This is a genomic window from Ruegeria sp. HU-ET01832 (assembly GCF_040371315.1).
GTDB classification, from domain to species: domain Bacteria; phylum Pseudomonadota; class Alphaproteobacteria; order Rhodobacterales; family Rhodobacteraceae; genus Ruegeria; species Ruegeria lacuscaerulensis_A.
In genome coordinates this window covers 115,344-173,014 of the sequence record NZ_BAABWL010000003.1, presented here as the reverse complement: position 1 = coordinate 173,014, position 57,671 = coordinate 115,344, and the positions used below count along the sequence as shown (strand labels likewise).

44 protein-coding genes and 2 pseudogenes (2 of these 46 cut by a window edge) are annotated in these 57,671 nt (G+C 55.8%); 25 read left to right on the top strand and 21 right to left on the bottom strand.

Annotated features, from left to right (window positions below; translation table 11 throughout):
* Positions 1-501, top strand: partial view of a 3-carboxy-cis,cis-muconate cycloisomerase gene (locus ABWV79_RS10755; RefSeq protein WP_353391868.1) — the 3' end only. It extends 561 nt beyond the left edge of the window; 501 of the gene's 1,062 nt are visible here — the last part of the coding sequence; the start codon falls outside the window, past its left edge; the stop codon is at positions 499-501.
* A 193-nt stretch (positions 502-694) separates the two neighbouring features.
* On the opposite strand, the gene ABWV79_RS10750 is transcribed toward ABWV79_RS10755, so the two are convergent.
* The 7 genes from ABWV79_RS10750 to ABWV79_RS10720 all read right to left on the bottom strand — a co-directional run bounded on the left by ABWV79_RS10750 (position 695) and on the right by ABWV79_RS10720 (position 10,360).
* Positions 695-1,750: an ABC transporter ATP-binding protein gene (locus ABWV79_RS10750; RefSeq protein ID WP_170355244.1), complete on the bottom strand. Its 1,056-nt coding sequence runs from the start codon at positions 1,748-1,750 to the stop codon at positions 695-697.
* Complete coding sequence (locus ABWV79_RS10745) at positions 1,750-2,997, bottom strand: MGH1-like glycoside hydrolase domain-containing protein (protein WP_353391867.1); 1,248 nt, start codon at positions 2,995-2,997, stop codon at positions 1,750-1,752. The genes ABWV79_RS10750 and ABWV79_RS10745 overlap by 1 nt, the downstream gene beginning before the upstream one ends.
* Positions 2,998-3,002: 5 nt before the next feature.
* Complete coding sequence (locus ABWV79_RS10740; protein ID WP_353391866.1) at positions 3,003-4,211, bottom strand: carbohydrate ABC transporter permease; 1,209 nt, start codon at positions 4,209-4,211, stop codon at positions 3,003-3,005.
* Positions 4,211-5,443, bottom strand: coding sequence for a carbohydrate ABC transporter permease (locus tag ABWV79_RS10735; protein ID WP_170754350.1), 1,233 nt, complete (start codon positions 5,441-5,443; stop codon positions 4,211-4,213). Before ABWV79_RS10735 ends, ABWV79_RS10740 begins: the two co-directional genes overlap by 1 nt.
* A gap of 65 nt (positions 5,444-5,508) precedes the next feature.
* Entirely contained in the window at positions 5,509-6,864 is a 1,356-nt protein-coding gene (locus tag ABWV79_RS10730; protein ID WP_353391864.1) for an ABC transporter substrate-binding protein, read from the bottom strand.
* Positions 6,861-8,015: a LacI family DNA-binding transcriptional regulator gene (locus ABWV79_RS10725; RefSeq protein WP_353391862.1), complete on the bottom strand. Its 1,155-nt coding sequence runs from the start codon at positions 8,013-8,015 to the stop codon at positions 6,861-6,863. Before ABWV79_RS10725 ends, ABWV79_RS10730 begins: the two co-directional genes overlap by 4 nt.
* 1,067 nt (positions 8,016-9,082) lie before the next feature.
* Complete coding sequence (locus ABWV79_RS10720; RefSeq protein ID WP_170355249.1) at positions 9,083-10,360, bottom strand: replication initiation protein; 1,278 nt, start codon at positions 10,358-10,360, stop codon at positions 9,083-9,085.
* Positions 10,361-10,940: 580 nt separating this feature from the next.
* Between ABWV79_RS10720 and ABWV79_RS10715 the strand changes: the two genes are divergently transcribed.
* Together ABWV79_RS10715 and ABWV79_RS10710 are read left to right on the top strand one after the other, a co-directional pair.
* The gene (locus tag ABWV79_RS10715; RefSeq protein ID WP_353391861.1) at positions 10,941-12,326 is read left to right on the top strand and encodes an AAA family ATPase; all 1,386 of its coding nucleotides are present in this window, start codon (positions 10,941-10,943) and stop codon (positions 12,324-12,326) included.
* On the top strand, positions 12,319-13,386 hold the full coding sequence (locus ABWV79_RS10710; RefSeq protein WP_353391860.1) for a ParB/RepB/Spo0J family partition protein: 1,068 nt from the start codon (positions 12,319-12,321) through the stop codon (positions 13,384-13,386). Before ABWV79_RS10715 ends, ABWV79_RS10710 begins: the two co-directional genes overlap by 8 nt.
* Before the next feature lie 587 nt (positions 13,387-13,973).
* On the opposite strand, the gene ABWV79_RS10705 is transcribed toward ABWV79_RS10710, so the two are convergent.
* Entirely contained in the window at positions 13,974-14,129 is a 156-nt protein-coding gene (locus ABWV79_RS10705) for a hypothetical protein (RefSeq protein WP_353391859.1), read from the bottom strand.
* A gap of 158 nt (positions 14,130-14,287) precedes the next feature.
* Here ABWV79_RS10705 and ABWV79_RS10700 point away from each other — a divergent pair, with 158 nt between their 5' ends.
* On the top strand, positions 14,288-14,503 hold the full coding sequence (locus tag ABWV79_RS10700; RefSeq protein ID WP_353391858.1) for a hypothetical protein: 216 nt from the start codon (positions 14,288-14,290) through the stop codon (positions 14,501-14,503).
* Positions 14,504-14,661: 158 nt separating this feature from the next.
* On the opposite strand, the gene ABWV79_RS22305 is transcribed toward ABWV79_RS10700, so the two are convergent.
* Complete coding sequence (locus tag ABWV79_RS22305; RefSeq protein ID WP_502949861.1) at positions 14,662-15,081, bottom strand: AMP-binding enzyme; 420 nt, start codon at positions 15,079-15,081, stop codon at positions 14,662-14,664.
* A 57-nt stretch (positions 15,082-15,138) separates the two neighbouring features.
* Positions 15,139-15,552, bottom strand: a pseudogene (locus ABWV79_RS22300) (3-hydroxyacyl-CoA dehydrogenase family protein); the annotation flags it as partial.
* On the opposite strand from ABWV79_RS22300, the gene ABWV79_RS10690 reads away from it, so the two are divergent.
* On the top strand, positions 15,527-16,498 hold the full coding sequence (locus ABWV79_RS10690) for an AraC family transcriptional regulator (protein ID WP_353391857.1): 972 nt from the start codon (positions 15,527-15,529) through the stop codon (positions 16,496-16,498). The pseudogene ABWV79_RS22300 and the gene ABWV79_RS10690 sit on opposite strands and share 26 nt — an antisense overlap.
* 7 nt (positions 16,499-16,505) lie before the next feature.
* On the opposite strand, the gene ABWV79_RS10685 is transcribed toward ABWV79_RS10690, so the two are convergent.
* On the bottom strand, positions 16,506-17,393 hold the full coding sequence (locus ABWV79_RS10685) for a LysR family transcriptional regulator (protein WP_353391856.1): 888 nt from the start codon (positions 17,391-17,393) through the stop codon (positions 16,506-16,508).
* A gap of 329 nt (positions 17,394-17,722) precedes the next feature.
* On the opposite strand from ABWV79_RS10685, the gene ABWV79_RS10680 reads away from it, so the two are divergent.
* From ABWV79_RS10680 to ABWV79_RS10620, 13 genes and pseudogenes are all read left to right on the top strand, one after another.
* Positions 17,723-19,825 (top strand): 3-hydroxyacyl-CoA dehydrogenase NAD-binding domain-containing protein, encoded by a 2,103-nt coding sequence (locus ABWV79_RS10680; RefSeq protein WP_353391854.1) that lies wholly within the window; start codon positions 17,723-17,725, stop codon positions 19,823-19,825.
* Between the two features lie 3 nt (positions 19,826-19,828).
* The gene (locus tag ABWV79_RS10675) at positions 19,829-21,007 is read left to right on the top strand and encodes an acetyl-CoA C-acyltransferase (protein ID WP_353391853.1); all 1,179 of its coding nucleotides are present in this window, start codon (positions 19,829-19,831) and stop codon (positions 21,005-21,007) included.
* A 13-nt stretch (positions 21,008-21,020) separates the two neighbouring features.
* Positions 21,021-22,217: an acyl-CoA dehydrogenase family protein gene (locus tag ABWV79_RS10670; protein WP_353391852.1), complete on the top strand. Its 1,197-nt coding sequence runs from the start codon at positions 21,021-21,023 to the stop codon at positions 22,215-22,217.
* Between the two features lie 13 nt (positions 22,218-22,230).
* Positions 22,231-23,352 (top strand): acyl-CoA dehydrogenase family protein, encoded by a 1,122-nt coding sequence (locus ABWV79_RS10665; protein ID WP_353391849.1) that lies wholly within the window; start codon positions 22,231-22,233, stop codon positions 23,350-23,352.
* Positions 23,353-23,354: 2 nt separating this feature from the next.
* Positions 23,355-23,780, top strand: a complete 426-nt coding sequence (locus ABWV79_RS10660) for a PaaI family thioesterase (RefSeq protein WP_170355259.1) — start codon at positions 23,355-23,357, stop codon at positions 23,778-23,780.
* Positions 23,777-24,565, top strand: coding sequence for an oxepin-CoA hydrolase, alternative type (locus tag ABWV79_RS10655; protein WP_353391847.1), 789 nt, complete (start codon positions 23,777-23,779; stop codon positions 24,563-24,565). The genes ABWV79_RS10660 and ABWV79_RS10655 overlap by 4 nt, the downstream gene beginning before the upstream one ends.
* A 29-nt stretch (positions 24,566-24,594) precedes the next feature.
* Complete coding sequence (locus tag ABWV79_RS10650; RefSeq protein WP_170754376.1) at positions 24,595-25,572, top strand: NAD(P)H-dependent flavin oxidoreductase; 978 nt, start codon at positions 24,595-24,597, stop codon at positions 25,570-25,572.
* Positions 25,573-25,689: 117 nt separating this feature from the next.
* A complete protein-coding gene (locus tag ABWV79_RS10645) occupies positions 25,690-26,073 on the top strand; it encodes a Rossmann-fold NAD(P)-binding domain-containing protein (RefSeq protein WP_353391845.1) in 384 nt (127 codons plus the stop codon).
* 100 nt (positions 26,074-26,173) lie between these two features.
* Entirely contained in the window at positions 26,174-26,671 is a 498-nt protein-coding gene (locus ABWV79_RS10640; RefSeq protein ID WP_353391844.1) for a glutathione S-transferase family protein, read from the top strand.
* Between the two features lie 43 nt (positions 26,672-26,714).
* Positions 26,715-27,422, top strand: a complete 708-nt coding sequence (locus ABWV79_RS10635; RefSeq protein ID WP_353391843.1) for a CaiB/BaiF CoA transferase family protein — start codon at positions 26,715-26,717, stop codon at positions 27,420-27,422.
* Positions 27,362-27,886: a CoA transferase gene (locus ABWV79_RS10630; RefSeq protein WP_353391842.1), complete on the top strand. Its 525-nt coding sequence runs from the start codon at positions 27,362-27,364 to the stop codon at positions 27,884-27,886. Before ABWV79_RS10635 ends, ABWV79_RS10630 begins: the two co-directional genes overlap by 61 nt.
* 35 nt (positions 27,887-27,921) lie before the next feature.
* Positions 27,922-29,400, top strand: a complete 1,479-nt coding sequence (locus ABWV79_RS10625; RefSeq protein WP_353391841.1) for a class I adenylate-forming enzyme family protein — start codon at positions 27,922-27,924, stop codon at positions 29,398-29,400.
* 33 nt (positions 29,401-29,433) lie between these two features.
* A pseudogene (locus tag ABWV79_RS10620) lies at positions 29,434-29,729 on the top strand (DDE-type integrase/transposase/recombinase); the annotation flags it as partial.
* Positions 29,730-29,800: 71 nt separating this feature from the next.
* Here ABWV79_RS10620 and ABWV79_RS10615 read toward each other — a convergent pair.
* On the bottom strand, positions 29,801-31,636 hold the full coding sequence (locus ABWV79_RS10615; protein ID WP_353391840.1) for a sigma 54-interacting transcriptional regulator: 1,836 nt from the start codon (positions 31,634-31,636) through the stop codon (positions 29,801-29,803).
* 214 nt (positions 31,637-31,850) lie between these two features.
* On the opposite strand from ABWV79_RS10615, the gene ABWV79_RS10610 reads away from it, so the two are divergent.
* The 4 genes from ABWV79_RS10610 to cynS are packed head-to-tail and all read left to right on the top strand — an operon-like array spanning position 31,851 to position 35,501.
* Positions 31,851-33,242 carry a CmpA/NrtA family ABC transporter substrate-binding protein gene (locus tag ABWV79_RS10610; protein ID WP_353391839.1) on the top strand — a complete coding sequence of 464 codons (1,392 nt, stop codon included), beginning with the start codon at positions 31,851-31,853 and terminating at the stop codon, positions 33,240-33,242.
* Entirely contained in the window at positions 33,243-34,079 is an 837-nt protein-coding gene (gene ntrB, locus ABWV79_RS10605) for a nitrate ABC transporter permease (RefSeq protein WP_353391838.1), read from the top strand.
* A 12-nt stretch (positions 34,080-34,091) separates the two neighbouring features.
* On the top strand, positions 34,092-34,991 hold the full coding sequence (locus tag ABWV79_RS10600) for an ABC transporter ATP-binding protein (RefSeq protein WP_353391837.1): 900 nt from the start codon (positions 34,092-34,094) through the stop codon (positions 34,989-34,991).
* 39 nt (positions 34,992-35,030) lie between these two features.
* Positions 35,031-35,501, top strand: a complete 471-nt coding sequence (gene cynS / locus ABWV79_RS10595) for a cyanase (protein WP_353391836.1) — start codon at positions 35,031-35,033, stop codon at positions 35,499-35,501.
* Positions 35,502-35,901: 400 nt separating this feature from the next.
* Here the strand turns inward: cynS and ABWV79_RS10590 are convergent, their stop codons facing one another.
* From ABWV79_RS10590 to ABWV79_RS10575, 4 genes are all read right to left on the bottom strand, one after another.
* Positions 35,902-36,801, bottom strand: a complete 900-nt coding sequence (locus ABWV79_RS10590) for a LysR family transcriptional regulator (protein WP_353391835.1) — start codon at positions 36,799-36,801, stop codon at positions 35,902-35,904.
* A gap of 49 nt (positions 36,802-36,850) precedes the next feature.
* Complete coding sequence (locus tag ABWV79_RS10585; RefSeq protein WP_353391834.1) at positions 36,851-38,149, bottom strand: HlyD family type I secretion periplasmic adaptor subunit; 1,299 nt, start codon at positions 38,147-38,149, stop codon at positions 36,851-36,853.
* Positions 38,142-39,893 (bottom strand): type I secretion system permease/ATPase, encoded by a 1,752-nt coding sequence (locus tag ABWV79_RS10580; protein WP_170754391.1) that lies wholly within the window; start codon positions 39,891-39,893, stop codon positions 38,142-38,144. Before ABWV79_RS10580 ends, ABWV79_RS10585 begins: the two co-directional genes overlap by 8 nt.
* Positions 39,894-39,960: 67 nt before the next feature.
* Complete coding sequence (locus ABWV79_RS10575; protein WP_353391832.1) at positions 39,961-44,352, bottom strand: CHRD domain-containing protein; 4,392 nt, start codon at positions 44,350-44,352, stop codon at positions 39,961-39,963.
* 248 nt (positions 44,353-44,600) lie between these two features.
* On the opposite strand from ABWV79_RS10575, the gene ABWV79_RS10570 reads away from it, so the two are divergent.
* A complete protein-coding gene (locus tag ABWV79_RS10570) occupies positions 44,601-45,542 on the top strand; it encodes a LysR family transcriptional regulator (RefSeq protein WP_353391830.1) in 942 nt (313 codons plus the stop codon).
* A gap of 149 nt (positions 45,543-45,691) precedes the next feature.
* Positions 45,692-46,387 carry a superoxide dismutase gene (locus tag ABWV79_RS10565; RefSeq protein ID WP_353391829.1) on the top strand — a complete coding sequence of 232 codons (696 nt, stop codon included), beginning with the start codon at positions 45,692-45,694 and terminating at the stop codon, positions 46,385-46,387.
* 85 nt (positions 46,388-46,472) lie between these two features.
* On the opposite strand, the gene ABWV79_RS10560 is transcribed toward ABWV79_RS10565, so the two are convergent.
* From ABWV79_RS10560 to ABWV79_RS10550, 3 genes are read right to left on the bottom strand one after another with little or no spacing between them, the layout of a single operon-like run.
* A complete protein-coding gene (locus tag ABWV79_RS10560; RefSeq protein ID WP_353391827.1) occupies positions 46,473-50,252 on the bottom strand; it encodes a hypothetical protein in 3,780 nt (1,259 codons plus the stop codon).
* A gap of 14 nt (positions 50,253-50,266) precedes the next feature.
* Positions 50,267-52,936 (bottom strand): hypothetical protein, encoded by a 2,670-nt coding sequence (locus ABWV79_RS10555; RefSeq protein WP_353391826.1) that lies wholly within the window; start codon positions 52,934-52,936, stop codon positions 50,267-50,269.
* 21 nt (positions 52,937-52,957) lie between these two features.
* Positions 52,958-54,442 carry a hypothetical protein gene (locus tag ABWV79_RS10550; RefSeq protein ID WP_353391824.1) on the bottom strand — a complete coding sequence of 495 codons (1,485 nt, stop codon included), beginning with the start codon at positions 54,440-54,442 and terminating at the stop codon, positions 52,958-52,960.
* Between the two features lie 492 nt (positions 54,443-54,934).
* On the opposite strand from ABWV79_RS10550, the gene ABWV79_RS10545 reads away from it, so the two are divergent.
* Positions 54,935-55,303 (top strand): response regulator, encoded by a 369-nt coding sequence (locus ABWV79_RS10545; protein ID WP_353391822.1) that lies wholly within the window; start codon positions 54,935-54,937, stop codon positions 55,301-55,303.
* 11 nt (positions 55,304-55,314) lie between these two features.
* Here the strand turns inward: ABWV79_RS10545 and ABWV79_RS10540 are convergent, their stop codons facing one another.
* Positions 55,315-56,928 (bottom strand): adenylate/guanylate cyclase domain-containing protein, encoded by a 1,614-nt coding sequence (locus tag ABWV79_RS10540; protein WP_353391820.1) that lies wholly within the window; start codon positions 56,926-56,928, stop codon positions 55,315-55,317.
* On the bottom strand, positions 56,925-57,671 hold the final stretch of the coding sequence (locus ABWV79_RS10535) for a response regulator (protein WP_353391819.1). 2,280 nt of this gene lie beyond the right edge of the window; 747 of the gene's 3,027 nt are visible here — the last part of the coding sequence; its start codon lies beyond the right edge, outside the window; its stop codon occupies positions 56,925-56,927. The genes ABWV79_RS10540 and ABWV79_RS10535 overlap by 4 nt, the downstream gene beginning before the upstream one ends.

Sequence of the window (57,671 nt, the reverse complement as noted above, 5' to 3'; positions counted from 1 at the left end):
GAGCGCGTTCAGCTAGGCGGCCCTGTTGGCGATGGCCAGACGATTGGGACCGCGCAGCGGGATTTGGCGGCCCATATTGCCACCTCTTTGGGGTTGCATGACGTGGATCATGGTTGGCAGACCGACCGCAACGGTTTGGTTGATTATGCCAATCTGTTGTCGCGGATATCAGGCTCGCTTGGGAAAATCGGGCAGGATATTTGCTTGATGGCCCAACAGGGCGTGGACGAGATCACGCTGTCCGGTGGCGGGACATCTTCGGCCATGCCTCACAAACAGAACCCTATACTGGCCGAACTGCTGGTAACCCTGGCTCGGTTCAACGCAACACAGATATCGGGAATGCATCACGCATTGGTGCATGAACAGGAAAGATCCGGCAGCGCTTGGGCGTTGGAATGGATGATCTTACCGACTATGGCGCAGACCACGGCTCGGTCACTCACTGCGGCGAGCACACTGTGCTCTCAGATCGTTTCTATTGGTGTCGCGCCCGCCTGACGCCGCTCTGCTTGTTGACTTGATCCCTGCACCGCTTGGATTCAACCGACAGAACTGTTTTGGGGGGACCTAGCAAAGTTGCGACCACTCCACTCCATTTTTTCGACAAGCTCATGAAACTATGCTTTGGAAGCGATGGCCTTTGCAAAACATAGGCAACGATCAGACTAAACCCTGAAAGGTTATCCCCCTTTTAATTTGCGCTGATCGCCTGCCCTGACGCATCGAAGAACTGCAGTTTCTCAGGCGCGAAAAGAAGGCCAACCTGCATTCCGGCCTTGATCTGCGTATCCCCGCCAAGGCGAACCGTCACCTTCTCATCAAATCCGCAGTCGACGATAACGAACATGTCGGCCCCAAGGTATTCGACAACCTCGACCACGCCATCACTATTCCCCGCACCAGATTCAACAACGCTGATATGTTCAGGACGGATACCCAACCGGGTCGCGTCACCTGTTCGGTCAAATGGGCCAATGCCACCATTTTCCAGACGAAACCGGTCCCCCGCCACAGAGCAAGGCAACACGTTCATCTTTGGGCTGCCAATGAACTGCGCGACAAAAAGGTTGGCGGGGCGTTCGTACAACTCGCGCGGAGTGCCCACCTGCGCGATCTTGCCGAATTCCAGCACCACGATGCGATCGGCCAGAGTCATCGCTTCGACCTGATCATGGGTAACATAGATCATGGTTCGGTTCAGACTTTGGTGCAGTTTCGCGATCTCATAACGCATTTCGACCCGCAGAGCGGCATCAAGGTTGGACAAGGGCTCGTCGAACAGGAACGCAGTGGGGTCGCGCACGATCGACCGGCCGATCGCGACACGCTGTCGTTGGCCGCCGGAAAGATCCTTGGGGCGGCGCTCCAGATAAGGATCCAATTTGAGAACCTCGGCAGCCTTTCCCACACGTTCAGCTATTTCAGGTTTCGACACGCCCGCAACTTTCAACGAAAAACCCATGTTTTCGGCCACGGTAAGGTGAGGGTATAGCGCATAGGACTGAAACACCATCGTCAGCCCCCTCTTGGAGGGCGGATGGTCGGTTACGTCATCGCCATTGATCAGAAGCGATCCGCGCGAGATATCCTCGAGCCCACCGATCATCCGCAACAATGTGGACTTGCCGCAACCAGACGGCCCCACGAAAACGACAAACTCACCGTCTTGGATTTCCAGGTCGATGCCTTTGATCACCTGAACTTCGCCGAACCATTTCTCGACGGCTTTAAGCTGGATACTCCCCATCAGTTCTTCCCCGCCCAATGCAGCCAAACCGCAGCCGTCCAAGTGAAAGAATTGCCTCCTGCCGGGCCTCCGGTAAGAGGGTCGAAATACTCGGCAAATCCGTGGCCCGCGATAAGCCGGGCTGTTTTCAGACGCAAGGCTTCGGCTTCAACCCCATGGCCCATCTCGGCCAGTCCGAAACCTGTCAGCATGTTCATGAATGCCCATGTCGGGCCGCGCCAGTAGCGGCGTTCGTCAAACTTGGGCATTTGCGGGTCATAGCTTGGAATGGGGTGTGGGACAGTAGTCAGAACCGTCTTGACCCGCTCAAGCATCCGGTCAGAGTCAATGCCCGCATACCAACACAAGTAGCTGGCGTTTGAGACGCTGTCCGCCCATTCACCGGTATGCGCATCGCGCGAGTCAAACGCACCAAGCGCGTCATTCCAAAGCGAACGTGCGCCGGTTTCCAGCATGTCCACATCCTCACTGAGCCCTTCCGCCTTTAACCCCAGACCGTTGCTGATAGCCAACAGATCGCGGGCGGCGCGCAAGGTTGTGAAACTCATGGTTGGATCGGCCACACGGAATGGATTCAATGCCAGCAGTTTCTCCTGATCCCAGCCAACCTCGCGCCCGATGTTCACCAGTTTGATGTAACGGTCGTAATCGTATTTCGTCGGTCGGTCCGCGCTGTTCACGTGGCTGGTGTCACGGCGCTGATATTCACCCACATCCGAGGCATCAATCGCCGCCATCGTATTGTCCCAATCTGGCGCGTTGTCCCGCCCGGCCTCCCACGGATGCGTCGTGCAAACTGCACAGTGATCGTCCAGCCGCCATGCCATGATCCAGCGATGCCAGGCCAGCATTTTGGGAAATAGCGCGCGCATCCTCTCTACCCCAATGGTCGGGTCTATGTCCAAAACCCGCCGGGCCATTGTGGCGGCCAGTGGTGGTTGGATTATGCCCGAAGACGGGATAGGTCCGGTGCCGCCCCAAACATCCGGTCCCGGAAAGTAACCCGGGTCGGGCTTGTGAAACAAGATATGCGGAACCATGCCATCCGCCCATTGGCCCGAGAACAGCGTTTCAAGTTCGGTCCAGGCGCGCGTGATGTCGAACTCGGCAAAACCCAGCGCGGCAATCGCGCTGTCCCAGTTCCACTGATAGGGGTAAAGGCCGCTGGTGGGGATGGTATAGCCACCGCGATCATTGGCGATCAGAATGTTGCGGGCCGATTCACTTGGGGTCGTATAGTAGTTCATGTCAGTCATCCTTTGACCGAGCCTGCCGTCAGGCCCTTGGTCATGAAACGTTCAAGCCCCAGAAACAGGGCCATGATCGGAACGGTGGCAATCACCGCACCGGCCATCAGGTGTTGGCGTGGAATTTCCGAGGAATTCAGCATTGTGACACCTCGGGTCAGGGTGAATTTCGACGGGTCATCCAGCAGCATGAAGGCCAGCAGGAACTCGTTCCAGGCGATCATGAAGACGTAAAGCGAGACCGAGGCCAGTGCCGGCAGGCTAAGCGGCAAGGTGATCTTCCAGATCACTGCCAACCGCGACAGGCCGTCCATCAGACCCGCCTCTTCGACCTCGGTCGGCAGGCCGCGGAAATAGCCTTGCAGCATGTATAGGGCGACCGGAATCGTCGTGACCGGGTAGATCATAACGATGCCCAGGATCGAGTTGCGCAGCCCGGTCAGCGAGAACGCGATGTAGATCGGCAGCGCCAACACGATCATCGGCACCATGTAGATCAGCAGGATTGAGCGCGAGAAGGCCTTTTGGCCTTTGAACCGGAACCGCGCCACTGCGTAGGCACCGGGTACGCTGAAGGCCAGCGTGATGAACACCGTCAGGACCGAGACATAGAAGGATGTCCACAGGTAGGTGCCGAAATTGAAGTCGCGGAACAGCTCGGTATAGCTGCGGAACAACGCACTGCCCTGCGACAGGTCGACCGAGAAATCCAAAGGGTTCTGCAATAGCGCCTGTTGCGATTTCAGGCTGGTCATGACCATGACGTAAAAAGGGATCACAACAATGGCGGTGAAAAAGATATAGCCAAAGCCGGTGCAGAACCGGATCACGGCCTCCTCGAATTCGTGCCGTGTGAGTTCCCCAAACGGCGTGTCCCGCAATATCGCGGTAAGCGACAGGTGCGTCACGACAGCCATGGCAAAAACGGTCACCAACAACGCCTGCAGGGACGTTTCAGAGCCGATCAGAACGGGACCAAAGCGCGTCAGGGCCGACAGTCCTAGCATGGTCGACAGACCAAGCCGCGCCATAGCGTGTCGTTCGGGGTAACGCACATAGATCAACCCGGCTACAGCGCCCCAAAGAAGGCAGAGCAAAACCTGCGGTCGAAACGCCGCTCCTGTCGAGAAAGACATGGTAATGGCGACGGTGGTCGCAATCACAACCAGCCAGAGCACGCCCAAGGCTGGACCAGTCAAATAGCCTTTGCGCATCACAGGCCCTCCTCTCGGCTGATGAAACGGAAGAAGACAAAGCTGAAGGCGATCAGGCACATCAGGATCACCACGGCCACCGCCGCCCCTGCCCCGATATTGGAAATCGCAAAGGCCTGTTCATAGACGTTGACGGTCAGCGTACGGGTCCCCGCGTTGCCGCCGGTCAGCAGGAAAATGTCGTCGAACTTGTTGAACGTCCAGATAAAGCGCAGCAGGAACAGCACCGACAGGATGCCCAGCAGTTGCGGGATGCTGAGCAGCCAAAACTTCTGGAACGGCGACGCCCCATCCATATCTGCCGCTTCATACATACTAGAGTCGATGGATTGCATCCGCGCCAGAATGAACAGGAAGGACAGCGGAAAATAGCGCCAGATCTCGAACACTGTCACCATGATCAGGGCCAGAGGACGTTCGCCGAAGAAATTGATAGGCTCACTGCTGAGCCCCATTTGCACAAGCAGCGCATTGGCCGAACCCGAGAAGGGGTCGAACAGCGTAACCCAAGTAAAGGCCACGGCAATGACCGGGGCCACGTAGGGGAACAGGTAAAGACCCCGTATGATCCCCTGCCCTTTGAAACTTTTGTTCAGCAACAGGGCTGCGAACAATCCCATCACCAGCGCTCCGATCGTGCCGAACACCGTGTAGAACAGCGTGACCCACAAAACGCCCCAGAACTCATCCCCGTCAAAAACGCGGGCGAAGTTTTCGAGGCTGAACTCGAAATTGGTCAGAACGCTTGGGCCACTTCCAGTTATGCTGGGTTCGGACCCTTCGATCAGATCTTCGAAAGTATCCGGGTCACCTTCCAGCGTGACCGGAATGCGAACACGTTCGCGATAGCCACCTTCGAGAGTGCCGAAATCACAGAACAAATCCTGCCCGTCCAGCACGCAAGGGGCCAAGACCTCGCCCGCGGTCACGCCATCCGGCAAAACGTCGGTTAAGGTGACACCGGTGACAGCAATATCCTGACTGGAGTTTCGCACGCGGTATTCAATCCGCAAATCATCACCTGATCCGCGCAAGCTCTCGCGCACAACGGGTGCGGGCGGCCGCAGATCGGACAAGGTGAACGGCTTGAAACTGATCCAGAAGATCGCCAGCAAGGGCAGGATCACGACAAGTGATACGCTGATTACGGTCGGGGAAAGCAACGCCCAGGCCAGACGCGCCTCGCGTTTGGCTAGCGCCCCGGTTCCGGTCGGTGGGGTGGCCGAAGACATAAGGGACCTCAGAGGTTTAGGTGTAGCGGCGCGCACGCCGCTACAAGTGCCGGTCAAGCAGGAGTTTACTGGACCTTGGCAAGCTCATCATTCATCGCGGCCACGGCAGCCGCGGCGTCGATTTCATCATCGATATACTGGCGCACAACCCGGTTGATGGCCTGACTGTTGATCATCTTGGAGGCCAGCGAAAGCTGCCCTTCGGCCACGCCCCAACGCTGCGCCACATCCAATCCGCCGACAATCTCATCGATCATTGCCTGATCATAAAGATCACCCAACGGCGCCTTGCGGTCCACGCCTACAGGCAATTCTGCCCAGGCTTCGGCAAAAGCGGTCGGGTTGTCAGCATTACCACGACGAACCGGGAACTTACCCTCGGGCGCGATTGACAAGGTTTGGGTGTACCCGTCATCCATGGCGTATTTCACAAACTCCATCGCCGCGTCCGTGTCGGCGTCATTCGTGATCCCAAAATACCGAACATCGCCCCAAGCTGCCCCATCCGGGTTGGAGGGGCCCGAGAAATTGGTGACAATCCCTGTTTTCGACGCCAGATCGCGCGAGGTCGGATCATCGTTGATTGTTGGCGGCGCGCTGTCGCGCAGACCGGCCAACTCGTCCAGAATGAAGGGCGACCAGATGATCATCGCGGCTTTGCCATCAAAATACAGCTCGCGCGATTGCTTCCAGAACAGCTCACCCGGAGGCGACGCTTTTGAAATCGCCTTGTAGAAGTCCAAGACCTCGGTTGTCTTCGCTTCGTCCAGAGGCTGGAAACCATCCGGGCCGACCGGGCTGACGCCATTGGCAAGGAACACGTGCTCCAGCACCTGGCTCATGAAGTTCTCGTCCACCTTGGTTGCGGCAACAAAACCATACATCTCGGGCGGGTTGTGCAGCTTGTCCAGCGCGGCCAAGACATTTGCATAAGAACTGGGCGCCTCAAGTCCGGCCTCGTCAAACAAGTCCTTGCGATAGACAATCATCTGCGTCCAGCCATCCACCGGCACCGACGCGGTTTCGCCGTTGAACGCAGCCATCGCCAAAGCACCCGGAGCGAATGTGCCAGCACCCAGTTCTTCGATCACCTCGGTCGCAGCTTCGGTGTCCAGAATACCAGCCTCGGCCCAAGGCAGAGCGTATTGCAAAGTGTGATAGACCACGTCCGGCAGGTCCCCGGCGGCAAATGCGGCAGTAGCACGCGTTCCCAGATCGCTTTCGGTGACCGGGATCACCTCGACTGTGGTGCCGGTTTCGACTTTGAACTGATCGGCCATCTCTTGTTGCTTGGCCAAACGCTCGGGCTGTTCCTCTGTGGTCCAGAACCGGATCGTGTCCGCTTGCGCCGACAACGCAGTCAACGCACAGGCGAGCGACGTTCCAAGCAACAGCCGGGACGCTTTGGATTTCAGTCTCATGTTAGATCTCCCCGTTTTTGGTTTGTTAGATATTGTCGTTTCTGCGCCAGTTCTTCTGGCGTCAGTCTGGGCGGGCCGTCCGAACCACCCGTAACAAGGGTGGCATCAACCAGTTCTTGTAATGTCGAGGGGTCAGCCCCTTGGATTTGCTGGATCAACAAGGTTGCCAACCGTTGCCCTGCCTTGCGCGAATCCACCGAGAAGGTTGTCAGCGCCGGGCGGGCGTATTGGCATTCCGGTACGCCGTCATAGCCAATCACCGAAATATCGCGCCCAATTTCAAAACCCTGATCCTGCGCATCCGCGCAGAACCCCAGAGCAGCCAGATCGGTCGCAAACACAATCGCTGTCGGAGGACATTCCAGCGCCATCAGCGCCCGCCCCTGCGACGCACCGTCTTCGCGCGTGCGTGCGCCCTCACGGATTAGATCCGCGTCCAAGGGCAGGCCAGCAGCCTGCATACCCTCGACATAGCCGTCACGGCGCAGATGCGCGTAGTTGAACTTGGGGTCGCTTCCAACAAAGCCGATACGCGAATGCCCAAATTCGTTCAGCCGCAAAACGGCGTTGCGCATTGCGCTTTCCCCCGCAATGTCGAACCACGAGGTTTCGTCCCACTTGTTCGGCTGCCCATAGCCGGTGCGCCCATAAAGGATATGCGGAACGTCGAGGCTACGCAGCAAACCGATGCGCGCATCCTTCACTGCTGTTCGTGGTAGAATGAATCCGTCTGCCTTGCGCTCCTGGTAAAGTCGGCTGAGTACTTTCAGCGTGTCTTTCTCGGATGTGGCCGTAGAGATGGTCATGGTCCAGTCGAGACTGCTCGCCGCTTGGCAGGCTCCGGCCAGAAAGTCCTGAAGGAAGGGATTGTGCTGATCCGGCTCTTCGCTGTTCAGAACCATCGCAATAGCTCGAACCTGCCCGGTTCGGATCGCCTGCGCGTGACTGAGCGGTCGATACCCCAAGGCCCGCGCAGCCTTTTCAACCCGCGCACGCGTGACCGGAGAAATATCAGAATACCCGTTGAGCGCCCGTGAAACCGTGCTCTTGGACAAGCCAAGATGTGCGGCCAACTCGTCCAGCTTAACTCGGCCGGACACCGTCATCTGGCTGGAATGGTTGGTTAGCGGATATGAAAGATTCGTAGTCATTAAGGGTATCTCAATGCTCCGAAACCGGTTTCGGCAACAAAAAAGTTAAAAAAAGTGCAAACTGTCTATTTTTTGGAAGTTTTGAGGATTGTCTTGGCAATTCCCGCAGCGCGCGAGAGACCAGTAAACTTATAGGCATTCACATCCACTAAGGAACCATCAAAAGTAGTGCGTTTGTTAGCGCTAGGACCAATGCGAACTTTGAAAACTTGAGACCACACTAATTCTCTGCGCAGTTCAGGCATTATTCAAACGCGCGAACAAATTGGTAGTGCCACTATCAAGCATGTTTTAGAAAGCGGGACACTTTACAAATATCCAGTAGCTTCGCGCTTGCTTTTTTAAAGTATCTTCTTTGAAGCTGCCCGACAGAAACACCTACCTTCACGGCAAGATCCGAAATACTCAGGGAAGCTTCGATAAGTATCACCAGAATCTGATACAGACTTTTGGCCATTGACGGCGTCAGTTACCGCGGATGAATGACTTTTGGTAAAACCAGCCGAAGGCCAGTTCTTGGTTTTCTTCAAAGGTGCGCAGAGTCCAAAGGGCGTGATCCTTTTTGCGGTAGTTTTCTATATCCGGTACGAAATTTCTTAACAGGATCTGGAAGAAATCACGGCCGGCTGCGGTGTCTCAGTGTTTCACACCACGCCAAACTGATTGGTTGCTCGGTACTTTGGCGTGATCGCCAGGACAGTTCCGTGGCTCAAAACTTGGCAAAAAAACCAGCGAAAACGGGTTTGTTTTGGAGTCATAGGACTCTTTTAAACCAGCAAGTCAGCAATAGTCGCTTCGCGCTATGTGCTCATTATTTTACCTTTTTGCATATTACCTTTCAACACACCAAACGAAAAGTTATCGTCGCGCATCCCAATTCTTCCCAGTAAGCTACAATTGGCATTTTGGTCAGCCAACGTTGTGCAATTACATATATTCTCAAAGTTAGGAGAAACTTCCTTGCTAAGGATATGCGGGTAATGAACAAATTGTGGCTCTAATGCCGTGCGAACGTCGTGACCCTCAAAATAACACTGCAATACACTCTTGAGATACCAAAGATCCTATTATGCGTCTTTCGAAACCGGAATGAACGCTTCAGGCTCAAGATCTTCCCAAAACTCAAAAATCTTAGAGGCATTCAACCCGGACCGCCAACCATGTGTCCGGAAGTGCTCTCGATCAAGTTCATTTTCCAACCCTGCCATGAACAGACGCTTATCAGCATCTCTTTGCGTCGGGTTTCGCCGCGAAACCAATTTCTCAACAATAGCGAACATACGTGAACGTTCCGAACGCTCGGCAGCTCTTTTTGCGTATGCCTGATCCTCCTCATACTTTTCCAGGCGCCGCAGCCGAGCAGCCTCTTTGGCTTCGGGCGAAGGTTCAACGTCGTTCTCAGGTGAGTTTGATTGGTAATCGTCCCGTAGAGCCGCTGAAAGATACCCCAGCGCAGATTTCACACTCCCCTGCCCGCTTACATATTCGAGTTTCTGTTGTACGTAGTCTTCACCGTGCTCCGCGATCCACTGACGAGCTAACCGGTCAGACACCCCTTGCTTCAGCAACTTCTTATAAACCGGCAAATTTCGAACCCCATCACTGTCGTCAATCTGGAACATTGCCTTTTGGGGGTTACCTTTAATCCTGAACCTAATATCGGTGACGGTACGACCTTTCTTTTGAAAATCCGCCTCAACCAGAATATCCGAGCTCTTGTTTACCTCTGCCACAGCCGGCTTGATAATCTTTGCGTTCAGATGCTTGAAACTACTGTAGTAGTCGCTTCCATCAACGCCCATCAACTTCCTAAAAACATCCAACGACCACCATCCAGTCGAACCGGTTCTGACAAACCTGTAACAGTTTTCATAGAGCGCCAGTCCATGACCAGAACTGAAGTTCTTCTGAATTTGCACGTTAATCAAAGCGTAAATCTTGGGGTCGTAGAGTTTTTGAGCCAGGGCTGGTGAATAGGCATATTCACAGACACCTCCCTTCAGCTTTGCAAAACTTAAAAGAGACGAAACTCCCCACTCTTGACGACCCTTTTCATCAAGCATGTCCCACTCGGCTACAGTTTCAGCCAAAGCTCGAAGGCTTGATCGCAATGTATCAAAATCGTTTGAGTTGTACCCAACCATCATCGCTAGTGTTCGCGCATCAATTGTGTGGGTTGTCGCAGACGTCAATGCATCATAGGCGTTGAGCAAAAGTACATTCGACAACTTTCGCTGCAATAGAGTCAACTTACCGCTGATGTGTATAGCAGCGACGTTCTTTTTGACTGCTTCACGGCGCAACGCACCCGAGAGACGGTCGAGGTTCAATTTCGTTTCTGGCATGATTCTGCCTGACTGCTCTTTATTGTGACATTTGACACGAAAGGTACCTCCGGAGCAAACAATTTTGGGTGCCTAAATACGGGATGACCCTTATCCTGCAGACGGGTACCCAAAGACTTTCCATCCGAACTTATCCACAGAAACCTCTGTATATTGACCACACCTCCGTAACCACGAGCCAGCGCCTATACATTTTTTGCTTTTCTCAGAGCCTAAAAGGCCAGTTTCGGCACATCCTGCGAATCGGGCCCTTTCCCACCGAATTCTGTTACCAACCGACCTGCATACGGGTACCTTTTATACCGGAGATTGGTCCCTTAACACCCGTAACCAGGTGCCCAATACGAAATAAATTGTTGTTTTAAAACGTTTTTCCAATGACAAAGATTCTAAATATCTGAAAATAAATAAACGGTTTGTTGCGTTGTTCTATTCCTTTTTTTATTCAGAACAGACCTCCAGGGCGCTCTATCCATGTTTTTTGTGGAAAACCCCGACTCACAGGATAGCGCCTACGTAAAATGTTCGCTAAGTTCGGCGATATACGCTCTAATAACGAACATACTGTGAGGCACACAAAATGAGCAAACCGACGCAACCTCCCCTGCCCCCCTACTTTAACCTAGATCCAGAGCAAGCAGCAGGGAAACTTCCAGACCCTATTGGAACCACGCGGTTTGCCAAAGCGGCAACCTTTTGTGCTAAAGGGAGGGAAGACCTGGCACTAAGAGGTTACGCTCCAGACGGAGAAAAACGCCTTCGCCGTTTTTCTATTTGGGAAATAACAAAGTACCTAATTCCGGTAGCTCCTGCGCATTTAAGACGTGTATTGAAGGCCAATCCGGAACTTCCGCAAGGAGAAGGTGAGGCCGGTTCCAAATGGTTTACTCTTGAAGAAGTTATAAGTCTCAGAAAACACTTTGCGGCAGGCGGAGTTAGTACTAAAGAATACCTGCCTTATCGTCCGGAAGGATTGCCTGCGAAAGTTGTGGCTGTCGCAAATTTCAAAGGAGGCGTTGGTAAAACGTCTACCGCAGCGCATTTGGCAATGTCAGCCGCCTTAGACGGCTACAAGGTGCTGGTTGTTGATTTGGACAGTCAAGGATCCATGACCTCTATCTTGGGCGGACGCGTAGCAGATGAGTGGCAAACAGTTTTCCCCCTGATAGCAAAAGACTATGCGCGTGCGGTTCAGGAAGAGAACCGTGTGCGAAGCGCCGCAGGACAGCCAGAAATAGCCCTGGATGAAACTCTAGAAGAGGCGATGAAAACCTCGCCAAAAGACGTAATTCAAAAAACACATTGGCCAAACATTGACCTTATCGGAGCGCAGTTGAACCTCTACTGGGCCGAGTTTCAGATACCTGTGTGGCGAATGGGACTTCGGAGTTGGCCGTTGTGGGATGGCTTGACAAATTTCTTAGAGGACGAGGGGGTTCTGAGTGACTACGATATTGTCTTTCTCGATACCCCTCCTGCACTTGGGTACCTTACAATCAACGCTCTTGCAGCCGCTGACATTCTTTTGGTGCCGTTGGGGGCCTCGTTCCTTGAATTTGATTCAACGGGCAGATTCTTCGATATGCTCTACACGACTTTCGCCAGTATTGAGGACGGAGAGAATGCGGCCTTGAGGGCCGCAGGCCTACCGGAACTGAAATTTGAATGGGACGTTGTTCGGGCCATCATAACCAGGTTTGACGCCAGCCAGCAAACAGACATGGCGAATGTCATCCAAGCCTATTTTGGTGACTTTATGAATGCTTACCGGCAAGATTTTACTGCACTTGTAGGGCAGGCGGGCGAGCAAGTTAACGGCATCTATGAAGCGGATTACAGGGACTTCAATCGGGAAACCTACGTCAGAGGGCGGGAAACGTTTGATCGCACATACGCAGAATTCAAAGAAGTCCTGATCGGTTGCTGGTGGCGCGACGCAAATATGGGAGGTGAGAGCAATGGCTAAACGTAGAAGACTTTCGGTGCCAGACACTAAGGAGCTCAAAGAGATCGAGGAAGGTTTCGCCGCGAAACCATCGTTGAATCCATTTGAGGGTTCTGGTGTCACGCCCCCAATAGCGCAAGTTGCTGCAGAAGCTGCCATGCTAAACGGTATGACGTCCGTCACTGATCGGGCTGCTTTGGCGAAAGATCAAGGAGACGCGTCCAAATGGCGCGCAGCACAGGACGCCGGATTGGTCGCTGAAAAGCTGCCTATTGAAGCGATTGATCCTGACTTCATTCGTCGCGACCGTATGGTCGAGGACGAAGAGGCGATGGGCGAGTTGCTAGAATCGCTTCGGGAAAACGGATTGAGAACGCCAATTGAGGTGACGCAAAGCGGCGAAAGCTATGGGCTGATTTCCGGCTTTCGACGACTGGTGGCCTTCCGCCGTCTATCTCAAACGGATCCGCGGTTTGCCAAAATCCCGGCATTTGTGCGCCAAGCTGGAACGGGGCAGGGAGCCTACGTTTCGATGGTCGAAGAGAATGAACTGAGAGCAAATCTTAGCCCATACGAACGAGGTCGCATTGCCGTATTGGCTGCGGGGCAGGGGGTTTTTTCCTCGACCGAGGAGGCGGTGGATGTTTTGTTTGCAGCGGCTTCTAAAGCCAAGCGCTCGAAAGTCAGAAGTTTTGCCCTCGTGCACGAAGCATTGGGGGATGTTTTGAGTTATCCTATTGATTTAACAGAGAAAATAGGATTATCCCTTGCGGCTGCTTTGCGTTCGGGCGCTCAGCTGGAGCTTCGGAATGCCCTGGTCGCTTCTGAGCCGAATGATGCGAAGTCAGAATGGGCTGTTCTAAACGCAGCACTAAAATCTTTGAACCAACCCGACAAAAACAAGTCGCGGGGAGGTAGGCCTCAGCAAGTGCAAAAACTGACTTCTGTCGCGTTGTCCGGTGGAGGCAAGGTGGTCGGCGAATTGTCGGCCAATGAAGTGCGTATCCGCATTCAGATTGAAGACGTTTCAGTCGAGGAAGCTCAGGCGTTGCTTGAAAAGATTGCTAGCATTCTGACCTAGGTCACGTTCCATTCTGTAAGCCTCGGGTTCGAAGGTTGGCTGTGCTCTGTCTTCGTTGAGAGAGAACAGAGCGCATCTACTTCAACTGGCATGAAATGATCAGGTTTTAGCTGCTCTGCAAAGCTGGGCGTGAAATGTCAACGTTTAAGTGGCTAAGAGATTTGCAGGTACGCTGGCCGTCTTCCGAGAAAAAAGTTTTCGAATAGCCATGCCGGAAATACCAAAACCGGAAGCTAAATGGTCCTGCGGTTTGATCGGAGTTGCTCGGAAGTCTACGATCCATGTCTGTTGTCTGAGTCACAAGCAAGAGCCGTACTACGGACTATGAAGTGTACCTGCCGAGGTGAAAAGCAGGGCTATCGATTACTGCGCGCATTTCAGAAGACAGAAAAATTTAACAGGAAAAGGTTGCTAGTTGTGGTGAACCAAAAGACAGCTAGGGTTAAAGAACCTAACATCGCCATACACTTGTAATTTGACCTCAAAGCAGTGCTCAAAAATTGTAAAAAATGGGCATTAAAGGCAATGCTCTGTTAAAAAAATTGTGTCGTAAACTTCTTTGAGGACCAACGTCGGCGACATGATTTTCAACAGATCTCCAGAAACGCATAGCTTTGCAGAACCCACACCACATTGCCTGCGGCATCACAGGTGATCGGGAGCTTAGTGGCGCCGATGAACCCGTCGGAAACGTCCTCGAAAGAATGAAGATTGCTGATCCAGCTGTTCATAGGCGGCAGCATTGGCAGCTTTGGTACGAGTGCTGGCCAGACTCGCATCCGCCTTCCATGCGGTCACGACAATGTGGGCTAACGTTGAGCGCATTGTTTCATCAAGGCCGCTTTACTTGGCGGTCTGTGCGATTGGGCTCAGGCCCAACGTGTCGATACGGCGGAACAGGATGACGGCCGGCCGGGCGATCGGATGCATGGTCAGCGACACCGCCAGCGCCAGTTCCTCACGGCTCAGTTCCGAGATGACGCGCGAGCTGACCCGCCCGGGTGAATTGCCAGCAGCATGGTCCCTGCAGCAAGTATGGGTGCAGGTCAAAGGTCAGCGCGACATAAAAAGCCTTGATGAACTGCCCGGTGACTTAACAGAACACGCTGGTCATTAGCGTTCTGCCGGCAAGAAACACTCGGGCAAAATCGACGATTGTCAGACTCAGGCTCAATCAAAACATGATAAAGGCCCGCGCAAGCGACAAGATCATCTCAATCGCTAGTTACGTTTTTCCCTCCCGATGGCGCCTGTTGTTCCGGGCCTCCCCGGCCGTCAGGCTTTGAATTCGACCGCGAATGCGTAATTGCCCAGCCTACGGGCCAGGTTATCCTGACCGGTGTCCGCTTTCAGCCACGCGATGATCCCGCGCTGGCTGTCGGGTGTGACTTCAAGGCTGTCGATCGTGGCCTCCACCGCCTCGGCCTCGGCGCGGATGGTACGCTCGATCTCGAGCATGTTGAGCGTGGGTTTGTGGATTTTTCCGATGGCCGTCAGCGGCAGTTCATCCAGACGGATGAACGCCTTGGGCAGCGCGGCCCGTTCCGGGATATTGTCCTGCGCGTATGCGGCCAGATCCTGCGGAGTTACATCGCGGCCCGTTGTGGATTGATAATACAGCACGGGCAGCTCGCCGGCTTTTTCGTCGGGGCGGCCGATGGCAGCCGCCAGGACGATATCGGGATGGGCGTGCATCGCCTCTTCGATCATCTTAGGGTCGATGTTGTGGCCACCGCGAATGATCAGCTCTTTCTTGCGACCGGTCACCCAGAAATAGCCATCCGCATCCTGCCGCGCCAGATCACCTACGGCAAAAGGCCCCATCGCCAGACCAAACCCGGTCAGCGCCGTGTCGACGTCAAACGGGCTGGCCCCGGCCAGAACCGTAGCGTTGTTCACCTATTGATACTGCGACAGGATGCGGTTGCCGATGAACCCGTCACAGACCCCCGCGCGCACCGCGATCTTGCCCGGCTTTTTGGCCAGCGCAAAGCCCGTCGCCGTCACATCCGAGGCCGTGGCATCACACACCACAACTTCGAGCAGTCGCATCACATGGGCGGGTGAGAAGAAATGCAACCCGATCACATCAGCGGGCCGGTCTGTCATCTGCGCAATCGCGTTCAGATCCAGATATGAGGTGTTCGAAGCCAAAATCGCGCCCGGGTTCGGCGTTTGTGCCGAAGATTGCCTGGAGAAAACGGGTCTGACCCTGTTCGAATTGTACGATTCCGCGACAAAGGTGATGATCGGGCAGGAATTGACGGCGATCGAGAATTTCCTGCGTCACAAACCCTATGAACCCGGTGTGGGTATCGGAATTGGCCGCCGCATCCGGTCCGAAACACTGGGGATCTGGGGTTATGCCCTGTTATCCAGCCCGACCTTCCGCGCCAGCCTCGCCACTGCGATGGACTATGCGCGCCTGTCTTTCATGATAGCACGGATGGATCTGGTTAAGCAGGGCGACGAGGCGCTGATCACCTTCGATACATCGCCGTTGCCGCAAAACCTGCGAAAATTCCTACTGGAGCGGCACCTGACCGTTCTGTTCAACTTTGCCTCTGTCTTATTGCCTGAAAGTCTTGCGGCGAAGACGACGTTTCGCACCATGGAATATGACGCAGGTTTTGCCACCGTATTGAACCGGGAACTTGGGCTGGTTGTTGAATGCAGCAAACGAATGAATGCGGTGGTGATCCCTCGGTCGCTGCTGGATTTGGCCCCGCCGCAACATGACCCCGAGAAGCTGGCCATGTGTCTCAAGCAATGCGAGGCGCTTCAGGGCAGCGGCGCGCAGAACACCTGGACGGCGCAGGTTCAGGATGCGATTCTGTCGGATATCTCGAACGCACCGACGATCAAATCGGTGGCTCAGACCCTAAAGACCAGCGATCGGACGCTGGCCAGGCGGCTGGCCGAGGAAGGGTCAAGTTTTCGTACCATTCTTGTTCGGGTCCGGTTGGCTATCGCGCATGAGTTGCTGACCACCACCAATCTGAGCGTATCCAAGGTCGCCTGGCGCGCGGGCTATGCCGAACCGTCAAGCTTCATGCGCGCGTTCACAAAGGAGTACGGATACACGCCGGGCAAAGCAGGGCGGAAAATCTGAGTGGGTGTTAGCTGAATTGTGCCTTCTGGTTGGCGAAGCACAGCGTCAGATAATCATACACCGCGCGAATACTGGGGTTTTCGTGCAATTCGGGGTGCGCGGTCAGCCAGATTTCCATTTCGATCAGAGGTTCTTTCTCCAGAACGCGCACAAGGTCATAATGGCGCGCGGCGTGAAAGCTGTAGATCGGGCCAATGCCCAAATTGGCCCGAACGGCCCGCATCACCCCCAGAACATTGCGCAGGCGCAGCGCCGTATTGCCATGGCGGGTGACGGCGTCGACTTCGGAAGCGAACCTGCGCGACCCTTCGATGGCGATGGTGCGATGATCGGACAGATCGGCAATGGTCTGTGGGGCACCGAACTTTTCGACATAGGTCACCGACGCGAAATAGCCGACTTTCATCACGCCGACTTTCTTGGCGATCAGTTCTTTCTGGGTCGGGCGTACAAGCCGGATCGCCACATCCGATTTCCGGTTGAGAAGGTCGGTCAAACGATTGTCAGTGACCATTTCAATGGAATTTTCGGGGTAGGCTGTAACAAACTCCGGCAGTTGATCGATAAGCCATGCATTTGTGACGGCCTCGGTTGCGGAAATCCGCACGGTGCCCCCCAGAATGTCTTCGCCTTCCCAGGCGTTGCTTTCGATTTTCTTGGAGGTTAACTGCATCTGCTTAGCGATAGCCTGCAGGCGCTTGCCCGCCTCGGTCACTTTGAAATGCCGCGGGCCGTGCACCAGAAGCTGCGCGCCCAGCTGTTCTTCCAGCGCTGCGATGCGGCGACTGAGCGTAGGCTGACTGATCCGCAGACCGATTGCGGCCTGTGTCAGACTGCCGACCTCGACAGTTGCCAGAAAATCGCGGACGCCGTTCCAGTCCAGCGGTTCATTCATCGGTGCTCCGATCGCTATTGTGCCCGTTTGAAACTGCAAAAAACCACTGCAAGATGTCAGAGAGTGCAGGGGCGCAACCGCTCAATATACTATTCATTTTTGAATGAATGCTATACTTAAGCGGCAATTTCCTGCCAAAAAAGAATATGCATCATGGTGTAGATGATCCGTCAGCGGGTTGGGCAACCATAGGTGGAAACAGGAGGACCACCCATGGTGTTGCGGATGCAGCGGACACCCGACGGTACACAGGCCGGGTTTTGGCGGGCGACCAATTCCTCCCAAATGATAGCGCAAGCGAAACGAGCACAGAAAGGAATCATGACAGTATGACGCGCCCCATCAGCCTGGAATACAACGGCGAGGTTGCCGTCATTCAATCCGACAATCCGCCGGTAAATGCTTTGTCGCACGCGGTTAGCTCCGGGCTGAAGGACGCTTTTTTACAAGTGATGTCAGAGGGTAAGGCGCGGGCGATTGTTCTGATCTGCGAGGGCCGCAGTTTCTTTGCCGGCGCCGATATCCGGGAATTCGGCGGCCCGATGCTAGAGCCGGTTTTGCCAGATCTGATCAACCAGATCGAGTCCTGTCCGATCCCTGTTGTGTCGGCGATTCACGGCACAGCTCTTGGCGGCGGCCTACAAGTGGCGATGGGCACACATTACCGCGTGGCGGCCGACTCGGGCCAGTTGGGTTTGCCCAAAGTTAGTCTGGGGCTTTTGCCGGGCGCGGGCGGTACGCAACGCCTGCCGCGTTTGGTGCCGATGGATGACGCGGCTGGCATGATTACCGGTGGTCGGCCGATCAGGGCGCAAAAGGCGATTGAGATTGGTCTAGTCGACAAGGTGGTGCCCCTGGCCGATTTGCGGGCTGAGGTGCTGGCTTTTGCGCAGGCTTTGATCCGCGAAGGGAAAAGCCCCCGACCCACCAGCGTAAATGACTGCGATCAGATGAATGAGAACCGGTTTGCTGCTCTGTGCGACGAGGTGCGAAAATCGGCGCGCGGATCGGTTGCGCCATTAAAATGCCTTGAGGCGCTTGAGGCCGCCATGCTGTTGCCCTTCGATGAAGGTCTGGCGAAAGAACGGGCGCTGTTTTTGGATCTTGTGCAAAGCGATCAGCACGCGGCCTTGACCCATACATTCTTTGCCGAACGGCAGGTGGGCAAGCTGCCGGAAATCAGGGGGGTCAGCCCCAGGGACATTGCCACTGTCGGGGTTGTTGGTGGCGGCACGATGGGGGCGGGCATCACTGTATGCTCTCTTTTGTCCGGCCTTGACGTGACACTGATCGAACGCGACACCGAGTCTGTCGATCGGGCAACCTCAACCGTTTCAAAGCTGCTGATGGGAGCCGTGAAGCGTGGCAAGCTCAGCCAGCAGGCCTGTGACGCGATCCTGTCCGGCAGCTTCCGGGCCTCGACCGACTATACGGATCTGGCGCAGGCTGATCTGGTGATCGAGGCCGTGTTTGAAAGCATGGAGGTCAAGAAAGAGATTTTTGGCACGCTGGATCAGGTCTGCCGTCCGGGCGCTATTTTGGCATCGAACACCTCATATCTGGATCTGAACGCGATTGCGCAGATGACAGGCCGGCCTGCTAATGTGATCGGGTTGCATTTCTTCTCACCCGCCCATGTGATGCGACTGCTCGAAGTTGTAGTGGGTAATGCCACAGCCCCGGATGTGACGGCGACGGGTTTTGCGCTGGCCAAGAGGCTTGGCAAGATCGCGGTGCGCGCGGGGGTCTGTGACGGGTTCATCGGTAACCGCATCCTGTCGCAGTATCAAAAGGCGAACAACGCCACGGTTCTGGCCGGGGCCAGCCCGTTTGACGTCGACGCGGCGCTGACCGGGTTTGGTCTGGCGATGGGGCCTTTTGCCGTGGGCGATCTGGCGGGGCTGGATATCGGCTGGGCCAACCGCAAACGTCCGGCCCCCACGCGCGACCCCGGAGAGGTCTATCCCGAATTCGCCGACCGCCTGTGCGAGATGGGCCGCTTTGGCCGCAAGACGGGCCGGGGGTTTTACATCTATGACGACGCAGCGCCCAATGGCCGCCCCGACCCCGAGGTTGAAGAGATAATCGCCGAAGAGCGCGCGGAAAAGGGCATTGCTCCACGTGCGATCGACGCGTCAGAGATCGTGGAACGCTATATGGCAGCGATGGTGAATGAGGCCGCGCGGATTGTCGAAGAAGGCATCGCGCTGCGGCCGCTGGACGTGGATGTAACCTTGCTAAACGGCTACGGCTTTCCACGCTGGCGCGGTGGGCCAATGCAGTATGCCGACACCGTTGGTATTTCCAAAATCCTGTCTGATATTAACCGCTTTACCGAAGACGACCCGCGTTTCTGGCAGGCGGCCCCTTTACTGGAACGTCTTGCGCAAGAGGATCGTTCCTTCGCTAGCCTGAACACCCAAGGAGAGTAGCCGATGAAACAAGCTGTCATCGTATCCACCGCCCGCACTGGGCTTGCCAAGTCTTTTCGCGGGGCGTTCAACGAAACGCACGGCGCGACCATGGGCGGCCATGTCATCGAACATGCGGTCAAACGCGCCGGTATCGACGGGGCCATGGTTGAAGACGTATTCATGGGCTGTGGCTATCCCGAAGGCTGGACAGGGGCCAATATCGGGCGCCAGTCCGTGCTGCGCGCAGGGTTGCCAGTGACGACCTCGGCCAGCACCGTGAACAGGTTCTGTTCCTCGGGCCTGCAAACGGTGGCCATGGCCGCTCATGCCATCGTGATGGAGGGGGCCCCGGCCGCGATTGGTGCCGGTGTTGAAAGCATCAGCCAGATGCCTCCGACCCGCCCGCCGCAATCGCGTGAGGCGTGGCTGGAAACGCATAAGCCCGACGTCTACATGGCGATGATCGAAACGGCGGATGTGGTCGCCAAACGCTATGGCATCAGCCGCGAGACACAGGATGAACTGGCGCTGGAAAGTCAGAAACGCACGGCTGCGGCGCAGGCCGCCGGCAAGCTGGATGACGAGATCGTTCCGATCACCGTCACGCAGGCGTTCAAGGACAAGGAAACCGGCGAGGTGACCCGCAAAGAGGTGACCTTTGCGATGGATGACTGCAACCGCCCCAACACCACGCTTGAGGGCCTGTCGAGCCTGGCCCCCGTGCGCGGCGACCGGCAGTTTGTCACCGCAGGCAATGCAAGCCAGCTGTCGGATGGGGCGGCGGCGCTGGTCCTGATGGACAGCGATGTTGCAGCCCGCGAAGGGGTGGAGCCTCTGGGCGCGTTCAAGGGGTTTGTGGTTGCGGGATGTGAGCCAGACGAGATGGGGATCGGCCCGGTCTTTGCAGTACCGCGCCTGCTGGAGCGTCATGGGCTCAAGGTCTCGGATATCGACCTTTGGGAGTTGAACGAAGCCTTCGCCAGCCAGGCACTGTATTGCCGGGACCGGCTGGAGATTGATCCGGCGATCTGCAACGTCAATGGTGGTTCGATCTCGATCGGGCACCCCTTTGGTATGACCGGGGCGCGCATGACGGGCCATCTGCTGATCGAGGGCAAGCGCCGTGGCGCAAAGCTAGGCGTTGTGACCATGTGCATTGGCGGCGGAATGGGTGCCGCGGGCCTGTTCGAGATCTTCTAACAAAGGCGCTGCAATGGATCTGACTTACAGCACCAAAGACGAGGCTTTTCGCGCCGAAATCCGCGCCTGGCTGAAAGATACCCTGCCCAAAGACCTGTCCGAAAAGGTACGTCTGGGCAAACGCCTAAGCAAAGCTGACATTGAACTGTGGCACAGCTTGTTGAACGCGCGGGGGTGGCTGGCGCCAAACTGGCCACGTGCCTATGGCGGATGTGAATGGAACGCCGTGCAGCGGCATATCTTTGAAGAGGAATGTTGTCTGGCCCATGCGCCGCGCAACCTGCCTTTTGGTCTGAGTATGCTGGCCCCGGTGCTGCTGGCCTTTGGGTCCGAGGCGCAACGTCAGCGTTTCTTGCCGCGTATTCTGGATGGTCAGGATTGGTGGTGCCAGGGCTATTCCGAACCGGGAGCGGGGTCGGATCTGGCGGCGGTCAAGACGCGGGCTGTGCGGGAGGACGATCACTATGTGGTCAACGGACAAAAGACTTGGACCACGCTGGGCCAGCACGCCAACTGGATTTTCTGTCTGGTTCGCACCGACTCTGATGCCAAAAAACAGGAAGGGATTTCCTTTCTTTTGATCGACATGAATACGCCGGGCGTCACTTTCCGTCCGATTGTTCTGATCGACGGCGAGGCCGAGGTGAATGAGGTGTTTTTTGACGACGTCTGCGTGCCCGTCGAAAACCTTGTGGGCGAGGAAAACAAGGGTTGGACCTATGCCAAATACCTGCTGACCCATGAACGCACCAATAATGCGAGCGTCGGGTTTTCGAATGCCGCGCTGGCGACTTTGAAAAAAGTGGCTGGTCAGGTGCAGTCAGGCGGGCGGACGCTGCCCGAGACGCCGTTGTTCGCGGCGCGTATGGCGCAGGTTGAAATCGACCTGCTGGCAATGGCCATGACCAATCTGCGGATGGTGTCTGCAGCGGCCAGCGGCAAGGCACCGGGGGCGGAAAGCTCGATGCTCAAGATCAAGGGGACGGTAATCCGGCAAGAGCTGACCTCGTTGTTGCGCCGCGCCATCAGACCTGACGCGCAGCCATTTCAGGTCGATTTCCTGAACGGCGGCCACAACGCCGAAGAGCTTGGCCCGGAACATGCCACCGGGGCGGGGCCGAACTATCTGAACATGCGTAAACTGTCGATCTTTGGTGGTTCGAACGAGGTGCAGCGCACGATCATCACCAAGTCGATCCTGGAGCTGTAACGGAGCCCTTCAGATGGATTTCAATCATACCGAAGAACGGGTCATGCTGCGCGACACGCTGCAGCGGTTTCTGGGGGACAGCTATACGCACGACCATCGGCGCGCGGTGATCGCCTCGGGGCGTGCCTATGATGAAACAGTTTTCAGTGCACTGGCTGAGCAGGGCGTTCTAGGGGCCTTGTTCACCGAAGAGCAGGGTGGCTTTGGCGGTCGCGGCTTTGACCTGTCCGTGGTGTTCGAGGAACTGGGCCGCGCAGGCGTGATCGAGCCGCTGCTGCCCGCCCTTCTGTCGGGCAGCATATTGGCGGGGATGGGCCGTGACGAACTGGTGGCAGAGATCATCACGGGCGAGCAGATCATCGCTCTGGCCCATGGTGAGACAGACGCGCGCTATGACCTGAACCATGTTTCGACCACCGCGCAGGCGCAGGGCGATGAGCGGGTGCTGACCGGAACCAAGACCAATGTGCTGTTTGGTGCGCAGGCCGGACATTTGATCGTCAGCGCCCGCGAAAGCGGCGATGTCCGGGACGAGGCCGGGATATCCCTGTTTCTGGTCCCGATTGACGCTGAGGGTCTGACAGTGGTCGATCACCCTAATCTGGACGGCACCTCGGGCGCGACCGTGACGCTGCAGCAAGTGCGTCTGGACCCCGCCGCGCGTCTGGGGCAGGCAGGTGCAGGTTTTGAGGTTATCGAGGCTGCGGTGGCCCGCGCCCTGACCGCGCTGAGCGCCGAGGCGCTTGGTGCAATGGAGGCCGTCCGCGATCTGACGGTTGCCTATCTGAAAGAGCGCAAGCAATTCGGTGTTCCGATTGGCAAGTTTCAGGCCCTCCAGCTCCGAATGGCCGATATGCTGATCGAGATCGAGCAGGTCCGCTCGGGCGTCATTCTGGCCGCCGGTCATTTGGGCGGGCCCCGCCACGAGCGGGAACGCCATGTCAGCGCCTCCAATAACCTGGTGGGACGGGTGGCAGCCCTGGTCGCGGAAGAGTGCATTCAGATGCATGGCGGGATCGGGATGACGGACGAATATGCTCTGTCACACTATGCGCGTCGGCTGACCATGATCGACCATCAGTTCGGCGACGTGGACCATCACCTGATGCGGTTCACCGCGTTCGGAGCGGAATAATCATGGCGGATACCGAATTGAAACGCTGGCCGCTGAAACTGGCGCAAACGCTGGGGTATTCAGTGAGGTTTAACCGCGAAACCCAACAGGCCTTTTGCGTGTTGGAGATGGGTGATCTGCAACGGAACCCACGCGGGTCCATTCATAGGGGCATAACGGCAACGATGCTGGACACGGCCGGAGGGTTAACGGCCAGCCTGTCGGAAAACCCAGACTCGGTGATGCCTGCTCCGACCATAACGCTGACGATCAACTACGTGTCCGCAGTGGCCTCGGGGCGGTCGCGCGCTGTGGGACGGGTGACGGGTGGCGGCCGTAAGACCAAGTTCGCCGATTGCGAATTGCGCGACGAGGCGCACGCGCTGATCGCGACTTCGACCGGTGTGTTCAAACTATTGCCCGACCAGCGGGCCGGAGGAGGCAAATGACTGATAATGTCAAAACTGAGCGGCGGGGCCATGCGCTGATCATCTGGAACTGTAACGCCGCTATGCGCAACGCGCTGACGCCTGCCTATTATGACGGGGTGATTTCCGGGGTGCAGGAGGCCGCCGCTGATGATGGTGTCGCGGCAATCGTTCTGGCCGGTGAGGGTGATTTCTTTTGCGCCGGCGGTGACCTGAACGCGCTGCAGGAACGTCGCGCCCTGACCTATGAACAACGGCAGGACAAGATCGACAAGCTGGGCGATGTTATTCGCAGCCTGCGCATCAGTCCAAAGCCCGTTGTCGCCGCGGTTGAAGGCGGCGCGGCGGGGGCGGGTGTGTCCATTGCGATGGCCTGCGACATGATCGTGGCGGCCGAGCAGGCCAAATTCACGCTTGCTTATGTTCGCGCCGGGCTGGTGCCCGACGGGGCAGTCACCTATGCGCTCAGCCGGGCTCTGCCACGTGCCACGCTGGCGCGTATGGCGATGATGGCCGAGCCGCTCGGGGCCAGCCGCCTGCTGGATCTGGGCGTGATCACCGAAACCACCCCCGCGGGCGAAGCGCTGGCCGGCGCCTGCGCGCTGGCCGATCGCTTGTATCAGTTTCCCCCGCAGGCACTGGCCGAGATCAAGCAGTTGCTGAATGCCGCCGAGTCCTCGGATTTCGAAAGCCACCTGACACGCGAGCGGGACGCCATGGCGCAGGCTCTTGGCGGGGATGAGGCCCTGACCGGCATCACCGCGTTTCTGAACAAAAAAGCCCCGATTTTCCGCAAAGGAGATTGAAATTGGCCCAGACTGCCACCCGACCAAAAATGTTTGATACCCCAGTGACCCGCACCTACGGCACCAGACTGCCCGTGGTCGCCGGTGGCCTGCAATGGCTGGCCAATGCCGACTATGTCTCTGCGGCGGGCAAGGCGGGGATCCTCTCGTTCATCACAGCCGCCTCGTTCCCCGAGACCGGCGATCTGCGCTCGGAGATCCGCCGATGCCGCGACATGTGCGAAGGCGCGCCGTTTGGGGTCAACGTTTCGATGATCCCGAAGCTGGTGCCAGGTGAAAAGACCGAAGACATCTTTCGCCTGATAGCCGACGAAGGCGTGCGGTTTGTCGAAACATCCGGGCGCAGCCCCGAGGCATTCATGCCGATCCTCAAGGATGCGGGGATTGTCACCCTGCACAAGGTGCCGTCGCTGCGCTATGCGGTGAAGGCGGAACAGGTCGGCGTCGACATGGTCTCGATCGTGGGGGCGGAATGCGGCGGGCATCCGGGCCTGGATATGGTCGGCAGCATGGTCAATGCCGGTCTGGCGGGCGAACGCCTGACGATCCCGTGGCTGGTGGGCGGTGGGTTCGGCCACGGCAAACAGGTGACTGCGGCGCTGGCCATGGGGGCCTCGGGAGTGGTCATGGGCACGCGTTTTCTGGTGGCCGAAGAGTTGCAGGCCCATCCCGGTTACAAGCAGGCGCTGATCGACGCGTCCGAACTGGATACGGCCCTGACCATGCAATCGGTGCGCAACACCGTGCGCAGTCTGCGTAACGAAACCACCGCCATCGTGTCGCAGCTGGAGCGTGACAATCCCGACATCGGTATCGGCGGCCTGATGGAACATGTCGCGGGCAAGATCGGTCGCAAGGCCTATGAAACAGGGGACGTGTCGCGAGGGATTTTGTCGGCGGGCCATGCGTTGGGATTTGTCGACCGGGTCGAGCCTTTTGCAGCCATCGTTGACCGGCTTGAGGCCGAAGCCCTCGGCGCGTTGTCGCATCTGGGTGCGGTTGCCTGAGTGCGCGCATCCAGCATTCACATATGAATAGTAAGAATATAAATTTGGGCGTTACTACCTGATTTTGAATTTAACTATAGTCAAGTTCAAGACAGGACTGACGCAGGGAGGAAGGCGATGCCTTCAGCGGAAAATCAAAAGCCGGTCGCCTTGGCAATCGGGGCGGGGGACGGGATCGGGGCCTCGGCCAGTATGCGCGGCAAAGCGGGGTTCGGAGCGTTTGCCAGCGCCAAACACGGGCTGCGCGCGCTGGCGCAGAGCCTTGCACGCGAGATTGGCCCCAAAGGGGTTCACGTGGCCCATATCGTGATCGACGCAGGTGTCGACATGCCTGCCAACCATGAACGCCGCCGCAAGAAATTTGGCGACGATCACGTGGATGCAGAGAACATTCTGGTCAAACCCGACAGCATTGCCGAGACCTTTTTTGCGGTTCACAGCCAGACCCCTGATGCCTGGACGCATGAGCTGGACCTGCGCCCCTACGGAGAGAACTGGTAGGGCCCGATGTCAGATCAAACCGTGACGCCGATCCTGTGGGGCGTGGGCACCGTACGCACTCTGCGCTCCCATTGGGTTCTGCACGAACTTGGGGTCAGCTATGACTGTCAGCCGATCCGCCCGCGCCCAGCAGCGATGGAGCGCCGATTTTCAGGCGGTCAATCCCGATTGCAAGGTTCCGGCCCTGCAGCATGGTGATCTGACGCTGGTCGAAAGTACGGCGATCATGCTGTATCTGGCCGAGACATATGCCAGCCGATCTCCTGACCTGATCCCGAAGAACAGTGCGGCGCGGGCCCGGTTTTTCGAGTGGATGTCCTTCATCTCGACCGAGCTGGACGCCGTATCGCTTTATACGATCCGCCGCCATCAGGATCTGCACGAGATCTACGGTCAGGCCCCGGTCGCAGTCGATGTGGCGCGCGCATATTTCCTGCGGATGGCGCAGAAAGCCGCGCGACAAGTCATGACCGGCGCGCCTTATCTGCTGGGTGAGACATTCACTCTGGCCGATATCCTGCTTGTCACTTGTCTGCGGTTTGCCGACCGCATGGGGTCGAGCGTCCGGCCGAATTCGACGACTATTTCCAAAGACTGACAGGCAGACCCGCCTTTCAGGCAGCTATGAAAGCGAACCACACATGACCGATGACATGCAGAAGACCGGCCCCTTTGCCGGTATCAAGATTGTCGACGTGACCACTGTGATCTCGGGGCCGTGTTCAACCGGTATCCTTGGCGATCAGGGGGCGGATGTGATCAAGGTGGAACCCCCCACAGGCGATATCATGCGCGCCCGGGGCAAGGTGGCGGGGTTCACCCCGGACTTTGTATCGTGCAATCGGGGTAAGCGGTCGGTTGCGCTGGACCTCAAGGACGCCGCCGCGCGCGAGGTGCTGTGGAAGCTGATCGAGGAGGCGGACGTGTTTGCTCAGAACTTCCGCCCAGGCGTGGCCGAGCGGCTGGGCTTCAGCGCCGAGGAAGCGCTGCGGCGCAATCCCCGCCTGATCTATCTGTCGATCAGCGGGGTCGACAGCAGCGGGCCTTATACCAAAAAGCGGGTCTATGATCCGGTGGTGCAGGCCCTGTCGGGGCTGGCCGATATGCAATCTGATCCTTTGACCGGTCGGCCCAAGATGACCCGTTCAGTCGTGGTGGACAAGATCACCGCCGTCTATGCCGCTCAGGCTGTTTCGGCCGCGCTTTACAGCCGGTCGGCGACGGGGCAGGGGCAGCATGTGGAAGTCTCGATGCTGGATGCGACGTTGAATTTCAACTGGTTGACGGCATGGCGCCCGTGGCCGTTGTCGGCAAGGAAGAGGATGCTTCCAACACGCCCCATGACATGATCTTTCCCACCTCGGACGGCTTTGTCACGGTCGGGGCAATCTCGGACAAGGAATGGGTGGGTCTGTGCAAGGCGATGTACCGCCCTGACCTGATCAAAAACCCGCGATTTGCCACCCCCAGCCAGCGCGAGATCAACCGTCAGGAACGGCTGGAACTGATCGAAGAGGTCGTTTCGACCCGTGCGACGGCCGAACTGCTTGCCTCGCTTGAAGCGTATGATGTGCCCTGCGCGCCCGTGCTGCGCCGACATCAGCTGTTCGACGATCCTCAGGTGTTGCACAATGAGGTGGTCGAAGTGGTCGATCAGCAAGGTCTTGGCCCCGTCCGTCAGGCGTGTGGTGCGGCAAAGTTCTCCAACCATGTGCCGCGTCCGATCACGCAGGCTCCGGCCCTGGGCGAACATACCGAAGCGGTCTTGCAAGAGTTGGGTTTTAGCATGGCGGAACGTGCAAAGGCTGAATAACCTGCACGGAACATTGCGGCAAAAAGGAAAGCCTCGTGAAGCGCATTCATGACATCCTGTTGAACGGCGCACCGGACGCGGTTGCGATTGTCGATCATGACGGCACTGCGTTTACCTATGGCGCGTTGCAGGCGATGATCAAGGACGCCGCTGCGGGTTTGACCCGGCATGGGGTGCGGGGCGGCGATCGGGTCCTCGTGCTGGCCGAAAACAGCGTGACCTTTCTGGTCGCCGTTATGGCGCTGAGCCGGCTGGACGCCTGGACGGTTCTGGTCAACGCGCGGCTGACCGCGGCCGAGGTTGATCGCCTGATCGACCTGTCCGAGGCACGGTGCACGGTGTTCACACCCGAAGCCTCTCCGGCCTCGGCGGGCCATGCCCGGCGAATGGGGGCCACTCAGGTGGCCACGCTGGATTGCGGCGCGTTCATGTTGTCGCCTCTGCGCGAGGTGCCAATCGAGCCGGTGCAGGCGGGTTCGGATCAGACGGCGGTTCTGATCTATACCAGCGGCACGGTGGGTGAGCCCAAGGGCGTGATGCTGACCCATGGCAACCTGTGTTTCATGTCTCAGGTCTCGGGCGATATGCGTCGGATCACGCCGCAGGATGTGACGCTGGCGGTGGTGCCCGGAACTCATATCTTTGGTCTGACCTCGGTCTTTCTGGCGGCACTGGCCAAGGGCTCGGGCCTGATTGCAATGCCGCGGTTTGAAGTCGCGCCGGTGTTGGATGCGATCCGGTCGGGTGTGACCATCCTGCCCGCTGTGCCACAGATTTTCGCCGCCCTGATGGCTGAGCTGGGGCATGATCCGGCCCAGATTACCCCCAACAAGCTGCGCTTTATCTATGCCGGAGGCGCGCCGCTGGACCTGAGCCTCAAGCATGAGGTCGAGGCCCTGTTCGGCCAGCCGCTGCACAATGGCTATGGGCTGACCGAAGCCTCGCCCAGCGTGGCCGCGACCCGACTGGATTATGTGCGCGACGACAGTTCCATCGGTCTGCCTGTTCCGGGGGTCGAGGTCCGCATTCATGCACCCGACGATCAGGGAGTTGGCGAATTGCAGCTGCGCGGCCCAAACGTGATGAAGGGTTATTTCCGCAATCCCAAAGCCACCGAACAGGCGATGACGGCGGATGGGTTCCTGCGGTCGGGCGATCTGGCGCGGCAGGATGCCGATGGGGCGTTGCATATCGCGGGACGGTCGAAAGAGCTGATCATCCGTTCGGGGTTCAACGTCTACCCACCGGAGGTCGAGGCGGTGCTGACCGCCCATCCCGCCGTCACGCTCAGCGCGGTGGTGGGGCGCAAAGTGGACCGCAACGAAGAGGTTCTGGCCTTTGTCGTCGCCCGCGCGCCCGTGACCGAACAGGAACTGCGCGCCTGGGTGCGCGACCGTATGGCGGCCTACAAGGTGCCCTCGCGGATCGGGATTGTCGCGGCTTTGCCGCAGGCCGCAACCGGCAAGATTCAGAAGAACAAACTGCTGACCGACCCGGCCTATGCGCTGGACTGATCCTGCTTCCCGGGCGTACCGGTAGCTCAGACTGGCGACAAGTTGCGAAGCTATTTCAAGCCGATCCGCGATCTTGCACCGGGCGCAGCTCACCGAGCGTACAAAGGGTTGAACAACCGGATCGAAGGATCACACAGACCCACTCGAAAGTGTGAAAAGCTCAGGGGGCGGTTCAAGTCGCCAAAACAGGCGCCAAGGTTTCTTGCTACCAACGACCAGTTCAACACCGTTTTTCGACCTCGCCGCTATTAACTCTCCATCGTCTCATTCCGTCACACCAGAACCGAAGCTTTCGGCCTCTGGGAGGTTATATTGCCGAAATGAACGTCTGGCAGGAACCGGCCCCACCCCTCTCGATCACGCGCAAAAAAGTTGGCAACGCCGTCCTGACCCTAGTTAGTTACTCCCATTCGTTGTCTGTAATGCTCATGGTTTTTAAGCGCGAAGTCAGGGTAGTTGGCTTCATTCCCAAAAGTGCGGCTGCTCCGTTTGCTCCGGAAACCTGACCACGAGTTTCGCGTAGTGCAGAAACTAGATTTTCGCGGATCAGGTCCTGCATCTGCGCTTCGGTACGTACAGTGGGGTTCGACGCGGTTTCGAAGGTCTGGCCGGCAAGTTCGATCACCATTTTTGCATCCTGCGATACGATGGCGGCACGCTCCATCACGTTGTGGAGCTCCCTTACATTTCCTGGCCAGTTATAGCCTAACAGTTTTTGCACACCGTGTTCGGTCAGTTTCGGGACCGGGCGGTTCAGTCTTCGGCAGGCAATTTTCAACAAGTGCAGCGATAGTGGAGCGATATCCTCGGGACGGTCGCGAAGTGGTGGGCAGGTGATTGGAAAAACACTGAGAAACAGAAATAGGTCTTCGCGGATGCGGTCCGCCCGACGCGCCTGTGCTTCAGTCAATGCCGTCGCGGCGATAACCCGGATATCAATGGGCTTTTCCCGGGTGTCGCCTAGACGCTGAACTTTCCCATTTTGCAGCGCTGCCAAGAATTTTCCCTGTATTTCAAGTGGTAGTTCCTCGACATCGTCTAAAAACAGGGTCCCGCCATGGGCCAGCTCTAGCTTGCCGGGCTTGTCCCGAGTGGCCCCGTTGGGGGCGCCGCGAACTTGGCCGAACAGTTCCGCTTCGACCTGCTCCGGCGCGACAGAGCTGCACTTGAAATGGATCAGCGGACGTCGGGCGCGTGCGCTGGCCTTGTGAATTTCGGTCGCGACTAAAGATTTGCCGGTTCCCGTTTCGCCCGAGATCAAAACGGTTGCGTCTGTTCCGGCTACCAGATCAATGCGAGTCACGATTTGCCGGATCGCAGGAGATATTCCGATGATATCGTGATGGGCACGCTCGGACGTAATGGCTTCTTGCAGATACGCGTTCTCTTGTTCCAGCCGGTCGCGCAGGGCTGCAACCTCGTCTAACGCTTCGCGCAGCTTTCGTTCGTTTTCTTTTCGTTCAGTAATGTCACGAAAGATGACCACAGCCCCCGCCAAAACTTGTTGATCATAAATAGGGGTCGAAACATATTCGACCCGGATTGGCTTGCCGTCCTTGCGCCAGAACACCTCGTCCTCGATGCGGTGCACTTGTTCAAACCGGAACGAACGGTAAATCGGACACTGTCGTGCGGGATAGATTTCACCGTTCAGGTGGTGATGGTGAATCATGGAATGGATGTCTTTTCCCAGCAGGTCTTCGGTCGTCCATCCCAGCATTTCCTGCGCGGCGCGATTGACGAATGTGGTTTTGCCCTCAGCATTGACGCCATAGATTCCTTCACCCGCAGCGTTGAGGATAAGTTGGTTCTGTCGTTCAAGTTCGGCAAAGAAGCCTTGGGTGCGCTGCCATTCGACAAGGCCGCCTCGAAAGGTCTCTGCCGTGGCCGCTTGTTCGGCCCTGCGATCCAGCATGTCCAAATTGGAAATCGTCATCATCACCCAACCTGGTTTTCCTGGCATCATTCGGGCGCGCAATTCGCAGCGCAATGGCTCCTTAAACGCTGTTGTCAGCGGCACATCGCGTGTCCAGCCCTCGGTCCGGTGGTCGACCTCTTCCATGAAGACGATAAACTGAGGCAGCGCATCGCCCAAGTAGTAGGAAAATGGCAGCGGAACCGTGCCGCCCAGCAAGTCGGTGGCGTAACGATTCCAGTCGACAATTCGGTCAGCCGTCGTGTCCAGAACCAAAGCTGCTTCGGGCAAGGCTTGCAGCAGGGAATCGGAGGAAAGCAAATCGAGCGTCATGCTACCAAAGTAATGCCGCAGAGCGGTCCGAGAATACGAGATTTCGTAATTTACGAAATCTCGTAATTTTCTTCTGGGGGAAGCCATATTAACCAACTGATAAACATATATTTTTTAGGGCGCACAAATTTTGAGCGCCCTCTGTTTCGCGATCGGAACCCCTGCCACCATGGCCGCAAATCTAGCGAAACAGGGGAAAATCATGACGATCAAGAGCCTCGGAAACCCGTTCTCAGAAAAGACCGATTTGCGCCATGGCGCGGATTGTGGCTGCGATGGATGCCTATCCGGTCACGGGCATGACAAAGATCACGCCGAACCCGAACTCATGTCTGCTGAGCAGATCACCGAGCGTGTGGTCGAAAGTGCAATTGTGCGGTCGATCTTTGGTCAAAGTGACATCAATCGCCGGTCATTTATGGGAATGTTGGGGGGCGGTACGGCGGCTGCGGCGCTGGCTTCGGTCTTTCCGCTGGATCAGGCCAAAGCAGCCATTCTGGACAATCTGGGAACACCCGAAAAGACCGACCTGAATATTGGGTTTGTCCCTATCACCTGCGCGACACCGATCATCATGGCGCAGCCGATGGGTTTCTACGAACGCTACGGTCTGAACGCGCAGGTTATCAAGACGGCTGGCTGGGCCGTGGCGCGTGACAAGTCCCTGTCAGGCGAATATGACGCCAGTCACATGCTGACCCCGATGCCGCTGGCGATGACCATGGGCGCGGGATCGGTCGCGACGCCTTACATCATGCCCGCCGTTGAAAACATCAATGGGCAGGCCATCGTGCTGTCGAACGAGCATCTGGACAAGCGCGACCCGGCCCAGTGGAAAGGGTTCACCTTTGGCGTGCCGTTCGAATACTCGATGCACAACTTCCTGCTGCGCTATTACGTGGCCGAGTTCGGGCTGGACCCCGATGTCGATATCCAAATCCGCGTGGTGCCGCCGCCAGAGATGGTTGCCAACCTGCGCGCAGGGAACCTCGACGGCTATCTCTCGCCCGACCCGTTCAACCAGCGCGCTGTTTGGGAAGGGATAGGTTTCATCCACACTCTGACCAAGGACATCTGGGAAGGTCACCCGTGCTGCGCCTTTGCCGCGCCGCAAAGCTTTGCGACCGAATTGCCCAACACCTATGGCGCTTTGCTCAAGTCGATCATCGACGCCACTCAGTTCGCGTCGAACCCGGATAACCGCAAGGACATCTCGGAAGCCATCGCGCCGACCAACTATCTCAATCAGCCGGTCCCGGTGATCGAGCAGGTTCTGACCGGTACCTATGCGGACGGGTTGGGTGAAGTTCAGAAAGTCCCTGACCGGATCGACTTTGACCCTTTCCCCTGGCATTCGATGGGTGTGTGGATCCTGACCCAGATGAAACGCTGGGGGTACATTGAGGGCGACGTCGACTATCAGGGCGTGGCCGAGCAAGTCTATCTGGCTGCCGATGCCAAGAAGATCATGACCGATCTGGGGTACGACGCGCCGGACGTGACCTACAAATCCCACACCATCATGGGCAAGACCTTCGATCCGAAAGACCCCGAAGGCTATGTCAAAGGCTTTGCAATCGGGAAAGCCTCGTAAATGTTGGACAATCTAACCCTGAACCAGCGCGCAGCGCTGCTGTCGGTGGTGATGCTGGTGGTCGGCCTTCTGATTTGGGAGGCCGCCATCCCCGCTCAGAAAGCCGCCGGAGAGCTCACGGAATACGAGCGGCTGACTGGCGGCGGTGCCCCCAAGGCGGGTGTACCGCCTCCAAGTCAGGTCCTCGCCAAAGCGTGGGAGCAACTATCGAACCCGTTCTATGACGCAGGTCCAAACGACAAGGGGATCGGCATTCAGATCGGGTATTCGATCTATCGCGTTTTGACCGGCTACCTGATGGCTGCACTCGTGGCGATCCCGTTAGGGTTCCTGATCGGGATGAGTCAGGTTGCCTATAAAGCGTTCAACCCGTTCATTCAGGTGTTGCGACCTATTTCGCCGCTGGCTTGGATGCCCTTGGCGCTGTTCATCATTCAGGACAGTGAGGCAAGCGCGATTTTCGTGATCTTCATCTGCTCGATCTGGCCGATGCTGATCAACACCGCCTTTGGTGTGGCCGGGGTCCGTCAGGACTGGGTCAATGTCGCACGCACGCACGAACTTGGGCCGTTGCGCACTGCCTTTACCGTCATCCTGCCCGCAGCTGCGCCCACGATCATCACCGGGATGCGCATATCCATCGGCATTGCATGGCTGGTGATCGTAGCGGCCGAGATGCTCGTGGGGGGAACCGGCATTGGCTACTATGTGTGGAACGAGTGGAACAATCTCGACCTCACCTCGGTGATCTTTTCCATCCTCATGATCGGCGTCGTTGGCATGCTGTTGGATTCGGCCTTTGCCTACCTGCAGCGCGCTGTGGCCTATGCCGAGTAAGGAGCGTTTCAAATGAGCCAACCGTTTCTCAGTATTGAATTGCTGACTCAGGAATTCCCCGACGGTCAGGGGGGCACCCTGACCGTGTTCGAAAACGCCAGCTTTGGCATCGAAAAAGGAGAGTTCGTCTGTATTCTGGGCCATTCCGGCTGCGGCAAATCCACGATTATGAACATCTTAGCCGGGCTGGCCGAACCCAGCTCGGGCGTGGTCAAGATGGACGGGTTCGAGGTGTCGGGCCCCTCGCTGGATCGCGGCGTGGTGTTCCAGAACTATTCTCTGCTGCCATGGTTGTCGGCGTTGAAAAACGTGACTTTTGGCGTGAAGGCGCGCTATCCCGACTGGCCTGCTGCGAAGGTCGAGGAACACGCCCGTGCTTTTCTGGCCAAGGTCGGACTTGAAGGCGATGTGGTTCATCGTAAACCCAGCCAGCTTTCGGGTGGGATGCGTCAGCGCGTGTCGATCGCGCGGGCCTTTGCAAATCAGCCCAAGCTGTTGTTGTTGGATGAGCCATTCGGCGCGCTGGATGCGCTGACCCGCGGCACCATTCAGGACGAATTGCTTAAGGTGTGGAGCGAAACCGAGCAGACCGTTTTCATGATCACTCATGACATAGATGAGGCAATCCTGCTGGCTGACCGCATCCTGCTGATGACCAATGGCCCCTTCGCTCGGGTGGCGGAGTCAGTTGACATCACCATTCCCCGGCCTCGTACCCGGACTGAGATTGTCGATCACCCCAACTATTATGCGATCCGCAACCATCTGGTTCAGTTCCTCGGACAACGTTCAAAGGAATTGGCCGGTCAGGCCAGCGATGGCGCCGCGCAGCGACCCGAAACGGTGACTATCGACCTGACCGAAAAGACCGAGGAGCAGAGCAATCCGCAACTGCGCGCGGTCAATGATTGAAAGCGCCAGGAACAGACATTCCAAACAGGAGGAAACCCAATGAAAGACACAATCGAAATCCCAACTATGATGACCAAAGAAGACGTCACCATGATGATCCTGTTTGCCAAGAAGCAGGCTGGGCTGACCTGGGAAGGTATTGCTGAGAAAATCGACATGTCGCCGGTCTGGACCCATTCTGCCTGCATGGGCATGAACGCTTTCCCCGCCGACAAGGCCGACGCCTTGGTCGCGCTTATGGCCCTGCCGCAAGAGGCCGCCAGCGTTTTGACTGAGCCGCCAACCAAGGTCTGGGAACAAAGCGTGCCAACTGATCCGTGCATCTATCGCTTTTACGAAATAGTCGGCGTTTATGGCCCAACACTGAAAGCGTTGATCGAAGAAAAATTCGGAACTGGCATCATGTCGGCAATTGATTTCGACATGCAGGTGACGCGCGTGCCGAATGAAAAAGGCGATCGCGTTAAGGTCGAGATGTCCGGCAAATTTCTATCCTATAATTCCTGGTAATAGGGATGAACTTTTTGGATAAGCTGGCTCGGGGTCTGCCTTAACGACTTAGGATACGGATGTGTTACGTCCGTTAGGCTGAACGTATCTCGAGTCAGAAATCGGCGCGATGAAAAGAGCGATCTGAGGAACGCTCTTTTCCCCGTCCTGATATAAAGGACCTTGGTTCAAGTAAGAGAGCACCGTGTTCGCGACAAGCTATATCGGGAACGCACATTTTAGGATTGGAACGCCGCAGTCTGCCGCACCTGACTTTTGCGAACATGCGGCACGAGAGTTACGCTCGATCTGTCAGATAGCAACAGAGCCAGCGATCTAGTCGAAATGAATTCTGCCTGCCGTCAGTTTCGCCGTTCGGTGAAACCAGTATTGTGCCGGGAATCCATGAAACTTGCGCCGTCTAGGCCGTCGAATAGTACTCATCTTGTATAGATTTTTGGTTGCTTACAGCTTTGTCGAAAATGCCAACTGCTCTTAACGCGTCTGCGGACAGGCCGTCATCGTTGAATCTGCTTAAGTAAAATGTCCCAAGATTTCCGATCTGCGCGTCCAGAAAGCTCAGGTTTCGTGACTTCATTTTATGAACCACAAATAAGTCACCAATACATCCGATCCCGACACCGGCCGAAATGGCATTCAAATATGTACTGATCCCTTCTGCCCGAAACACTGGCTTATACTCAATACCCAAAGATTCGAGTTTGGAATAAAAGACCTTGGAAAATCTTGCGTTATCCGAAAGCTCGACTATCGGCAGTTGAAAGCCCTTCATATTTTCTTTCAGTGAAAAATCCTTGTTTGAAATCCACCGCATAGTAAACGGCCAGCTCTTCTTGAGAAGCGGTGCATTGTCCTCCTGAGTCACCGTATACGCGATGTTTCTCTTCAAACTCCCGATTTTGCTTTCGATGTCTTCGGAATTCAGCAATTCGATAAACAAGGACGACAGGCTGCCATCTGTTCCTGAGTTGAATATCTTGTAAGGGTTCAAGAAAGATTCGACGGTCGACACGAAGGAAATTTGAACCGGCTGAATACGCGCTGGATCGCAGATACTGCGAATGCGATGGACATTTCGGAGGATCTCTTGACTGCAATCCAACAATTCGCGGCCGTTATCTGTCAGGGTTAAGCTGGCGTCACCGTTTTCGAACAGGTCAAACCCGACCAACGCTTCCAGCGAGCGTATTCTATTGCTTATTGCTGGCTGGGACCGCCCTAATTCTTTTGCGGTTTTTGAATAGGATTTAACCCGACACAAGATCGCAAAGGACTCAAGAGCCTCTAGTGAAATACGCATTGTTTTGGCCTGTAAACATGCCCCGCCACAAACGGGCGGGGCAGGGCTTTTATTCGTCGCGGAATGTCTTGGTCATAGCGTCACGAATGGGCCGTGACAGGTATGAGATGACTAGGCGTTCTCCGGTTGAAACCAGTACTTCAACGGGCATGCCGGGAACCAGATCCTTGTTTTGAATCTTGGAAAACTCGTCTTCCTGAATTTCCACTTCAGCGCTGTAGTAGACCGCGCCCGTCGCGGGATCCGAAAGCGTATCAGCCGAGACCCACTTTACCGATCCATTTAATTCCGGAGTTTGGTTGAAGTTGAAGGCGGTCAGCCGAACGCGGGCTTCTTGACCTGGCACGACGCGGTCAATTTCTGTTACGGGAATGTTGGCCATCAGGATGGGCTGCTCGGCCACAGGTACAATATCCATAAGCGCCTGACCCGGAGCGACAACCCCACCTTTTGTGTGAAAACCAAGGTTGAGAACCCGGCCATCCAGCGGAGCAAGAATCTGGCTGCGGGCAATACGATCCTCAGCCGTTGTTTTACGCTCCAACGCTTCACGCAACCGCTGCGAGACATCGGACAATTCAGTCGACACTTCTTCTCGTGAGGTTGCTGCGTTACTGACCAAAGCACTTTCCACCTCGGCTATCTGTGCCATGACACTGTCGATCTGAGCCGTGTTCGTGGACAGGCTGGCCTCGATATCCAATGCCGCCCGGCGGACCTGAAGCAGACGAGTTACGTTCGCCAGGCCTTTTTCGTTCAAAACCGAAACAGTCTCGAGTTCTTCCTGGGTCAGCGATTTGTTGGCTTCTTGAGACTTAATCTGGCTACGCAAACCCGCGACCTGCGCCAAAAGGGCCTCTTTTTGAGTTTCCAGCTGGGCTATGTTCGCGTGCTTAGCCATCGAGCGGCTTTCGAACAGCTGTGCTTCGCTTTCAAAAATCTCCTTGTAGTCTGCGGTTTGGGCGAACTCTGCGGCGGAAGACATGAAGTCTTGCGCGTTCAACTCGGCCTGCAAACGCGCTTTGCGGACAGTCAGGGACGCGATCTGGCTGCTGAGCGCATTCAGTTCCGCCTGTTCACGCGTAGTATCGAGGCTGACAAGAACCTGACCTTGCTTGACTGCGTCGTCTTCTGACACGTGGATTTCGTAAATGATGCCACCTTCCAGATGCTGCACCGTTTGGCGATCTGTCTCCAGCGCGACCATGCCGGGGGCTACAATGGCGCCGTCGATCCGGGTTGCCATCGACCAGTAGCCCAACCCGCCCAACATCAGGCTCATGGTTGCCACACCCAAAAGAACCCAGTTGCCAATCTTGTCTGCCGGAGCTGTCTTTGCGTTACGCATTGGTCTTGCCCTCACGTTTTGGTGCCGCATTCTCGGCGCTTTCGGTTGATTTCTTGTTGCGGTTTTCGGAGTACGTCCGAAGGATTTCATCCCGCGGGCCGTAGGCCGAAACCATGCCGTTATCCATGACAAGCACCTTGTCAGCCTGATTCAGGGCGCCCAAACGATGAGCAATCATGACAACGGTACGGCCCTCACTTTTGAGGCGATCGATTGTCATGGCCAAGGCCGCAGAACCTGCCGCGTCCAAATTGGAATTCGGCTCATCCAGCACGATCAGCGATGGGTTCTTATACAGAACCCGGGCCAATCCGATCCGCTGACGCTCGCCTCCGGACAATGCGCTGCCGCTTTCACCCAGTGGTGTGTCATACGCATTGGGCAGTTTCAGGATCAGGTCGTGAGCGTTGGCCGCCTGCGCTGCTGCAACGACATCTTCGTCAGATGCGTCTGCCTGAAAACGGGCGATATTCTCGCGTACCGTTCCATCAAACAGTTCCACAGTTTGAGGCATGTAACCGACCGAGTCCCGCAGTTGAAGCGCGTTCCAATAGCTCATGTCCGCGCCGTCCAGCCGCACGCTGCCTCGGTTCGGTTCCAAAGTACCGACAATCACGCGAGCGAGGGTGGACTTACCTGATCCGCTGGGGCCGATGACGGCCAGAACTTCACCCGGGTCCAGCGCAAGCGATACGTTCCGCAACACGGTAGACGCACCGTCAGGGGTTGTAGCAAAGACGTTTTTCAGTTCCAGAACACCGCGGGGTTGAGGCAATTGAACCGAAGGCTGGGACGGCGGGTAATCCTCGAGAAGAGAATTCAGTCGCTTGCGCGCGGCAGTGGCCAGCACATATTGACGCCAGCTCCCGATCGCTTGTTCGGCCGGGGCCAATGCGCGACCGACCAGAACAGATGCGGCAATGATCGAACCGGCACTTAGATCACCCGAAATCGCCAGATACGCACCCAGACCCAGAACTGCGGACTGAAGGACCAGACGAACAGTACGAGAGATCGAAGACAAGGTTGCCGCCATGTCGCTGATCTGGCTTTGTTTGACTTGAGCCTGGCCGTTCAGGCCGTTCCAGTGGTCATAAAGATCATCGCGCATCCGCATGGCATGTGCCACTTCATGGTTACGTGACACGTCATTCAGCACGCGGTTGCTGCGGGTAAGGAATTGATTTGCCCGTGCAACACCGCGCTGAGTCAGAACGTTGTTCACCATGGCGACAACCAGCAGGAACGCGACGCCAGCCAAACCGGCATAGCCCAGCCAGGGATGCAGAAGATAGGCAAATCCAAGGTAGATCGGTGTCCACGGCGCGTCGAATATAACGGCCGGGGTCGAACCGCCCATGAAATCACGCAACGTACCAAGGTCACCTACGGCATCGCGCCCTTTGGCACCACCTTCTTTGACTGACCGCTCGATCTGCGCCTGGAAAACGCGCTTCTCCAGAGTGTTGCCCAGCCGGTTGCCGATGCGGATCAGGATACGCGACCGGACCAGGGACAACACGCCGAACACAAGATACAGCCCCAACATCAGCACGCTCAGACCGAACAGGGTCTGGTAGCTTTGGCTGGGCAGTGCCCGGTCGTAGACCAAGATCATAAACAAAGGACCGGTCAACATCGTCAGGTTGATCACCATACTGATGGCGCCGGTGGCAAAAAGGCCCGGGCGAGCAGCACGAAACGCTTGCTCAAGCTCGGTACGTTTGAGGGGACTATGGGACATGGTGGCCCTCTTTCTGACATAAAGGAATGGAACGGCGGCGACCGTCTAGGCCGCCGCCGAGTTTGGGTTAGACCAGAACGTTGTCTTCGTTCAGATCGGCCAGCTGGACGCCAAGCAGCGTGATGCTGCCTTCGGCACCCAGGTCGATGACAACGTCATCACCGTCCTGCGACGCAACCGCGGCCAGATCCGCGAATTCATCGAGATCGAACGCTGCCGAGGTCAGGTCCAGAGTGTCGCCGTTGGCAAAGGCTTCGAAGTCAGCAATGACATCGTCACCCAGTCCGGCTTCGAAGACGAAGGTATCCGCACCGCGGTTGCCTTCCAGACGGTCGTTGCCGGTGCCGCCGTTGATGATGTCATCACCGGTACCGCCGCAGATCTCGTCGTCGCCCGCACCGCCATCAATGATGTCGTTGCCGCGGCCGCCTTCGATCATGTCGTTGCCCAGACCACCGTCCAGGATGTCGTCACCGCGACCACCGTCCAGAATGTCGGCGCCATCGCCGCCTTCCAGAAGGTCATCACCGTTGCCGCCATCCAGGTTGTCGTCACCCAGACCACCGACCAGATCGTCGTCACCGTTGCTGCCGATAAGCTGATCGTTTCCGGCTTCGCCGTCCAGATCGTCATCGCCATTGCCACCGTCGACAACATCGTTGCCTGCACCGGCTTCGACAACATCGTCACCGTTACCGGCTTCGATTTCGTCGTCACCGACGCCGCCAACCAGATCGTCGTCTCCGTTGGTGGGTGCAACAACCACTTCTTCAGCGAAGACAAAGTTCTCAGCGACCAGCTCGTTCGGGGCAACCCCTTCGAGCGTGACCTGATCACCATTGCCAAGGTCGATAATGGTGTTTTCACCATCGGCCGTGATGTTGAGCTCTTCGAGCTGCGTGACACCGAAGTCCGACACGTCCAGGAAGTCACCGTCTTCAACACTGGTCGAGAAGTCAGCCACGACGTCGAAGCCCGTTCCGCGACGGAACGTGAACGTGTCGCGACCGGACCCACCGATCAGGGTGTCGTTGTCGGCACCGCCATCCAGGATGTCGTCGCCACGACCACCGTCGATGATGTCGTCACCTGCGCCACCGAACAGTTCGTCATCGCCACCTTCGGCAATTTCGATCACGATGCGCAGCAGCTGCTCTTGGCCGTTGTTGCGGGTGAAGTCACCTTCGATCGGGTCAACAATCGTATTGGCAGCAGTTGTGCCACCCAGAATGTTGACAGGCTCGCCATCGGGGTTGCCTTCCGAGCCGTTGAAGCCCGGGTGTTGACCCACGACACCGTTCTCGAAGATACCCTGATCACGCGCGGTCTGGTTGAGGAAGGCGGCGCCTTCTTCATTGTTGACCTCGGTGCCAGCGTCCAGAACGTCGTTGCCGAAGCGTTCAATGACGAGCGGCCCCAGGAAGTTGCCCTCTTCGTCGAAGATCGGATCAGCCAAGGCGTCATCCGGCACGGCCAGGAAGGCGTCGTTTGACGGGATAACCATGGTTGCCCAGGTAAAGAAGCCCTGCCCAACCTGAGCCGTGTTGACGTTCAGCGTGAAGCTGGCCGTTTCACCCGGATCAATCGGTCCCGGCGCACCGAGGCCACCCAGAATGGTCGCATCCACACCGTTGTCACCAACCTGCTGGTTGAATTCAGCCGCAATGCCTTCGACGCTGCCATCTTCTGCCAGACGTTCCAGACCCTGGCTGGCCGCTTCACCTTCGGTAAACAGGTCAAAGCTCTCGCCATTGTGGAAACCGAACCACACGGGGGTCAGGAAGGTTCCGCCTTCGCCCAGAGTGTTGGTTACCGTAACGGTAATCGCTTCGCCGTCACCAACCGCGTCACCACGGATGACATCGTTGCCTGCACCACCATTGATGACGTCGTCACCAGCAGCACCTGCCAACAGGTTGTCACCATCGTCACCAGTCAGGAAGTCGTCATTTTCAGAGCCTGTCAGGTTTTCGATGCTGATCAGCTGGTCCGCAACCGCATTGCCGTTGGGTGCTGCGTAGGTTGCAGTACCGTTCGCCAGGTTGGCTGTGACCGAAGACCCGATGTCCTGGAAATCTGCAGTGTCGATACCTTCACCACCATCGGTGATGTCGTTACCGCCGCCGCCTTGCAGGACGTCATTGCCTTCGCCGCCTTCCAGGATATCGTTGCCACCACGGCCAACCAGAAGGTCGTTGCCGTCATTGCCGGTCAGGGTGTTGGCGCCACTGTCACCAAACAGCTGGTCGTCATTGGCAGACCCATCCAGGTTTTCGAACCCGTCGAAGTTTTCGAAGATCGTGACGTTTTCATTCGGCGCGTAAGATGCGCTTCCTGTTGCCAGATCTGCAATCACTTCGGCTCCGATGCCCTGGAAGCTGTTGGTGTCGATACCTTCACCACCGCTCAGATCATCCAGACCGCCGCCGCCAGCGATGAAGTCATCACCCGCACCACCGTCGATGGTGTTCGGTGCAGCACCTGTCGCAACAATCTCGTCATCGTTGGACGAACCGGTGATGTTCTCGATGTTGGTGAAGGTTTCCTGGATCAGAGGGCCATTTCCACCACCGCCGTTGTATTCAGCCGTACCGCTGCCGTCAGCAGCCAGCGTGACACGAACACCTGCGATCGTCGGATCTTCGGCACCCAGGTTGATGTTGGAAAAGTCGTTGGTGTCGAAGCCTTCGCCGCCGTCGATGACGTCGGTTCCGCCGCCTCCCAGCAGGGTGTCGTCACCTTCGCCGCCGTTCAGGATGTCGTTTCCTGCGCCGCCGTCCAGAAGGTCATCGCCAAGCCCACCGTTCAGAGTGTCGTTTCCGGCACCACCCCGCAGGATGTCGTCACCGTCCAGACCATCAAGAACGTTGTCATTGTCGTCGCCAATGATCTCGTCACCATCATTCGAACCGATTACGTTTTCGATGCTGGTCAGGGTATCGGTTTCAGAGACCGCTTCGGTCACTTCTTCGATGTTGGTCACACCCGAGGGGTTAAAGGAGACTTCGTCGGCGCTTGCCAGGAAGCCACCTGCGTCAACCAGGGAGTCACGCACAACAGGGCCATTCTGACCGGCAGGTGCGTTGTGCAGGTGGATCGCGGAAACCACGCCTGGGATCGGGGTCAGCAGGTCGGATACGGCCAGGCCGGTTACCGACAGTTCGGACGAGTAGGTTGCCACGCCGTCAATAACAGTGACGGTCACGGTCGCCAGTCCGGTTGCTTCGGAATCCGACAGCGGGCCGGGTTCTTGTGCTGCGTCCAACCGCGCGGTCAGAACGACCGTACCGTTGCCGTCCTCGTCCAGGTTGTTTTGAGCAACCAGCAACTGACCACGGATCTCACCACCGGGGAAGTCCTCGGTGTGGATGTTGTAGTACAGCTCTTCGGCAAGCGCTTCGTCAACCAGGCTGTCGTTCGGATCAGCAAAGTTCACGAAAGGTGCGTCTTCAATCGAGACCGAGAAGCCGGTTTCGCGTGTTGCCGTTCCTTCAAGCAGGTCAACACTGACAGGAACGTCGATGTCGTTAAACGCAGCAGTGTCGATACCTTCGCCACCATCCAGAATGTCGTCGCCCAGACCACCGGTCAGAACGTTGTCATTCTCGTCACCGATCAGGTTGTCGGGATCGTCGGAACCGATGATGTTTTCGATGCTGGTCAGAGTGTCGGTTTCGGTCACGGCATCGGTTACGTCTTCAACAGATAGAACGCCCGACGGGTTTTCCGAAACTTCTTCCGCGCTTGCCAGCTCGGCGCCGGCATCAACCAGCGTGTCACGCACGACCGGACCGTTCTGGCCAGCGGGAGCGTTGTGCAGGTGGATGGCAGAAACGACGCCTGGGATCGGAGTCAGCAGGTCAGATACGGCCAGACCAGTTACCGACAGTTCCGACGAGTAGGTCGCAACGCCGTCAACGACGGTTACTGTGACAGTCGCCGTGCCGGTTGCCAGAGAGTCGGACAGCGGGCCAGGTTCTTGCGCCGCATCCAGTACCGCGGTCAGAGTCAGCGTACCGTTGCCATCCTGATCCAGGTTGTTTTCGTCGACCAGCAACTGACCACGGATCTCACCAGCTGGGAAGTCGGCGGTGTGGATGTTATAGTACAGGTTTCCGGCCAGCGCTTCGTCAACCAGGCTGTCTTCGGGATCGGCAAAGTTAACGAAAGGTGCTTCATCGACTGTGACCGAGAAACCGGTCTCGCGTGTTGCCTCACCTGCGGGCAGATCAACTTCGACTGGGACGTCGATGTCATTAAAGGCTGCAGTGTCGATACCTTCGCCGCCGTCCAGCATGTCATTGCCAAGACCGCCGATCAGCGTATCGTTGCCGCCGAGACCTTCAATCTGATCATCACCACCCAGACCGTTGATAATATCGTCTTCGGGTGTTCCCATCAGTTGATTGTCGTTATCGTCGCCTTCGATAATCGGGTTCATTATTTCTTCGGGGTTCATTTTGCACTCCAAGCTAATAAGTAAACGCTGTTGCGCTCACGCCGGGTAACCTGCGCTTGGAAGAAACCGTCTCAACTGTTCAAAAATGAAGGGGGGATCATCAATTGGGTTGTGATCCTGAACTATTTATTAACTCACTGCTTTCAAAAGAATAATTTTTTCCCCTCACGAAGTCACAAGTAAAGTTGAAGACGGTTTTTTTCCCGTGGAAATGTGAAAAAATAGGGAATGACCAAAGGTATGACCCCATGAGCGACAACGGCCAGCTATCAGATGCTTTCCAGAAAATTCCTGTCCAGGATTGGGATTTGTTGCGGTTTCTGGTGTGTGTTGCGCGCTCGGGCAGTATTGCTACGGCCTCGACGCAGCTTTCGGAAAGCCCGGCCACAGTGGGGCGTAAGTTACGTGAGCTGGAAAAGTCGCTTTCTTTGCCATTGTTCGAGCGCGGGTCCAGTGGTGTTACGCTAACTCCCATCGGTGATGATATCCTGCAAATCGCGCAGCGGATCGAAACTGAGCTTTGCCATATGGGTGAGGTGGCCCGTGGTCATCTTGGCTTTAAGGGCAGCCGTGTTTCCGTCACCGCACCAGAGGGGTTCGGGGCCTCGGTGCTGGCGCCTAAACTCATTGAATTCCATTCGCTGAACCCGCATATCAAGATCGACCTTTTGTTGTCGAACAAAAAAACCAACTTGCATAACCGCGAGGCTGATATTGCCGTGCGGTTGGGTGAACCCGAAGCGTACCGTGTCAACAGCGAGAAGTTGGGTGTTGTAAAATTCGGCATATACGCATCGCGAGAATATTTGTGCGATTTGGAACCGATCAGGTCGCTAGAGGAATTTCTGGGTCACAACGTCATCGTGGCCACGGGTGCGCTAAGTCAAACTGTACAGGAAACCGAGTTTCGTAAAATCACTGGTAAGTGCAATGTTGCTGCCAGAACAGACAATGTGAATGCCCAGCTGATGGCCGTGAGAAGTGGGTTGGGATTTGCCGCGCTGCCTAAATTCATGGCGGCGGGTCATTCGGATCTGATCGAGGCCCTGCCAGGCTTTCTGACACAATCATTGGATTTATGGATACTAACCCATAGTGACATCGCGCCTTATCCATATGTGCAAACCACAACCGAATTTCTGACTCAGGTCTGCAAAGATATTGTCGAGCTGGAATCATCAGACAGGTAGATCCGAACGAATGTCCTTTCTAATTTCGAACCTGTTTTCCGTCGGGCACTGCGGCGATTTGTACATCCACCTTTCCGAATAAAACCCCCGCGTAGGTGTTTTAGGGTCATCTGTCGGGTCCATCGACAGACAATGGAAAGGAATGAAAAATGACTCTCTCTCGTCGTGGTTTTCTTGCGTCCGCTGGCTCGGGCTTGCTGGTTGCAGCAACGCCTGCCTTGGCAAGATCGGTAAGCGCTGGTGAAGCCTATTCGCTGCCGTCCCTTGACTACAGCTACTACGCTCTGGAGCCCGTTATTGGTGCGGAAACCATGGAGTTGCACCACAGCAAACACGCTGCTGGTTATGCGCGCAACCTGAACAAACTGATCCCGGAAACAAGCCTTGAAGGTCAATCTCTTGAAAGCATCATCAAGACTGCAGCAGCGGATCGTGGCAAATACCAGACTGTTTTGAACAATGCCGGTCAACATTGGAACCACTCGGAGTTCTGGAAAATGCTGGTCCCCGGCGGCACCGGAGTACCCGGAGCTCTGAAGAAGAAGATCGAAGGTGACTTCGGCAGTTTCGAAGCCTTCCGCGAGCAGTTCATCAACGTATCCAGTAAACAATTCGGGTCCGGCTGGGGTTGGCTGGCTGTCGACACGTCGGGAAATCTGGTTGTCCTTTCGACACCGAATGGTGAGAATCCGCTGGTGCACGACATGTTCCCTCTTTTGGGCGTCGATGTCTGGGAACACGCTTACTACGTTGACTATCGCAACCGCCGCAAAGAATACGTTGCTGCTGTTGTCGATGGCATTGTCAATTGGGAATATGTGGACGCGCGTTTGTCAAACGCCTGATTGTCATCATATTAAAAGCTCAGAAGTTCAAACGCTGAAACAGTCGAACAGTCTGTTTCAGCGTTCTGCATCTCCCCGCTGTCTGTCAATCGTCAGGGATTTTGGCAACGCGCGCGATGATGCGATCGTTCGCTACATCTACGTTATGTTTCAGTTCCTGTGTGACTACGATCATCGGCGAGTGAAGGTTTTTTTGCGTATCCAGCGGCCGGAATTTGTCCAGTGCCTTGGACAGGTCACTTCCAATCCGTGCCGCGTCGCGCAGTTCCTGTTTCGATGCGCCTTTTTTTGGAATCTCGAAGTCCAACAAAAGCGCGTTGATCTCGGCAGTCTTGAAATATTTCGGGTCTAATCCTGGTTTCAATTTGACTGCGCTGGCTTTGATCATTGACCAGGACTCGATATTCATTTCGATATCGCATGGTAACCAGCTGACATCCGCGTTTGAGCCGATGGTCTCAAATTCCTTGTCCTGCAATGCCGCGCGAAGATATTCGACGACACCCTGACATACGTCATCGGAATCCTCGAACACCTCGGGGGTCAGCCCGCAGCTTTGCAACGCCCGGCGCGCCTGTGCGTCACCGTCTATACAAGCACCATAAGCCAGCACACACTTGCCCAGCGTCGTGTTAACCTTGATCGCCTGGCGGGCCAGCCTCCGGTTTTTGGGTTCTGCCCTGGCCAGCAGGAACAACTCCCATCCCTCTTTGATCCGATCCCGCGAGTATTTCTCGAACCAGAATTTGTTCAGGAACTTTCCGATCTTTTCGATGCTGGTCATAGCTGCCGCGCCGACATGAGTTTGATCGGCCAGACGCGCAGCTTCTGCACCAACGCCAGCAATATCAGCAGCAACTTCGGCAGCATCGTGTATGGTGCCTTTGATCAGCGCATCGCGTTCCCCCACCACAGCAGGTTCATAGGGGCTGTAGCTTCCGGCGATCGCGTTCATTTCGCGGGACCACTTGGACAGGGATTTGCGTCGTCGGTGCAGCTTAACGCTATCCATGACCAGAGTTCGAATTTTACCAATCAATCCGGCCGCGGGTACCGCAGCCAGCATAATACCTGTCGCCCCCTTACTGGCCTGATCGGCAATCTTGATGCGTTGTTCGGTCTTTTTCACCTCAAGTGTCAGCTGTTCGACCGCTGACATCGCCTTTTCATACTCTTCCTGATAGAGTTTGGGGTCCGCATTGAATTTATCCAAACGCTTCAAATCGGCCTGCTTTTTGAGGTCTTCAAGCCAGGCGTCTTCTTCCTCCATGTCGGCTTCGATAACGGCGCGGAACCCCGGGTCCTTGAGTAGAGTTTTCGAAATGTCGTCATAGAGACCGCGGATTTCGTCCTCGGTTTCTGGGTTGTCCCCGTCCGGATCATCGTGCAGCTTATCGACACGATCGCCCAAAACCTCCATCTGACCCAATATTTTATTTTCATCTTCTTTCGACAAGTTCATATTTGCGACAGCGCGGACATCATTATGTGTAGCGCGTTCGCAAACAGTCAGCATTTTGTAAACCTCGACTGCGACCGTTTCGGGGTCAAGCTTGCCCGGATCCAGTGACATGAACAGCTTGAGGTCCTTTTGATCCTCGGGGATGTTCAGCCTTTTGGCCGTGTCCCTAATTTTTTGATACGCCTTCTGAACTTTGACCTTGTCTTTGCGAAAGCTCTCATCGGCCATCTGTTTCGAAAGTTCTCTTGTTTCCTCCATAATGTCGCGCTGGTCGTTGACTGTGGCCATGTATTTGCTCATCCCGAATTCGGATTGGCCTTCAGCATGTTCTTCTTCAATTCTGGCGGTGACGGCAAAATCTGCATCGCTGCCGTGGCCACCCCAGCCGGCCTCGATGTCATCGGCATCCTTGTCTTCACGGACCGCGTCACCGATCAACCCGGCTGTTCCGGTAAACGGGCCAGAGGTCGTGAATAGAAGCACTTGCTTGGCGAAATCGTCCCAGTCGCCTTTCTGCGCGGCGGCTACCATCTTGTCGATCATTGTAACCGAAAGACCCATTCCCTTGGCCAGCATGCCCCAGGAGGATGCCTCATCCCGGCTGTCATTTCCGGTGTCGCCCCAGCCACCGTCGTCGCCCTTGGTTCCCGATGCTGACATCGACTCGCCCGCAGCGTCGCAGATATCGGCGATGGCTCCGACCACAAGCTCGCGGGGGTCTTTCAGGGTTTTCCTACCCTCGGCGACCTGAGTGAGTTTGGACACCGCTTTCAAACCCGCTTTGCCTGCCAATATCCCGAATTTGGTTTTGTGTTGACGGTTCTGGGTATCTGCGTTCGTGGTCAGGTCTTCTGCTTCGGTTGCGCTAGTGATGCCTGCCGCGACCGAGTCAGCAAAGGCACCTGCCAGTTGAATACCAATATCGCGCCGTTTTTCCTGTTTCGCCCTATAGGCCTGAGCGGCCTCAACCGCTCCAATGGCTGCTGCGGCTCCGCATTTGCGTGCGGCGTCCTGAGCGACGAACTTTCCGTATTGCTGTGTCAGCTTCGCGGCTTCGTATTTCTCTTTTTCCTCGCCTTCCGCACTTTTGATCTGCGCGTCCAGCCATTTGTCGTAGTCCTTAACACCATCTTTCTTTTGCGCTTCGAATTCGGCGCGCGTCAGTTGTAACTGGGTGACTTTCTTGTCGTCTGCAGCGAGTTCATCCAGAGTTTTCTCGTCGTTAATTGTTAAACCACCGAACTTGAGGCGGTTTTTCTCGTATCGAACCCCGTCCTTTTCATTGCGAAGCTGTTCGATTTTTTCGGGGTCTTCTTCTTCTTCGATTTGCTCGGACAGCGAAGCTTCTTCCTTATCCAACCAGTCCTTATAGGAAAGTTCCTCGTTTGGATTGTCCTTGAGGTATTTGGCCTTGGTCAGGTCGGCTTCGGTGATCTCGGGTCTGTCCGCTTTCGGCAATGCTTTGATCTCGGCGACGGTTTTACCTTCTATCACGAGGTCATTGTACTCGTCGGGCATCTCGTCGACGTCGAGGTCTTCATCCAGCGCAATGTTTTCTTCCTTGAAGTTGATGAACTTCGCCAAATCCTCGCGACTGGCTTCGGTGATCGAGATATTGGCGTAGTGAAGCGCCTGACTGGCCCCAAGATTGGCGGCCGTCATCAGCAGCTTGCCACGGCGGAGCGCCTTGTCGACCCCCGCCACCTTCATCTCCTTACCTTCTTCGCGGGCCATCAATTCGGTGTAGACGGCGGCCGCATTCTTGAACACCTGCATACCTTCCGAGAAACTGTCAGGCACAAGGTTTGACGGGATAACCCCTTCACGAACCAACGGTGTCCACAATTCTTTTTCGATATCTCGGTCGCTGAACAGGCGTTCACCTTTTTTGTCGACCATCGCCGCCAATTCATTCGACTTTTCAACCAGCGGCCGCAACATGTCAAAGATTTCGCGGATCGCGGTGGCCGCCGCTTCGGACTTGAATTCGAATGTCTCCTCACCTTTCTTGAGGCCTACAAACTCGCCCGCGCGATCCGCAAAACTGTCCCATTCACTGTCTTCGATTTCGACCGGGATTTTGTCTCCGTCCACTTGCGCCAGTACTTTAATGGTCTTCGGGAATTTTACGTCTGCCGCGTTCCAGGCAGCCCCCAACACTGGATTGGAAAGAGCCATCGCCTCGTTAAGGTTGTGGTTCCTTTTTTCGACGACAAGACCCAACTCACGCAGACCGTCGCGCAGCGCTTGTTTTGTTTCTCCGAAATCCTCACTGGAATTGAGCACCTCAATGGCCTTTTCACGCGCGATGAGATTGTCGATTTCGTCTTGAAGATTCTGAGTCAACTGACCGCCGTCGCCAAAGACCTTCGTCATCCAGACACGTTCTGCTTCAAATGACATTTCGCTCTCCTGGCTTAGGTCTGTTTAACTTCGGCGAGTAAGTCGGCTTCGGTCTTTTCCAGAAAATGTAGCAGGCGGCGTACAGGGCGGCCGTTGTCGAACGGGTTTGTCTTGATCAGACCGCCGATCATTGTTTCTTCCAGGAACCGTCGATTTCTTCGGATCACGGTAAAGGCTTCTTCGCGCAGGGCGATCAGTTCAGGCATGCCCAGACCCTTGGACCGTTTTATCAGGTCGCCACATTTGTCATCGAGATCCATCCGTTCTTCGATCTGCTCGGCCACGGTGCCAATATTTTTTTTATTCGCGTCGTAAAGACTGACAAAGGCGTTGGCGGTCGGGTCTTCATCTTTGACCTTCCGGGCTTTCTTCGCGACCGCCGGAACATGTTCTTTGTGAAAAGCTTCAAGCCCGTCGTAAAAAGGAGAAAGGCCGTCACGGAGACGTTGCAAAATCAAAGCGAACTTTTCATTCGAGCTCTGATCTTTTGACATCTTCAAAGGCACATTTGCTTCTGCGAAATCACGTGCTTCTGATAACAGACGTTCAGCCTCAATCGTTAATTCATCGAAATCTTCAGGGGTCGCGGCTGTTTTAGCGCGTGTTTTCAAAGCCTTGAGTAGAACCTCATTGCTTTCGAAACTGTCGCGTGCAGCCCCTTTCAGCTTTTTCTTTTCCTTGCTGACGAAGTTTTTCAGGGTCTTTTGCGCTTCTTTAAAGTTTGCTTCTGACTTGTTGAGCCTGTCGTTAAGGTTGCCTGAGTTGTTTACGTCCAAGATAGTTCTAGCCAGAGCGCTGGCGTCTTGGCGTTTCAATTTGCTCTTCAGCTCTGCCACGCTCAGCTCCCCAGATGGCAGCCCGGAAAGTGCTTTTTCGGTTCGAGCCAGACTGTCGATCTTCCAGTCCATACGGTTGGTCAGTTTATCCAACTTGCGGTTAGCTTTCTTAACAGAGCTGTTTTTGCCGATGTCGACTTCTCCCCAAATTCCGTCGAACAACCTGTCGTACAAACCTGCATAGTCTTCGCGGTCGGCGGCCTGTTCCAGGGATTTTTGCGTCTCGGAGTCAATCTTTAAGCCGCGGATGGTGTTTTCGCCGTTCTTTTGCGAAAGCTTCTCGCAAAACACTTTGAGCGTCTTCTTGAACTGAGCGATGAACGCCTTGGTCTTATCCTTCTTGGCTTTGTCGAACTTATCTTTGAAGTCTTTGTATTCTGTTCGATAGGATTCGAGGGATTTGATACGAGCCTTCAGCAAATCTTCGTGTTTTTGCAATCGTTTCAAGGCTTCAGCCAGCTTTTCCGGGTCCTTGATGTTACGGTTTTGCAGGTCCAGTTCATCTTGGAAATATTCTTTTGCAAAGTCTGAATACTTAATCATCCGATGTTCGAGAAGGGCTTCGTAGCGTTTTGCGCATTTCTCGTAAGCCTTATAGTTATCGGAATGCTCCTTCAGAACATCAAGATCCTCAGAGATTTGGTTTTCAAAATCTCGAAGTAGAAGGAAGTCGGCCTGACCCAATTCCTCTGAAGCAGCCAGCATCTGTAACACCTCAAGCTTGGCGGCCAACGGTTTCATGATATCCTGAGGCAAGCCCGAGACCCCGCGCGCTGTTTTGATATTGCCGTGTCCGGTTGCGTCGGCCTCTTTTTGCTGAACCTCGTGATCTTTCACGCTGAGGTAATTTCCGATAGCGCTTTCATGCGATTCTGCGCTTTTTCGGAAAACGGCTTTCAGGATGATTTCTCCGGTGTGGATATGCTTGGCCGCCTTATCTTGCCAGGCTTTAAGTTTCGACGGATCGTCGCCGAAGTGGCTCAGGACATCATCAGAGTCTTTCCATTTCAGATTGTAGCTCTTCGTTGCGCTCTGAAAATCGACCAGGGCTTTATAAGCCTTGGTTTTGGTTTGCGCCTTGTCGTTTGCATACCTGCGGCTCAGCTGTCCTGCGGCAGCGCGCATGTCCTTGAGATAGTTCAGTGTCGCCAGCGCGTCGCGCGCTGTGTGTTCTAGCTGATCTTCCTTCGCCTCTTCAGCCAATTCCTCGGTTGATTTTCGCTCGCCAACGGCTTGGGCGACATTGACTTTCACATCTGAATTGCCCAGAAGCTCTCCGTCTGGAGCGGCTTCGGGTTTTTCGTTGGACAGTGCCAGCTTTTCCAATGTCTCAAGATACAGAAGCCCATTCAACACAGCCTGTGCATCGCTATACCGACCCGCTTCTGACAATTTTTTTGCCAACTTCGCCGAACGTTTCAGTACCCGCTGGCCTCGTCTTGTGAACCGATCGTCTTCTTCCGCAAGATCAGCGCTGATGGTTTTCAGTTTAAGATCAATAGAAGTATTGAGCGCCTTGATTTTCTTCTTGAGCAGTTTTTCGTCTTGTTGACGTGCGCGAAAATCTATTGGGTGACGCCAAACTTTCAGCAGTTTGACCTCATTCGTCGTCAAGCCGAATGCGTCAATCTCTTTGTCTGTGAAAGTGAAATTCCCGCGTTTGAATTTTTCGAAATCGGTTCCGTCATCCGCAAGGGAATAAAGCGCCTCCGAGGCCTCGGCGATTTGCTCCTCAACATAGGCAGCGTGTGGAACTACAACTGCTTTCAGCCGCAATGCCGCCATCAGTTTGGCTGCGAAATCCTTTGCTCTGGCCTCATGCCAATCTTCGTCTTTTTCGCCGCGCATGCGCGCCCCCCGTTTTGAAAATCAACCTGCCCTCAGGACGTGTTTCATCTTAGTAACCGCATCACCCAGAACCGCGCCCAAAGACATGGAGACCCCAAGATCATTCGTGTCGATCAACTTGATTGCCGGATTGCTCGACAAAAAGCCGGCCATATCGTCAAAGGCTTTTTCTGCTGAATCCAACGCATCTGGCAGGCGCGTTTCGTTTGCGCGGTCCAGTTCGATGAAGGCGGCGTTCAATTGAACGAACAGATTTTCAGAGAAACCGGTCAGACCGCTTTCCGACAGGGTCTGGCAATTTGTGTCGTCAAAGGCAGACAGTTCTTGCCTCAATTTATCGATCTGGCCAGACACATCCCGGTGCGCTTCGTCCCAGATGTTGCGAATGCGGGCCGCAACCTTTTTACCTTCTGTTTCAGGCGCTAGATTTGTGGAAGGTTCATCCGGTCGTTTTGCCTGTGCGATGGCGTTTTCGACCTGTTCAAGCTGGATAAGAGCCGCCGCTGTATCGCCACCCGCGACCATGGCCTTGGAGGCCGCGAATGTGTGCAGTGCTTTCTCAAGCCCTTGTGTGCCTTCGTCCAGTGCCGACTTCAATAATTTGGCAACCCGCTGCAATTCGGATGTTGGATCGGGCCCATTCGTTGTTTCCGGCTTGGCAGTGTTTATGCCTGCCTTTTTGGCGGCAGTGATCTTATCGGAAAGGACTTTTAGGATCTTGAGCGCATCGGAATATTTGCCTGCCTTCGCCAAGGCTTCGGCCTTGTCCCAGATTGGGTTGGCCTTGTCGGGATCAAGAAGGCCCGCATTTAAAGCGGACTTGAAAACAGGTGCGAATTTTTCGGATCCGATTTGCCAGCGCTTCTTATTGAGATCGACAGGTTTTGCGTCTCGTCCATCATCCGAGGTAACTGGGGTCTGCAGCGCGGTCTTGAGCCTTTTTGCGACCTTGATTGCCCCTGGATAGTCATTTTCCTCATCACCTATCCTCAGGGCATAACCCCAGGCCGTGCGAATTTTGGACACGTCTCCTTTACCGGCTTTCAGAAACGCGGCTACGTCAGGGGCCAGATTGTCCTTTAATGTCTTCCATTCAATTGCGTCAGGGTCCGGCGCAGTATCATCGTCGGCGTCATCTGCGGCAGGCTCGGTATTGAACACTGGTTTTTCAGGTTTGTCTTCTGGACCGAAGACTTCGACCCGCATCGGAGCCTCGGCAAGTTTAAGGAACTCTTTCGTTTTCTTGGCCAGTTGCGCGACCACGTCACTTTGGCAATGGAGGTTAAGCGTGTTTCCGTCGCACCACATTGTGCCAGAGGAAAGTTTTTGTGTTTCACCTTCGCTTTTTGCGCGTTTGGTCAATGCGTCGGGCGCCAAAATGCGATCGACCAGGAAGACTAGGTTTTCAGTCGTCTTGCCTAGACAGATCGCAAAGTTCAGTTCCCGCTTTCGAGCAGCCGCAAAATGCCCCTTGAGTTCTTTTGTTTTCTTCTTGTCAATCGCCATGGTTTCCCCCACGTAACGATTTGACAAAAGATCACTTCAAAATTCAACTTAATTGCTGACTTCATCAGCGCCCTTAAGCTCACGAAAATCCCAAAGCATCCGGACTGAAACTGTCGTCGCACCCCTACGTCGACGAGATTTACGTTGTTTCCAAACAGCAGGACAAAAAACCTATCTGGCTTGTATGCTTATAATTTTTCGGTGTGGCGACTAGGTGATCAATTTAGGTTGCCCATGTCATACGGGGTCGCGGGCTACCGCAATACTTGTTCCAAGCTGTTGCTATTTGATTTTTCGAATAACCATCGCACCGGACCCAATGACGGCTATTCGGGCCAGATTGTCGTTGCATGCATCTATATTGTCGAGATTATAAGCTGATCGTTTCGGGGAACGCTGTGCCGGAGTTAGGGTGGGCTGCGACCATCGTTTTGTCCCGATATAAGCCGATTGAAAGGTAAAACGCGCGGATGCGCATTTGGGGGGTGGATATTGGTTAAAGTTTTGCTGGTGGAAGACAATGAAATGAACCGCGATATGCTATCGCGCAGATTGACCCGTAAAGGGTTTGCGGTCGTGGTTGCAAAAGACGGGTTAGAGGGCGTTGCCATGGCGGGCAGCCAGTCTCCAGACATCATATTGATGGATATGAGCTTACCTGAGATTGATGGCTGGGAGGCAACGCGGCGCATCAAGGCCAAGTCAGACACGGCTTCGATCCCGGTTGTTGCGTTGACTGCTCACGCAATGGCCAGCGACAGGGAAAAAGCGTTGGACGCGGGTTGTGATGATTTCGATACCAAGCCCGTTGAACTTAGCCGCTTACTGGAAAAGATGGAAAACCTGTTGCCCGCGTCCTAGTGGCCGCACAATTATCCCGCTGCAGGTTTGCGCCGCATAACGAAAAACGTACGAACCTGACCTTTGCCTTTGACACGAATATCGGCAGGTTCGGAAAGGTCAAATCGGTGTTCGATTTGTTTGGCTGTTGTTTCGGAAACTTGAACCCGGTTTGGCGCACCGGTTGATTCCATACGGCTAGCCATATTCACTGTGTCGCCCCAAACGTCGTAGAGAAATCGGTGTGATCCAATTATGCCAGCGACCACGGGTCCGCTGTGGATGCCAATTCTGACATCCATGGGGTGATCCAATTCATGGTTCAGAAATTCGACCACTGCCAACATGCGAAGTGCCATTTCTACGACCACTTCGGCATGGTCACCCCGATGATCCGGAACGCCAGCGGCCGCCATATATGCATCCCCGATTGTTTTGATCTTCTCTACGCCGAGTTCCGACGCGATTTCGTCAAAGTCTGAGAAAACGCGGTTGAGGTTGTGAACCACATGGGCAGGCGGCAGTTTGGACGACAACTCGGTGAATCCAACAAAGTCCGAAAACAGAACAGTTGCTTCACTGTGGCGATCGGCGATCATTGTTTCACCGTCATTCATGCGTGCCACGATTTTCTGCGGCAGGATGCTGTGGAGAAGTTCCATATATTTTTGTTTTTCCGATTCCACTTGCCGAAGGTACTCGCGTTCGCAGTCCCGCCAACGCCGTTTTTCGAGGGCGGCGCTGATCCGGGCTTTCAGTAGGACGGGGTTGAACGGTTTGGGCAAATAGTCCTCGGCTCCGGCCTCGATGCAGCGCGCGACGCTTTCGAGTTGGTCCAGGGCCGAGATCATTATGACCGGAATATCGCGGTAAGCGTCATCATCCTTTAATCGGGCCAAGACATTGAAGCCGTCAATATCGGGCATCATTAGGTCTAGCAAAACCAGATCGAACGCGTGTTGCGCCATCATCTTCAGGGCTGTTCGCCCTCCGTCCGCGGTTTTGACTTCATGGCCGTCCCGTTCCAACCGACGAGCCAAAAGACTTCTGTTTGTCTCAAGATCATCCACAACGAGGATACGCCCGATCAGCCCGGCGGTATCCGCAATTTGTTGGGTAGACTGCATGCTCTGGGTGAGTTTTGTGAACATTTCGGCGGCGTCGTCGGACGCTTCCGGAAGGCTAAACCCCCCGTTCGGTTGATGGTCGGACAAAGCCGACAGCCTGTCGATATGTTGCAGCAAAGCGTCGGTGTGCTGAAGCAGGCCCAGAATGTCGGGTTTCAATTGACCTGCGTTCAGTGCTTCCAAATCCTCCAGAAGCATTTCGCTATAGCCCTTGATTGCGTTCATGGGTGTTCGCAAGTCGTGACGCAGTTGTTTTATTCCTTCATCACCGCTGATTGTCAGCTTTATCGCCATTTCGGGACGAAGCAGCTGATCGACAAATGCGTTCAATTCGGTTGCCGCTCTGGAAATACGGCTCAGGTCGGATACGGCATCCTCAGGGACCATCCGTCTAGCTTCGTTCTCAAGTATATCGCAAAGCCCGACAATCACGCTGACCGGAGATATCAGCGTCTGACGTAAATTCGCTAACCACAATGCTTGCGCTTGTTGGGCTTTGGTGTCCGGTAGGTCGGTCACGGCCGAGGTGTCCGTGAAGCTGAGCTTGGCAGAATTTCATTCAACTGATTCAAGATGGTTTCGATTTCATCTCCATCCTTGCGGATCAGCGTCTGAACGGAACCATTCAAACGTTTCCGATCTTCGTTCGACAGAGTCTTAGCCGTCACGATAACAACGGGTATCTCTTTCCACTGATCATTCTTCCTCATCCTCGCAAGGAATTCGAAACCGTCCATTTCGGGCATCATGAGGTCAAGCAATATTACATCGGGCACTGCTTCCGAAAGCTGATGCAACGCATCCAGCCCGTTGACAGCCTGATCTATCTTCCAGCCTTCCTTCTCAAGAACGCGGGAGATGAATTCGCGGGTCGCTGCTTCGTCCTCGACAACCAGAACGCTCGGCGTCGGCTGACTGGGGCAATGGTCCTTTAGGGCGCTCAGAAGTTCGATGGTGTCAATCGGCTTGGCGAGGTATTCACTGGCACCCAAAGACAAGCCCCGTTGACGGTCTTCTGCAAAGGTAAGCATGATCACCGGGATATTAGCCAGTTCGGGATCATCCTTCAGTTTGGAAAGAACCGCCCAGCCGTCGACCTCAGGCATGAACACATCCAGGGTTATCGCATCCGGCCGCACTGTCCGAGCGAGCTCCAGAGCATCCTCGCCCCTAGTCGAAGCCAAAACCCGGTATCCTTCCCGATGCAGTCGCCGACCTAATAGGTCATGTACAGTAGGGTCATCATCCACCAGCAAGATAAG

Coding starts and splice junctions, on each gene's coding strand:
- ABWV79_RS10750 (WP_170355244.1), bottom strand. CDS start 1,750: ATGGGGAGTATCCAGCTTAAAGCCGTCGAGAAATGGTTCGGCGAAGTT.
- ABWV79_RS10745 (WP_353391867.1), bottom strand. CDS start 2,997: ATGAACTACTATACGACCCCAAGTGAATCGGCCCGCAACATTCTGATC.
- ABWV79_RS10740 (WP_353391866.1), bottom strand. CDS start 4,211: ATGCGCAAAGGCTATTTGACTGGTCCAGCCTTGGGCGTGCTCTGGCTG.
- ABWV79_RS10735 (WP_170754350.1), bottom strand. CDS start 5,443: ATGTCTTCGGCCACCCCACCGACCGGAACCGGGGCGCTAGCCAAACGC.
- ABWV79_RS10730 (WP_353391864.1), bottom strand. CDS start 6,864: ATGAGACTGAAATCCAAAGCGTCCCGGCTGTTGCTTGGAACGTCGCTC.
- ABWV79_RS10725 (WP_353391862.1), bottom strand. CDS start 8,015: ATGACTACGAATCTTTCATATCCGCTAACCAACCATTCCAGCCAGATG.
- ABWV79_RS10720 (WP_170355249.1), bottom strand. CDS start 10,360: ATGCCAGAAACGAAATTGAACCTCGACCGTCTCTCGGGTGCGTTGCGC.
- ABWV79_RS10715 (WP_353391861.1), top strand. CDS start 10,941: ATGAGCAAACCGACGCAACCTCCCCTGCCCCCCTACTTTAACCTAGAT.
- ABWV79_RS10710 (WP_353391860.1), top strand. CDS start 12,319: ATGGCTAAACGTAGAAGACTTTCGGTGCCAGACACTAAGGAGCTCAAA.
- ABWV79_RS10705 (WP_353391859.1), bottom strand. CDS start 14,129: ATGCTGCCGCCTATGAACAGCTGGATCAGCAATCTTCATTCTTTCGAG.
- ABWV79_RS10700 (WP_353391858.1), top strand. CDS start 14,288: ATGACGGCCGGCCGGGCGATCGGATGCATGGTCAGCGACACCGCCAGC.
- ABWV79_RS22305 (WP_502949861.1), bottom strand. CDS start 15,081: ATGCACGCCCATCCCGATATCGTCCTGGCGGCTGCCATCGGCCGCCCC.
- ABWV79_RS10685 (WP_353391856.1), bottom strand. CDS start 17,393: ATGAATGAACCGCTGGACTGGAACGGCGTCCGCGATTTTCTGGCAACT.
- ABWV79_RS10680 (WP_353391854.1), top strand. CDS start 17,723: ATGACGCGCCCCATCAGCCTGGAATACAACGGCGAGGTTGCCGTCATT.
- ABWV79_RS10675 (WP_353391853.1), top strand. CDS start 19,829: ATGAAACAAGCTGTCATCGTATCCACCGCCCGCACTGGGCTTGCCAAG.
- ABWV79_RS10670 (WP_353391852.1), top strand. CDS start 21,021: ATGGATCTGACTTACAGCACCAAAGACGAGGCTTTTCGCGCCGAAATC.
- ABWV79_RS10665 (WP_353391849.1), top strand. CDS start 22,231: ATGGATTTCAATCATACCGAAGAACGGGTCATGCTGCGCGACACGCTG.
- ABWV79_RS10660 (WP_170355259.1), top strand. CDS start 23,355: ATGGCGGATACCGAATTGAAACGCTGGCCGCTGAAACTGGCGCAAACG.
- ABWV79_RS10655 (WP_353391847.1), top strand. CDS start 23,777: ATGACTGATAATGTCAAAACTGAGCGGCGGGGCCATGCGCTGATCATC.
- ABWV79_RS10650 (WP_170754376.1), top strand. CDS start 24,595: ATGTTTGATACCCCAGTGACCCGCACCTACGGCACCAGACTGCCCGTG.
- ABWV79_RS10645 (WP_353391845.1), top strand. CDS start 25,690: ATGCCTTCAGCGGAAAATCAAAAGCCGGTCGCCTTGGCAATCGGGGCG.
- ABWV79_RS10640 (WP_353391844.1), top strand. CDS start 26,174: ATGACTGTCAGCCGATCCGCCCGCGCCCAGCAGCGATGGAGCGCCGAT.
- ABWV79_RS10635 (WP_353391843.1), top strand. CDS start 26,715: ATGACCGATGACATGCAGAAGACCGGCCCCTTTGCCGGTATCAAGATT.
- ABWV79_RS10630 (WP_353391842.1), top strand. CDS start 27,362: ATGGCGCCCGTGGCCGTTGTCGGCAAGGAAGAGGATGCTTCCAACACG.
- ABWV79_RS10610 (WP_353391839.1), top strand. CDS start 31,851: ATGACGATCAAGAGCCTCGGAAACCCGTTCTCAGAAAAGACCGATTTG.
- ntrB (WP_353391838.1), top strand. CDS start 33,243: ATGTTGGACAATCTAACCCTGAACCAGCGCGCAGCGCTGCTGTCGGTG.
- ABWV79_RS10600 (WP_353391837.1), top strand. CDS start 34,092: ATGAGCCAACCGTTTCTCAGTATTGAATTGCTGACTCAGGAATTCCCC.
- cynS (WP_353391836.1), top strand. CDS start 35,031: ATGAAAGACACAATCGAAATCCCAACTATGATGACCAAAGAAGACGTC.
- ABWV79_RS10590 (WP_353391835.1), bottom strand. CDS start 36,801: ATGCGTATTTCACTAGAGGCTCTTGAGTCCTTTGCGATCTTGTGTCGG.
- ABWV79_RS10585 (WP_353391834.1), bottom strand. CDS start 38,149: ATGCGTAACGCAAAGACAGCTCCGGCAGACAAGATTGGCAACTGGGTT.
- ABWV79_RS10580 (WP_170754391.1), bottom strand. CDS start 39,893: ATGTCCCATAGTCCCCTCAAACGTACCGAGCTTGAGCAAGCGTTTCGT.
- ABWV79_RS10575 (WP_353391832.1), bottom strand. CDS start 44,352: ATGAACCCCGAAGAAATAATGAACCCGATTATCGAAGGCGACGATAAC.
- ABWV79_RS10570 (WP_353391830.1), top strand. CDS start 44,601: ATGAGCGACAACGGCCAGCTATCAGATGCTTTCCAGAAAATTCCTGTC.
- ABWV79_RS10565 (WP_353391829.1), top strand. CDS start 45,692: ATGACTCTCTCTCGTCGTGGTTTTCTTGCGTCCGCTGGCTCGGGCTTG.
- ABWV79_RS10560 (WP_353391827.1), bottom strand. CDS start 50,252: ATGTCATTTGAAGCAGAACGTGTCTGGATGACGAAGGTCTTTGGCGAC.
- ABWV79_RS10555 (WP_353391826.1), bottom strand. CDS start 52,936: ATGCGCGGCGAAAAAGACGAAGATTGGCATGAGGCCAGAGCAAAGGAT.
- ABWV79_RS10550 (WP_353391824.1), bottom strand. CDS start 54,442: ATGGCGATTGACAAGAAGAAAACAAAAGAACTCAAGGGGCATTTTGCG.